The sequence below is a fragment of the Sphingomonas sp. genome (assembly GCF_019749955.1).
In the GTDB taxonomy this organism is placed as follows: domain Bacteria; phylum Pseudomonadota; class Alphaproteobacteria; order Sphingomonadales; family Sphingomonadaceae; genus Sphingomonas.
This window is the reverse complement of sequence record NZ_JAIEPC010000016.1, coordinates 1-56,389: the sequence shown is the minus strand read 5'-3', so window position 1 is coordinate 56,389 and position 56,389 is coordinate 1. Positions and strand designations below refer to the sequence as shown.

The window sequence follows — 56,389 nt, the reverse complement described above, 5'->3', positions numbered from 1 at the left end:
AGCATCGACAATATCGATGCCGCGCTGATCCACCTGCTCGCCGAACGCTTCAAGGTGACGCAGGCCGTCGGGCGTTACAAGGCCACCCACGACCTCCCCCCCGCCGACCCCGCGCGCGAGGCAGCGCAAATCGCCCGCCTGCGCGCGCTGGCGAAAGACGCCGAGCTCGACCCCGAATTCAGCGAAAAGTTCCTGCGCTTCATCATCGACGAAGTGATCCGCCATCATGAGCGATTGCAGGGGTGAGGTTTAGCTTGGGTCAGCCATATTTACGATTGAAGCTCGCATCGCTGGTAAACAAATAAACTATTGCTTCGATGAAGGCGATAGCACTCGGAATAAATGTCCAGCAGAAGAGTAGATACAAGACACCCCAGCCTGTTCGGCCAAGATAAAACTTATGCGCTCCAAGACCGCCCAAAAAAAGCGCCAATATGATGGCCGCAATACGGCTTTTATTGGCTGATGGCGCCGCGTATCCGGAATTATGGGAAACCGCTGCATTCATATATACAGGGCCACTCGATCGCTCGCTAGCCCGGAGCGCTTCCTCCGCCTTCCGCATCGCGACATCAATAGTTTCTCCGCAATGCTTACATTTCTTTGCGCGTATGGAAACGCGTTCAGCACAAAACGGACATTCTGACGTATCAGCATCAATGGGTATCGGCTGACTTGACGGTGTGCTTGAAGGCGTAGCGTTTATTTTACTCCCCTAGAATAACGCGAGTTCGGCTCAAAATCAGGCTAATGACGCGCCTAGCATTGACTCATCATATTTTATATTTGTCAATTGTATAGCCGTTGCGCGACCCACAGATAATGGCGCACTGTAAGAACACCCCCTCGGACATCTGAGCACCGTCCCTAAAACCACGACGGCAACGTCCCCCGCCGCCGGACGGGCCGTAGCAGAAGTGATCCGCCACCATGAGCGGTTGCAGGGTAACCTCCCTTGGCGCCTCAGCGCGGCACGAAGATCGGAAAGAAGCGCGTCGTCTGAATCGTGAAGCTGCCCCGCGGCTGCGACGCGCAATTCATCGGCGCGCGGCCATAGGCGGCCTGGTCGAGGCACCACAATGCGCCCGCGACATTGCCAAGGATCGCCGCCCGGCCCGCCGCGCGCGCGCGGACGCTGGCATCGCCACCGCCCTGCAGTTCGGCCGATGTCGTCACGTCGCGGTTGAAGATCACCTGGCCATTGTCGACCCGTTTCAGCTCATAATGGATCGTGACGTTGGCCTTGCTCGACAGGCCGATCTTGAACGGCAGGTCGAAATCGACCCAGCTCACCTCGAGAGTCGCCTTGGGCGCGACGCCGTCGGCGGCGAGCATGTTCGACTTGGCGAGCGTCTCGCGCAGCGCCTCGGTCAGCTCCTTGGGGCGCGTGACGAGGATGAAGGTCCCGCCGACCCGGTTGGGCATCGCCACAATCGGCGCGAGCGCGACCTTGCCGAACAACGGATGGCTCGCCGCGACCGGCGCCGGCTTGTACGGCGCAAAGCCGCCCATCCACGCATAGGGCGACAGCGGCATCGGATCGGTCGCGGCGGCCGGGGCGGCAGCGAGCAACAGGGCGAGCGGGAGGGCGACTCTCATATTTTGCCGAGTAGCGCCAATCACTTGACGAAGCGCGACTGGGGAAGGTTAACGGGTCGAATGCGGCCTGCCTGAACATCATGTTAGAGTGCCGTGCGCTGCCGACCCGGCGCGCGAGGCAGCGCAAATCGCCCGCCTGCGCGCGCCGGCGAAAGGCGCCCGCGCTCGACCCCGAATTCAGCGAGAAAATCCTGCGCTTCGTCATCGACGAAGTGATCCGCCACCATGAGCGATTGCAGGGGTAAAACAGTGGCAAGGTGTGACTGCATCACCCTTCGTCACTGAGACGATTGACTATCAATATCTACATAGGTAGATATTGAGCATGGCACGCCGTCCTCACTCGTCCCGACAAGCTCTTTCCCTCATGGAAGCGCTGATCGCGCGACCAGAAATGTGGCGGCACGGCTATGACCTGCTCCAGGAAACCCAACTCAAATCGGGTACGCTTTACCCGCTGTTGATGCGCTTGGCCGATGACGGACTGCTCGAAGCCGAGTGGCGTGCGCCGGTTCCTCCGGCGCGTGCGCCACGTCATGCGTATCGGCTCACCCCTTCGGGTCGTGCTTTTGCCCGAGCGATGCTAGCCCACCCGAATACGAACAAGCATGGTTTGGTGGGGGCGACCGCGTGAACGGCCATAGGCACTCCCTGGCGCTCACGCTGATCGGCTGGTGCCATGCGCTGCTTCCCGCCGATCGCGCAGCCTGGGCTGCCGCGATGAAAGCCGAAGTGGACGCAATGGAGGACGGGCATGCCGCGCTCGCGTTCGCCGTTGGATGCATTTGGGGCTCAATCAAGGCGAGGACATTGACCATGGCCTTTGCCGCGCAGTCGGTGCGGTTTGCCACGATCTCCGGAATGCTCGCGCTCTCGCTTCAGTCTGCCTTGATCACGGGACGGATGATCGACGCATATGCGTCCACGGCGTTGGTCTTCGGCCTGATCTCCGCGCTTTTCGCCGCAGCGGCAGTTTGGAGCTACTTGCGGGGACCGATGGCGTTGATCCAAGCCGCTAGCTCGATAATCCCCGTCTACATTATCGCATATGCCTTTGTGTCGCCCAAGATCGGCATGGTCAGCGCATCGGCCAATGCTCGACTTTACGAGACTCTCGCTATCGAAGGGGTTGTTATCTGGGCTGCCCTGCTGATTGGCGGCATCTTCATGCTGCGCGTCGAAAATCTTCAATCACCAAGCGCACGTGCGTTGAACCCATGAGAAATAACTGGCTGATCGCAGCAGGGTTTTTGAGCGTCGCTGCATCATTGTTGCACGTCGCAACCATCATCGGCGGCCCCGATTGGTACCGGTTTTTCGGCGCCGGAGAAGAGATGGCACGCGCGGCCGAGCGCGGCTCATCCATACCCGGCTTGGTGACCGCCGCAATTGCCGCGATCCTCGCCATATGGGCATTGTATGCATTCTCGGCCGCAGGCTTTGTCCGACGCCTGCCGCTGGTACGGACGGCGCTGGTTCTCATCACCGCCGTGTACCTGGTTCGCGGACTGGCGCTCGTCCCGTTGCTCGCGCTCAAGCCGCAGCTGGTCGATAGCTTCGAGATCGTCAGCTCGCTGATCGTCTTGGGCTACGGGGCGACCTATGCAGTCGGGACGTGGCTCGCTTGGCCTCGCCTCCGTTCGCCCGCATCTTCGCAGTCGGTTTAGCTGCTCGCGGCCCGCTGGCTCACCTTCGCGAAACACGATCGTTTTCCGGACGCCAGCCTACCGCACCATCACACCCCCATCGTCACCCCGGCCTTGTGCCGGGGCCTACCGAGCCGCAGGCGGTGTCGCTGGTGGGGACGTGGGCCCTGGCACAAGGCCGGGGTGACGGTTGGGGGAGCAAGGCGCGCCCGGCGCGCATCCCTTCGCCAGAACCGCCGCCCCCCGCCGTCACCGCTCCGGCGGCCTCCCCGGCTGGAGAATGCCGCCGAGCATCCTGCCTTCAGCGTCGAGCGCCGCCGACATCAACACCTCGCCCTTGGCGAACACCAGATTATAAGCGTCGTCGCCCCTCGGGCCACGCCCGCGAAACGTCACCGACTTCAGCGCGCCCAGCGATTTGAACAGGGGATGGGTCATGGGCAAATCCCCACGCACGACTTCGGCGAACCCCGGAGACAGCTTGCCATAGTCGGGCGCGCCGCTCGCGAGCCCCGCGACAAGGTGCCGCAAGGCAGCCTCGGTGCCGGCAGTCGGCACCACGCCGGCAGCGGCTTTGAACCCCGGCTGGAGAATGCCGCCCAGCATCCTGCCTTCAGCGTCGAGCGCGGCCGACATCAACACCTCGCCGTTGGCGAACACCAGATTATAGGCGTCGTCGCCCATGGCGCCCCGCCCGCGAAACGTCATCGACTTCAGCGCGCCGAGCGATTTGAACAGGGCGTGAGTCATGGGCAAATCCCCACGGACGACTTCGGCGAACCGCGGAGACAGCTTGTCATAGTCGGGCGAACCGCTCGCCAAACCAGCGACAAGGCGCCGCAAGGCTGCCTCGGTGCCGGCAGTCGGCACCGCGCTGGGCGCCGGTGACGATGCAGACGGGGCTCCTGCCAACGGGCTTGCCTGCCCCTCACTGGCGCCGGATGATTGAACCAAAATCGTCAAGGCTATTGCTGCAAGTATGCTCATGAGCATTGCTCCCGAGACCAGATAAGGGTGCCGCTGCGTGATCCACGTGGTCTCCTTGCGCGGGGCGGCTTCGGAGCCGCCCGCTTCGACCCTTGCATGATCCGGCGGAAGGTCCGACGAGCCGGGTCCCAGCCGACCGCACCGCTCCAACGACTCCACGAGCTTCGCCGCTTCAAGCGATGAGGACAGGCCCAGCTTGGCGCGGGCCATTTTCAACCGCTTCTCGACAGCGTGAGGAGAGATACCGAGATCGATGGCCATTTGCTTGGCAGTCTGATGGTTCAGACAGCGCTGGAGGCATTCCCGTTCGGCTGTCGTCAGGCGCAGGATCGCTGCCCGCATGCTCTCGTCTATCGCGTCCATCTTCATGACGGCTAACGTAACGATTTAAGGGCCAATACCAACTCCCGCTGTCTGGTACCCTATCCCTCGATCCCGTTACGGCGCGCCAGCAAAGCCAAGCCTGGCTGGCGCACGATTTGAGGCAGATCCGCCTGAGTTTGCGGCCGCAAACCTTCGCAAATGGGGGTAGGGCGCGGTCTTTCGTTCGGGACCTTCACCCCTTCGCGAGCGCGACCGCCAGTGCCTTCGCCGGCACCCGATCCGCAAACCCCGGATCGGCGAGCGCTGCGGCGATGTTCGCTTTCGCCGCGCCCGCATCGCCTGCCTCGGCCAGCGCCTGCGCCAGATGCCAGCGCAAGCCGCCATGCCCCGGCGCAATCGCCACTGCTTTGCGCAGCAGTTCGACCGCCTGATCGGTCCCGCCCGCCTGATAGGCGACCCAGCCGTAAGCATCGACCACCGCAGGGTTGAGCGGCGCGAGATCATAGGCCGCCGCCGCGTAAAGTTCCGCCGCTTTCTCCTCGCCCGCGCCGGCATAAGCCAGCGCCAGCTCCGCCAGCAGCGCGGCATCGCGGTTGCCGATGTCGGCGCGCAGGCCTTCGAGCGTGTCGATCGCCGCGTCCCATTGCGCGCTGGCGATTTGCCAGTGCGCGCTCAGCCGTCGCGCGGCGACATTGCCCGGGTTCTGCGCGAGGAACAGCGCCACCACCACTGCCGCCTTGTCGCGCTTGCCGCTCGCCTCAAGCGCCTCGACCGAGCGCAGCATCGTTGCTTCATCAAAGCGCAGATTGGCGGCGCGGGCATAGGCGCTCGCGGCCTCGTCGAAGCGCTTCAAGGTCATCAGCGTATCGCCGAGCACCAGATGCGCCTGCGGCACACCCGGATAAGCCCGCACGATCGTCTTGGCCTGATCGAGCGCCTCGCCCGTCATCCCCTTGTACAGCAAAGCCCGCACCAGATTGACGCGCGCGACCGGCGATCCCGGCGCATCGTCGACGGCTTGCGCCAGCATCCCCAGATCATCATCGGTGCCGAATTGCAGCGCCGCCGCCTGCACCGGAATCGCAGAGCGATCGAGGAAGCGCACCGCCCAGTCGCGCTCGCCGGTCGCTTCGAACGCGCGCCCGACGAGTTGCAGCGTGTAGCTGTCGGCATCGCTGCGCAAAGCCACCGGGCGCAGTGCCTCGATCGCGCCTTTGGGATCGCCGCCGTCGAGCAGCGCCGCGCCGAGCAATCGGCGCGCGACGAGGTTCATCGGTGCTGCACGCACCACCGCGCGCCATTTCTCGACCGCTTGCTGATAGCCGCCATTGGCGTAATCGATCATGCCCGCGAGCAGCAGCGGCCCCGGGCGCCCGTCGAGCGCGCCGCCCGTGCGCTGGAGCAGCGCGCGCGCGAGATCGTCGTTGCCCGCGCGCGCGGCCATCACCGCTTGCAGATAGAGCGCATCGGCGCTGCCCGGCCGCACGGCGAGCGCGCGGCGGCTGGCGCGCAGCATGTCGCCATAGCGCCCGGCATCGCCCAGGGTCGCGGCATAATCGATCAACGTGCCATAGCGCCACGGATCGATCTTCAGCGCATCCTCAAACCACGGCAGCGCTGCGACCAGCCCATATTGCCCGCGCACCAGTTCCCCGCGCAAGGTCAGCGCATCGACATTGCGGCGGTCGAGCGAGAGCGCGCGCGTGGCGGCATCAATCGCGCCGCCGACATCGCCGGTCTGCTGGCGCACGCGGCCGAGATCGACCCAGGCATTGGCATCCCTGCCATCCTGATCGGCGAGCACCGCGCCGAGCAGCAATTGCGCGCTCGGCAAATCGCCCTGCGCCGCCAGCGCGCGCGCGGCGATGCGCAGTGCATAGCGGCCATAGCGCGGCGGGGCTTTGCGGGCTTCCTTCAGCGCGCGTTCGGGCAAGCCCTGCAGCAGCAGCGCTTCGGCCTGTAATTGATGCGTGCGGGCCGTGTCGAAGCCCGCATCCTTGGCGCGCCCGAGTGCGGCCTGCGCCGCCAGCCCCTCGCCCAGCGCAAGATAAGTCCGCGCAAGCACGGCCTGCGCCAGCCCCCATTTGGGGTCGTTCCGCGTCGCCTTCAGCGCCCAGCTCCGCGCCGCCGTCGCATTGCCGCGCTCGAGCAACGTCAGGCTGACGGCGAGCTGATGCTTCGCCTGCGCGGCATCGGCGGCGGGCGCACGCGCCATCCACAGCGCCCCCGCACCGAGCGTTGCGACAAGGCCACCCACGCCGCCCAGAACCAAGAACTTACGCCCAAATATCTTAAGCATGGAGGTCATAGCTCTTCAAGAGGTCGTAAAGCGTCGGACGGCTGATCCCGAGCAGCTTTGCGGTGTTGCTGATATTGCCATCGGCGCGCGCCAGCGCATTGCTGATCGCGGCGCGATCGGCGGCTTCGCGGATCGCTTTCAAATTGATCGGCTGCGCGCCCGCCGCTCCCGGCAGGTCGAGATCGGCAGCGGCGACCAGCTTGCCCTCGGCCATGATCACCGCGCGCTTCACGCGGTTTTCCAGCTCGCGGACATTGCCCGGCCAGCTCCACCCGTCGATCGCGGCACAAGCATCGGGCGACAGGCCGGTCACGGCGGAATGCATCGCCTTGGCGTGTTTCGCGACAAAATGCCGCGCGAGCAGCACCGCGTCGCCCGGTCGTTCGGCAAGCGAGGGGATGCGCACGACAATCTCGGCCAGCCGATAGTAAAGATCATCGCGGAACCGCCCGTCGGCGATCATCGTATCGACATCCTGATGCGTCGCGCAGACGATGCGCGTGTCGACGGGGATCGTCTTGCGCCCGCCGATCCGCTCGATCACCCGCTCCTGCAGAAAGCGCAGCAGCTTGACCTGAAGCGGCAGCGGAATGTCGCCGACCTCGTCGAGGAACAAAGTCCCCCCTTGCGCCTGTTCGATCTTGCCTTCGGTGGTCTTGATCGCGCCGGTGAACGCGCCTTTCTCATGCCCGAACAGCTCGCTTTCGAGCAGCGTCTCAGGGATCGCCGCGCAATTGATCGCGACGAACGCGCCTTTGCGCCGGGGCGACGCCTCATGCAGCCCGCGCGCAAGCAATTCCTTGCCGGTGCCGCTCGCACCGAGCAGCATCACCGACACGTCCGCTGCGGCAACGCGCTCGATCGTGCGCGTCACCTTCAGCATCTCGGCACTCGCCGAAATAATCCCGCCCAGCCCGACCGCCCCGCCAGCTTGTGCCGCCAGCCGCCGATTCTCGGCCTCGAGCGCATGAACATGAAAAGCCCGCGACACGATCATGCCGAGCGCGTCGATATCGATCGGCTTTTGATAGAAATCCCACGCGCCTTCGCCGATCGCCCGCAGCGCGCTCTCGCGCGCGCCGTGGCCCGAGGCGACGATCACCTTGGTGTCGGGCTTCAGTCGGAGGATTTCGGCGAGCGTCGCAAAGCCTTCGCTCACCCCGTCGGGATCGGGCGGCAGGCCAAGATCAAGCGTCACCACATCGGGCTCTTCGGCACGCAGCAAGTCGATTGCCGTCGTGCGGTCGGCAGCGGCAAGCACTTCATAGCCTTCATAGGCCCAGCGCAATTGGCGCTGGAGACCCAGGTCATCCTCGACGATCAGCAGTTTCTTCATCGTCATGCCGCCGCTCCCAGCACGGGGACGACAACGGCGGGCAGGCTCACGCGAAAGCGCGTCCCCTCGCCCTCGCGACTCGCCACCTCGACGCTACCGCCCATCGCCTCGGCCAATTGGCGCGCTTCGAACGCGCCCAGCCCAAAGCCGCCGACTTTCGACGACACAAATGGCTTGAACAGCCGGTCGCGCACGAACGCCGGACTCATGCCCGCGCCGTGATCGACCACATCGACATGCACGCTGTCGCCATCGGCACCGACCACCAGCGCAACCGGATCGGCAGGCGGGCTCGCCTCGATGGCATTTTGCAGCAGATGGTCGAGAATCTGTTCGAGCCGCGCCGGATCGGCGGCGGCCACCGCATCGCGCGCCCCGCCCGTGACGATCGGATGCTGCGCGCTGCGCCGCCCCGCCACCCGCGCAACCAGCGCCGCCAGATCAATATTCTCGATCGCTTCGGAGCGCGTCTGGTGATGCTGCGAGAGGCGTGCGAGCAGATCGTTCATCCGCGCCGCCGAATCCTGCAGCGTCGCGATCATGTCGGCGCGGAAATCGGGATTGTCGGCGTGACGCTCGGCATTGCGCGCGACCAGGCTCAACTGGCTCACCAGATTCTTGATGTCGTGCATGATGAAGGCGAAGCGGCGGTTGAATTCGTCGAAGCGCTGCGCCTCCGCCAGCGCCTGTTGCGCGCGCGCTTCAGCGAGATAGCTCGCGACCTGCCGCCCCGCGAGATGCAGCAAGTCGAAATCCTCCCAGTCGGGGGCGCGGTCGATCGGCGGGCGTGCGAGCAGGATGGCGCCGGTCAGCTTGCCGAAATGGAGCAATGGCAGCAGCACCCAGGCATCGGCACGGTCGACCATCCAGCTCGGCACCGCGCGCGCTTCCTCAAGGCTCGCGGCATCGTTGCGGACGGCGTCGAGCGCGATGATCCGCCCAGTCGCTTCCAGATAGCGCGGCAGCTCGCCATCGGTGGCGAAACTGTCGCCGTCCCAGTGCCACGACGCACCCTGCCCCAGCCCGACGCCATCGCGCACCAGCAACAGCCCGGCGGTCGAATCGGTCAGGTCGGCGACCGCCTTGACGATGCGCGTCTCGAGCGGGGCGGCATCCTCACCCGGCTTGCCGAGCGTATCAGTGAAGCGCAGCCATTCCTGGCGATAATCGTAACGGTGCGCGAACAAATGCTTGGCGAGCTTCACCCGCGTCCACGCGCGCAGCCACGGCGTCGACAGGATCGCGAACAGCGCCGCAGTGGTGCCGAACACAAACGCCGTCTGCACAATCCGCGCCGATGGCCCGCCGATCGTCGCGAGCAAGCTCGTCGCCATGCCCATCGCGATCACGTAAAGCGCAATCGCCGCCAGCGACAGCGACTGATAGGCCACGGTGCGCGACAATTGCAGCGTCCAGTCGCCGTTGCGATGCACCGCCAGCGCAAACACCGGGGCCAGCAGCGCGAGTGCGAGCCCGCGCATCGCCACCAGCCCGACCGGCCAGCCCGCGCTGGCATAAGCCGTCGCGAACAGCACCAGATCGACCGACCACATCGCCGCGAGCGCGACCACCACCAGCCGGATGCCACCCCGCGCGCCCGGAGCGACGGCGGCGTAAAGGTGATTGATCAGCACCAGCGCGCTGACCGCCACCATCATCTGCAACACCACGCGCGCGGCCATCAGCACGGGCGCGTCGGCGGGCGGCAGCGCGGCAGTGGCAATCGCCAGCATCCCGCTCGCCAAAACGATCGTCGCGACGACGCCGTAGATGATCTGGATCGCCGCACGTTCGGGCGCGCGCCCGTCACGGCGCACCAGCGCGAACATGAAGCCCAGCCAGCCAAGATCGCGCAAAGCCTCAAGCAGGTTCGCGGTCAGATCAACGCTGCCGATCCCCGCCACCGCCAGCGCCCACAGCGCGGTCGCGCCGAGCGCGAGCACGAAAGTGAGCCGTGGCAAAGCCGCAGCCGCATGCCTGATCTGCGACAATGCGAGCAGCCCGAACAGCAACGCCGCCAGCGCATGCCCCCACAGGATCACCGCGCACCCTCCGGCCAGAGCACGACCCGGATCGTCTGGAGCAGGATCAGGATATCGAGGAAGGGCGAGTAGTTCTTCGCATAGTACAGGTCATATTCGAGCTTCTGGCGGCTGTCCTCGATCGACGCGCCATAGGGATAGTTGATCTGCGCCCAGCCGGTGATCCCCGGCTTCACCATATGCCGCTCGGCATAATAGGGCAGCTTTTGTTCGAGATCGTCGACGAATTGCGGGCGCTCGGGGCGCGGGCCGACGAAGCTCATTTCGCCTTTCAGCACGCTCCACGCCTGCGGCAGTTCGTCGATGCGGACTTTGCGGATGAAGCGGCCAACACGGGTGATGCGCGGATCATCCTTTTCGGCCCACACGGCCTTGCCCGCGACTTCGGCGTCCTGCCGCATCGATCGCAGCTTGATGATGTCAAACCCGACGCCGTAGAGTCCGACGCGGCGCTGGCGGTAAAAGGCCGGCCCCTTGCTCTCGGCCTTCACGATCATCGCGGTGACGATGATGAGCGGCAAGGTCAGCGCGAGCAGCACCAGGCTCGCGGCAATGTCGAACAGCCGCTTGAACGCGCTCGACAACATCCGCCCGCTCGAAAAGCCATCGGAGAAAATCAGCCAGCTCGGATTGACGCTGTCGAGATCGACGCGGCCGGTTTCGCGTTCGAGGAAGGTCGAGATTTCGTTGACGTGCACGCCCGTCGTCTTGATCCGCAGCAGGTCCTTGAGCGGCAACGCGTTGCGGCGTTCTTCGAGCGCGAGCACCACTTCGCTGGCGTTCAACAGCACGACATGGTCGGCGAGGTTATAGATCGCGTCGCGCGCAATCGCTTCGGGGATCACCCGATTGGCTTCCGACATCGACACATAGCCGACGACGACGAATGCCGATCCCGGGCGTTGGGCGAGCGTCTTCAACCGCTGCGCGCGCGTGCCCGCACCCAGCACCACAATCCGCCGCTTGAACGCCTGGCTGCCGAGCGTCTTGCCGAGCAGGATGCGCAAGCCAATCAGCCCGAGGATCGAAAAACCCATCGCGTAAAGCAGGTTCGATCGCCAGAAGGTCAGGTCGGGGACCAGGAAGAAAATCGTCGCTTGCACGATCACACCGAGCGACACCGCGACGATCAGCCGCGCGGTGGCAAAGCGAATCGACTGAAGCGCGCCGGGGCCATAGACGCCGACCGCGATCATCGCGGTTTCAAGCGAGATGATAAAAATGCCGAGCTGCGGCAAGCGCGTCACGATCGGATCGACCATCATGCCGATCTGCCCCGCGCGCAGCACCCAACCGAGCTCGGCGGCAACACCCAGCACAATCAGATCGAACAGGCCGAGCAGCAGCACGGCATTCGGCACATAATGTTTGAAGAGCCTGATCATCGCAGCTCCGGGTCTAGCGCGACAGGTGTAAACAAATCCGACACGTTGCCCACCGCGTCGCGAAAAAATTGCGGTGCATCGGCGCGGCGCTTTGGGGCGTGGCGCGTTTTCCTTTGGCGCCGATGCCGCTAAGGGGTCCGGGCCTAGGAGAACATTCATGACGACGCCCGCACCGATCATCCCCATCATCCTGTCGGGCGGATCGGGCACGCGGCTATGGCCGATGTCGCGGCCCGAAATGCCCAAGCAGATGCTGCCGCTGACCGCCGACGAGACGATGCTGCAACTGACCGCACAGCGCACCGCCGCGCATCCGCGGTTCGCGGCACCCATCGTCGTCGCCAATGCCTTTCACGCCGATCTGGTCGAGGCACAGCTTGCGAGCATCGAAGCTGGCGCGCAGGCGCTGATCCTTGAGCCGATGGGGCGCAACACCGCCCCGGCGATTGCGCTCGCGGCGATTGCGGCGGGGGGCGGCGCCGACCCCATCCTCGTCATGCCCTCCGACCATGTCATCGACGATGTGCCCGCCTTCCACGCCGCGATCGAACGCGCGCTGCCAATGGTGCGCGAAGGCTGGCTGGTCACTTTCGGCATCCAGCCGACCGCGCCCGAGACCGGCTATGGCTATATCCATGTCGGTGACGCGATCGCGCCCGGCGTCCACCGCGTCCAAAGCTTCGTTGAAAAGCCGCCGCTCGACCGCGCGCAGGCGATGCTCGCGGCGGGCGGGCATTATTGGAACGGCGGCATCTTCCTGTTCCGCGCCGACATGTACCTCGCCGCGCTCGGCCAGCACGCCCCCGAAATGCTGATCGCGACGCAGCAGGCGATGAGCCGCGCGCGACGTGACGGCACGCGCCTTTATCCCGACGCCGATGCCTTCGCCGCCAGCCCTGCCGATTCGATCGATTATGCGGTGATGGAAAAGGCCGACCGCGTCGCCTGCGTGCCGGTCGACATGGGGTGGAGCGACGTCGGTTGTTGGGACGCGCTGCACGCGCTCAGCGACTGCGATGGCCACGGCAACAGCTGCAAGGGCGATGTCGTGACGCTCGACACCGTCGATTGCCTCGTCCGGTCAGACGGCATCCGCATCGCGATGGTCGGCGTATCGGACCTGATTGTGGTCGCGAGCGGCAACGACGTGCTGATCCTGCCGAGGGGGCGATCGCAAGAGGTGAAGCGGCTGCTGGAGGCGATGAAGAAGTAACCTAACTCCTTCCACCTTCCACCTTCCACCGTTCGTTTCGAGCGCAGTCGAGAAACAGGCCACAAGCGACGTCGCCCGGGGCTTGTTTCTCGACTTCGCTCGAAACGAACGGGTGGGGAGTCGCTCAGTAACGGTCGCCACCTCCCCGGCATCCCCCGCTTGAATTCCCATAGCATGCTATATAACACGCTATACGAATCGCGGGGAACCCATGCCAGACATCATCACCCAACACGGCGAACTTTTCCTCGGCAGCCGCCTCAAGCGCCTCGCCGAACGGATGCAGGCCGATGTCAGCCGGATCAGCGCCGAGGCGGGGTTGCCGATCCAGCCAAGCCAATACCCGCTGCTCGCCACGCTCGACCGTGCGGGCGCGATGACGGTGTCGGCGCTGGCCGAAACGCTGGGGCTCAGCCAGCCCGCGATCACGCGCACACTCGCCAATCTGGTGACGCTCGGGCTGGTCGATAGCGCGCGCGCACCCGGTGACCAGCGCCAGAAGCATGTCTCACTTACCCCGGTCGGCACCGCTGCGCTTGCCCGCGCGCGGATCGAGGTGTGGCCGCGTGTCGAGGCGGCAGTGATTGACCTGCTCGCAGGACTCAGCGGCCCGCTGCTCGACCAGATCGGCGCGATCGAAACGCGCCTCGCCGCCAAGCCGCTCCACGCGACACCGGGCCTGAGGATCCACGAATTCGCCGACGATCTCGCGCGCGATTTCCACGACATCAACGCCGAGTGGATCGAGGCGATGTTCCGGCTGGAGGACACCGACCGCGAGGTCCTGCGCGATCCGCGCGGGCGCATCGTCGATACGGGCGGCACGATCCTGTTCGTCGAAGCAGCCGGACTCGGCATCGTCGGCACCTGCGCGCTGCAAAAGACCGGCGAGCGCGCGTTTGAGCTCACCAAAATGGGCGTGCGCGAAAGCGCGCGCGGGCGCAAAGCGGGCGAATTCCTCCTCGCCGCAACGATCGCCCGCGCCGAGGCGATGGGCGTCGAAAAACTCTACCTGCTCACCAGCCACCGCTGCGCCGCCGCCATCCACCTCTACGAAAAGCTCGGCTTCAAGCATGATGCCGAGATCATGCGCGATTACGGCGCGCGCTATGCGAGATGCGACGTGGCGATGCGGTACGTGCCCGAATGACGGGCATTGGATTTAATCCCTTTCACCCGTTTGTTTCGAGCAAAGTCGAGAAACAGGCCGCAAGCGACGGGAGAGGTGTCTCGACTTCGCTCGACACAAACGGCGTTGGGGGGCTTACCGCCCCACCACCACCACGCCATCGATCCGCACTGCCCGCGCCCGGAGCGCCGCAGGCAGCTTGCCATCTTGCACAATCACCAAATGCCCCGGCGCCAGCTCACCCCGCTCGAACGCCGCGCGCTCTGCCGCCAGCCGCGCGCGCGATTTCGCTGACACCCGCGCGGTATAGGTAAAGCCGACCGGGCGCTTCGCGCACACCGCGCGCCACGTCACTTCCTCCATCACCTGCAAGTCCACAAAGGGATCGGCGGGTGTAAAATCGACCCGCGTCGCGCGCGCGATCAGCCCCGGCCAGCGCGGATCGCGCGTGCGGGTGAACACGGTCGGATCATCGGCACGCGCGCTCGTCGTCCGAATCGCCGCGAGCATCGGCGCCAGATCAACCGCCTGGATCGCCACCGCCGCCGCCAGCACCAAGGTCGCGCGTCGCAGCGCCAGCACGCCGACAACGCCTGCATAAGTCAGCACATAGGTCGCGGGCCAGAACAGCCGCCCGCCCGCGCGCACCGGATCAAGCGCGTCGATCACCCATGGCGGCAGGTGCAGGATCGCCACCGGCTTGCCCCCCAGCAACGGCTGCGGCCCGATCGCAATCACCCCCAGCACCACAAATGCCGGCACCAGCCACAGCAAATGCCGCAGCGCCGCCCGCCGCGTCGCGACCGCGACGACCACCGCGAAGATCACCCCCGCGCCGAGATAATTCAGCCCTTCAAACCCCCGGCCATGATCCTCGGGCGAGGAGGGCATCAGCGCCGCATAGCCCGGGTTCGCCGGGTTCCACCACGCATCAAGCGCCATCGGAAACGCGCCATAAGTGCCCGTCGACAGAAAACCACCGCCAAACACCCCCTGCCCCGCGAGCAGCAACGCCACGAAGCCAATCGTCACCGCCGCCTCACCCAGCGTGCGTACCCGTCCGGGCGCCCCCATTTGTCGCAGCAGCCACCCCGCCCAAATGCTCGCGACCATCAACAGCAAATAGCTGTGCACCAGCGCCGCCACCCCCAGCACCGCCACCCACCACAGGGGCCGCTCGGCCCGGCGCGGCTCGACATAGATCCACAGCGCCCACAGGATCAGCCACTGCGCGCACAGGCTCGCATGGCCAAAGCGGTTGAACAGCATCGGCATCGCCGCGAGCAGGACCGCGCCGAACCACGCGCTCGGCAGATCGGGCGCATGCGGGCGGACGAGCGCCCAGGCGAACAGCAATTGCAGCACCACGCACGCGAACAGCCAGGCCCCGACGAACTGCATCCCCGCCAGCGACCCCGCAAACGGCCCGAGCAGCAGCCCGAGCAGCGGGATGCTGTCGGTCAGCAACAGGCTCGTTCCCTCGGGCGCCGACAGCAAAGCATTGTGCAGCGATGGCCAGCCGCCGCCCGCCAGATAGGCCGCGAGGCCAATCGCGCTTTGCCCGCGGTCATGCCCGTCGAGCAGCCAGCCGATATTGCGCGGATCGATCACGCGCGGATGCATCCACGCCGCGAACAGCGCGCCCGCCGTGGCGATCAACACAATCAGGGTCAGCAAACGCCGCATCATGGCCTGTTATACGCGCAGCGCTGCATTTCGCGTAAACAAGCGCAATTCGGAACCAGTTCGCGCGTTCAAGCGCTTCGACATCGTTCCGGTACCGGCATAGGATGGCGGCGCTTCGGCCAAGGGAGAATGATGATGCAGTTCAAGGCAATCGCCAGCGCAACCGTGCTGATCGGACTTTTGGTCGGGGCAGCCCCCGCGCAACAACAAGACGAGAGCATTCGCCGCGCGGCAACGCAGCCGTTGCGCGACGCACGGCTCCAGAAGGACAAAATTCCCGAAGCGCTGCTGCTCGCGGCATCGGCCCCCTATAGTGCGGACGGGACGCGCACCTGCGCGCAAATCGCCGATCAAATCGCCACGCTCACCGCTGCCCTTGGCGATGATGTCGATGTTGAGGGCAAGAAGAAGGGCGAAGGCGCCTATATCGCTTCCGCTGCGACCAAGGCGGCGGTCAACACCTTGATCCCGGGCCTCGGCCTCGTCCGCGTCGTCACCGGCGCCGACAAAGCCCAACGCCGCGCCGAAGCCGCCGCCTATGCCGGTTCGGTGCGCCGCGCCTATCTGAAAGGCCTGGGCCTCAGCAAGGGTTGCCGCGCGCCCGCCGCGCCGGCCGCCGCCGCAGTCGCCGATCACCTGGAGCTGCCGCCGGTGGAGGAGAAATAGCCGGGTCAGATCGTGTCGTGGAGGTAGGGCGACGGTAAGGGCTCGGACGACTAACGCCCCGGTTACGGTCGTTCATTGGGTACGGAACAACCCTCAAAGCCCACCGTCGCCCCGTGCTTGACACGGGGCAGGGCTTTTTTTTCGTCGATGCCACCCGTGAACCATTGGTCCCGCAGGTCGAGCCACGCCGGATTGTCCGCCCCGATGTCGGCGTGGTCCTCGACATAGACGACCCGCGTCTTGCCGAAGTCGCGCACATGCGCCGACCCGGTTCCTTCGCGGTGCTGATAAACGCGGCTGATGACGTCGGCTGACACGCCGACGTACATGCCCCCGCGATACCGGTTCGCGGTACTGTAGACCCAACCGCCCTTCGCCATGTCGTGTTATCGCAAGCGGCGGCGCAGAAGAAAAGCTTGGCCCCGTGTCAAGCACGGGGCGACGGACCAAAAGGAAAGTAATGAGTCAGGCACAAAGGCGCGTTAAAGCTGCGCGACCGGTCTCCACCCAACAGCGGTCGCGTCACATTTACAGGCTCAACGCCAAGCACTTCCCTCAAAAATACGACTGCAACGTCCCCCGCCGCCGCACATCAAGCGTCGCGCAGTGGAAGGCGCCGCCGAACGGGCCGTAGCTGAAGAAATCGCACGGGATCGGCTCGAAGCCCCAATCCTTGAGCGCCTTGATGAGCGTCGGCTGCTGACGTTCGACCACCACCTTCTTTTCGGTCAGCGACAGCACGTTGATGCTCGTCCATGGGCTGCACATCGACATTTTGGCGATGACATTGTCGATCGGATCGGGCCGGGGCGCCACCAGCACATCCCATTTCTTCAGGATCGGCGGCAGCCGGTCGAGATCGAGATAGTCGGGATTGACCAGCACCTTGCCCGGTGCGAGCGGCATGAAGGTCGAATCGATGTGCATCGGCTGTTTGCAGATGCTCGGCAGCTCGTGGATCGTATACTCACTGCCCAAATGCCGCCGCAGCCAGTTGATGCCGGCCAGATTGGTGACGTTCGAGCGCGTGACGAAAATGTCGCGTCCACAGCGCACGAAATCGGCGGCGTCGAACACCGGCTCGAATTCGTTGATCACGTACTTCTCGGGCGTGCCCGGCCCGGTCGGGAGTTGATAGTTGAAATCGAACAGCTCGTCCGAAAGCTGCGGGCGCGGGGCCGAGGTCCAGCGCGCGCCGCCGTTGAAATACTCCTTGAACAGCGACCGGTACGCATTGCCCTCGAAATAGCGCGTCGGCCAGCACATCGGCGTTTCGATGATCTCGTCGCCGACCACCATGAACCCATCGCGCGGGCAGGCGACGCAGAAGCCGCGCGAGGTGAATTCGGGGGTGCGGAATTTCTTGCGGTGGTTGATGATGTCGGGGCGCCGGACCTTGATCCCCTCACCTTCCAGAATCGCGATAAAGCCGTCGAGCTCGCCTTGCGCCTTGTTGACCAGCCATTTGGGATATTTCATCCCCGCCGCGAGCCGGTACAGCCGCGAGATCAGCGGCGGCAGATTGTACGTCACGGTGACATGCACTGACGGCACCACCGATCCCTCGAGGCGACCGACGATCACTTCCTCGAGCGGATCCCACTCATTGTAGGACATGACCGGCCCGGTCGCGGCGGCCACGGGCGTTGCTGCGTCGCTGGTGATGGGGTCGCCGTCGATCGCGGTCCGCTCGATCGCGCCAAGTTCGTTCGTCATGCTCTCATGTCCCGGTATTCTTGCCTGTAGATCGATCCGATTGACCCCGCCGCTCTCGTAGCCCAAGGGGATCGCCATTCGCAACCAATCGGTTCCGCCACAGCTGGTCGAGACATTTTGTCGAGTAATATGAAGCGCTTCCTCATTGTCGGCACGGTACTGATCCTGGCAATTGCCGGATTGGTCTGGTCGGGCATTCGCTTGGGGGACATTGCGCGGGCGGTCGCGCTGGTCGGTTGGGGCATATTGCTCGCCATATTGGTGCGCTATGCGCTCACGCTGATGCTCGCCTATTCGTCATGGGTGATCATGCCGCGCGACCAGCGGCCGAAATTCCATCAGAGCGCGGCGATCCGCATTGTCCGCGACACCGTCAACACGCTGCTGCCGACGACGCAGATCGGCGGCGATATCGTCGCGGCGCGGCTGATGACCTTTTGCGACCTGACCGCGCCAATGGCGGCGGCGGGGGTGGTGGTCGACCTGTTCCTGCAAGTCGTGACGCAATTCATTTTCACGCTCGGCGGGACCCTGCTGCTGCTCCAGCTTGGCGCCGATCCGTCGATCATCCGCACCGTGGTGACCGGCCTGCTGATCGCGGTGCCGTTGCTGGTGGCATTCTATTTCATCCAGCGGATGGGGTTCGGTGCGCTGCTGGTGACCGCGCTCAAGAAGCTCGCGGGCGGCAAGGAATGGACGGCCTTTGCCGCGACCGATGCGTTTTACGCGGCGCTGGCCCGCATCCGCGAGCGCAGGCAGGCAATGCTGGTGAGTGCGGCGACGCATCTCGCGGCGTGGATCGTCGGGTGCGCCGAGGTCTATGTCATCTTCGGCTTCATGGGCCACCCGGTGACTTGGGCCGAGGCGCTGGTGATCGAGAGCATCGGCCAGGCAGTGCGCGGGGCGGCCTTCGCAGTCCCGGGCGCAATTGGGGTGCAGGAAGGCGCGTTCGTCCTGCTGTGCGGCGGCTTCGGCATTCCGGCGGAAGCAGCGCTCGCGCTGTCGCTGATCAAGCGCATCGCCGATGTCGCGATCGGCCTGCCGGGGTTCTGGTTCTGGTATCGGTTTGAGGGGGGCAACAAATCAGCCCCCGCGCGTTCCCTATAGTTGACAATGGAGTATTCGTCCCTTAAACGGGACATGTGTTCGAAGTCCAGCAGACGCCGACTTTCGCCAATTGGTTCGGCAGATTGCGTGACCGCCGCGCGCAACAACGAATTGCCAAGGCAATCGCGCTGCTGGAGGGCGGCCATGTCGGCAATCTGAAGCGCTTCGGCGCGGTGACTGAGCTGCGAGTCGATCACGGCCCCGGTTATCGGGTTTATCTGACGCAGCGCGGTGACACGATCATCCTGCTGCTCTGCGGCGGGGACAAAAGTTCGCAGGAACGCGACATCGCCCGAGCCCGCGAGATGATTGCGGCACTGGCATGAGCGGCCAAAGGAGGGCCGACTAGCATGGATGGCATGACCCGTTTTGACCCGAGTGAACATCTCGACGACGCCGAGATCCAAGCCGAACTGCTCGGCGAAGCGCTCGCGACCGGCAACCCCCGCGTGATCGTCCACGCGATCGGCACGATTGCACGTGCGCGTGGCATGACATCGCTTGCGCGCGATACCGGCATTGCGCGCGGAACGCTTTACAAGGCAATCGCCGATGACGGCAATCCAACGCTTGAAACGCTGATGACCGTGTTAGCGGCGTTGCAGATCGACTTGAGCGCGAAGGTCGCCGCGCGCTAACCCCGCCTTACGCCGCTTCGGTATTCCGATTCTTGAGGAAGTCGAAGAACTCCACGCCTTCGCGGAGCCGACGCTTCATCATCGTCGGGCTGGTGGCCATTTCGGCGACGATCGCGCCGACCTTCGAGGGGCGGAAGTAAAATTTCTTGTAGAATTCGGCGACCGCCTCGAAAATCTCGTCCGACGCAAGATGCGGATAGGTCAGCTGGGCGATCTGCCCGCCGCCATCCGCCACCAGATGGTCGGTGCCGTCGAACCAGCCATTTTCAATCGCCTGCTTGTACAGGAACGTCCCCGGATAGGGCGCCGCGAGCGACACCTGAATCGTGTGCGGATTGACTTCCTTGGCGTAGGCAATCGTTTCCTGGATCGTGTCCTTGGTCTCGCCCGGCAGGCCCATGATGAAGGTGCCGTGGATCTTGATGCCGAGCGCGCGGCAATCCTTGGCGAACTGCTTGGCGGTTTCGATCAGCAGGCCCTTTTTGATGTTGTGCAGGATCTGCTGGTTGCCGCTTTCATAACCGACAAGCAGTAGCCGCAGGCCATTGTCGCGCATGATCTTGAGCGTTTCGTACGGCACATTGGCCTTGGCATTGCACGACCATGTGACGCCCAATTTGCCGAGTTCGCGCGCGAGTTCTTCAACGCGCGGGCGGTTGTCGGTCAGCGTGTCGTCGTCGAAGAACAGCTCCTGCATCTGCGGGAATGCCTTCAGGACGTATTTCACTTCCTCGATCACATGCCCGACCGAGCGCGTGCGGTAGTTATGCCCGCCGACCGTCTGCGGCCAGAGGCAGAAGGTGCAGCGGCTCTTGCAGCCGCGCCCGGTGTAGAAGCTGACATAGGGGTGCTTGAGATAGCCGATGAAGTAATTCTCCATCACCAGATCGCGCTTGTAGATCGGCGAGACGAAGGGCAGCGAATCCATGTCCATCAGGACTTCGCGGTCCTCATTATGAATCACGACGCCTTCCGAATTGCGGAAGCTGATGCCCTTGATGTCAGCGAGCGGAATGTCCTTCGCGACGTCGAGGATGGTGAAATCAAATTCGTTGCGTGCGACGAAATCGACCGTTGGCGCATTGGCCATTGCCCAGGCGGCATCGACCGCGACGGTCGCGCCGATGAAGCCAACCTTCAGGTTCGGGTTCAGCTCCTTGAGCATCCCCGCCACGCGCACGTCCTGCTTGAAGCCGGGGGTCGAGGTGTGGATGACGACCAGATCGCGCTGCGCCGCTTCGTGCTTGATGTCGTCGAACGACAGATCATGCGCGGGCGCGTCGATCAGCTTTGATCCTTCGACGAGCGCGGCCGGCTGCGCGAGCCAGGTCGGATACCAGAAGGATTTGATCTCGCGCTTGGCCTGATAGCGCGAGCCTGCGCCGCCATCATAACCGTCGAACGAGGGCGCCTGGAGGAAGAGCGTGCGCATGACCATGGAGCGTGAAACCTTATCGCAACTGTAACTTTCCGTCGCGCGTTACCCGGAATTGACTGCCGCGCCAATCGACTTTGTCGATGAAGAAAGTGGCAACGAATATCGCGCACGACAGCAGATCGCGCAAGGGCAGCAGCGTGGCGGGTCCGCTGGCGAAGCCGGTGGCGCGGTCCATCCGCGCCTTGACGATCAGCCGCGACAGGATCGCAAGGCCCAGAATCGAGAGCGCGGTCGCCGATCCGCCCGACACGACCGCCGCGAGAAGTGCGAGCGGCAAGGCATGGGTCAGCAGGCTGCCGACAAAGCCAATGGGATCGATTCGGTACACGGTGAGCGACCAGCGCAGTTCATGGCTGGCGAGCGCGCCGAGGCCCGGCTCGCTGCACCCCTGAATGATGAAGAAGTTCGACAATTCGGTCGTCAACCCCAGCCCACGTACCGCCCGCCCGATTTCATAATCATCAGCGAGCAAATCGACGAACGCCGGAAAGCCGCCGATTCGCGCCAGCGTTTCGGCCCGCAGCGCCATTGTCGGCCCCAGCACCGGCTGGGCCAAGCCAATCGCACGGCCCAGAATGACGCTCGGCATGAAGCGATAGGCTATGTCCATCGCCGCGACGCGCGACCAGAAGCCGGCATCGCCGCGCCCGACATGGCGGCAGCTGACGAGGCCGACGCCTGGCCGATCGAGCGCTTTGACCACGCGGGCCAGCGTGTCGGGCGCCCAGGCGACGTCGCTATCGGCGATCACCACGATGTCGTGCGCCAGTTCGCCGACCATATTGCTGAGATTACAAAGCTTTTTATTCGCACCGATCAGCGCGGCGTTGCTGACCCGCACGACATTGGCATCGGGGTGCCGCTCGGTCAGCCGCTGGACGACGCCGAGCGCGGGATCGGCAACGCTCGACGTACCGAAGATGATCTGGACCGGCCCTGGATAGTGCTGTGCGAAAAGCGTCTCGAGATTCTCTTCGAGCGCAGGCTCCATCCCGTGCAGCGGCTTGAGCACCGTGACCGAGGGCCATTGGTCGCGGGGGCGCATCGCCCGCGCCGGACGCACCAGCGCCGCAGCAGCAAGGTTGAACAGCGTGCCGATGGCTGCCATCCCCAGCAGCAAGATCGATACGAAAGACATCACGGGCCTGTCTCCAAGCCCCTCCCCGATGGTAACTTCCCACGAAGTGCGGCGCGTGCCTAGTGTGAACATAACTTAATTTGGAGCCGGAATGATATTTAATGACGAAAAAGTTCTGGTGACGGGGGCGAGCGGCTTTGTCGGGGCGGCGGTCGCCCGCGCGCTGGCGGCGCAAGGCGCGCGGCTGCGGCTGCTGGTGCGCGCGACCAGCGACCGCACCAACGTCGCCGGACTCGGCGCTGAGCTGGTCGAAGGGGATCTGCGCGACGAAGGATCGGTGCGGCGGGCAGCCGAAGGCGTGCGCTATCTGTTCCATGTCGCCGCCGATTACCGGATCTGGGCGCCCGACCCCGAGGAAATCGTCCGCAACAATCGCACGGGCACGCTCGCGGTCATGAATGCCGCGCGCGACGCGGGGGTCGAACGCATCGTCTATACGTCGAGCGTCGCAACGCTGAAGCCGCTCGACGGTGACGCCGCCGACGAGACGCGCCCCGCTACGCCTGAGCAAGCGGTCGGCGCGTATAAGCGCTCGAAGGTTGTGGCCGAAAGACTGGTCGAGGCGATGGCGGCGGACGGCCTGCCGGTGGCGATCGTCAATCCCTCGACCCCGATTGGCCCGCGCGATGTGAAGCCGACGCCGACGGGGCGAATCGTTGTAGAGGCCGCCAATGGCAAAATGCCCGCCTATGTCGAAAGCGGGCTCAACCTCGTCCATGTCGATGATGTCGCGGCCGGGCATCTGCTCGCGCTGGCGAAGGGGCGGATTGGCGAGCGCTATATTCTGGGCGGGCAGGATGTGTCGCTTGGCGGTATGCTCGGCGAGATTGCGCGGATCGTCGGGCGCAAGCCGCCGTCGGTCGTCATCCCGCGCGCGCCGCTGTTCCCGCTCGCCTATGCCAATGAAGCTTGGTGCCGCCTGACCGGCAAGACCGACCCGTTTCTGACGGTCGATTCGCTCAAGATGGCGGCGCACAACATGTATTTCTCCTCGGCCAAAGCGGAGGCTGAGCTGGGCTATCGCGCGCGGCCTTATGCCGAGGCGTTGCGCGATGCGGTCGACTGGTTCCGCGCGGCGGGCCGAATCGCATGATCTGGGTCGGCGGCGTTGCGCTGGCGGTGTGGCTGGTGCTCGTGTTGGCACGCGACGGCTTCTGGCTGACCCGCGAGCGTGACTCGCTGGGCCTGCCGCCAGCGCCCACCGTTTGGCCATCGGTGGTGGCCGTGGTGCCCGCGCGCGACGAAGCCGAAGTGATCGCGCGATCGATTGGCAGCCTGATTGCGCAGAATTATCCGGGCGATTTCCGGGTGGTGCTGGTCGACGATAATTCGAGCGATGGCACGGCGGCGATCGCGCGGGCAGCCGGGGAAGCTGCTACAAAATCAAGCCCCTCCCCTTCAGGGGAGGGGCTTGGACGGGCTGATAGACTCACCATCCTCACCGGTGCGCCGCTCGCGCCCGGCTGGACCGGCAAGCTGTGGGCCGTGCATCAAGGCATCGCGGCGGCGGGGGCGCCCGATTACCTCTGGCTGACCGATGCCGATATTGCCCACGCCCCCGACACGCTCACCAGCCTCATCACCCGCGCGGTCGGCGATGACCGCGTGCTGGTGACGTTGATGGCGCGGCTGCGCTGCGAAAGCCTCGCCGAGCGTGCGCTGATCCCCGCCTTCGTCTGGTTCTTCGCGATGCTCTATCCCTTCGCCGCCGTGAACCGCGCGGGCGGCATCGGCGGCGCGGCGGGCGGTTGCATGCTCGCGCGCCGCGACGCGCTCGAAGCCGCCGGAGGAATCGCGGCGGTGCGCAGCGCCCTGATCGACGATTGCGCGTTCGGCGCGCTGATGAAGCGGCAGGGCCGCGTGTGGCTGGGCCTCACCGACCGCTCGGTCAGCATCCGGCGGTACGACACATGGGCGTCGGTCGGGGCGATGATTTCGCGCTCGGCCTATGCGCAGCTGCGCTATTCGCCGGTGCTGCTGGCGGGCACTTTGGTGGGGCTTGCGCTAATATACCTCATCCCGGTCTTGCTCACCCTGTTCGCCGAAGGCTATGCGCGCGGGCTTGGGCTTGCCGCGTGGGTGCTGATGACGATCGCCTTCCAACCGATGTTGCGTTTCTATCGTCGCTCGCCGCTGTGGGGGGTGGCGCTGCCCGCCATTGCGCTGTTTTATGCGGCCCAAACCTTCGCCTCGGCGTGGGCGCATTGGCGCGGGCATGGCGGCATGTGGAAGGGCCGCGCTCAAGCGGCGATCGGCGCATGACCGCGATCACCGCCGAAGCCGCAACGCTCGCCTCGGGCAAGGGGCATAAGGACGAGAATTTTCCCGTCGCGTCGTTCCTGCTGAAGCCCGAACACCGCGCGCCGGTGATGGCCTTCTACCATTTCGCGCGCGCTGCCGATGATGTTGCCGACAATGCCGCCGCGAGCACTGACGAAAAATTGGCCTTGTTGGCCGCGATGCGCGCGACGCTGGCGGGAACGAGCGACACCAACCCCGAATCGCGCGCGCTCCGCGCCGTGCTCGATCAGCACGCCCTCACCCCGCAGCACGGACTGGACCTGCTGACCGCCTTCGAACGCGACTGCACCGTCGATCGCTACGCAAGCTGGGCCGATCTGATGGACTATTGCCGCTATTCGGCGGCCCCCGTCGGACGCTATGTGCTCGACGTGCATGGCGAGGACCCCGCGACCTGGCCCGCGTCCGACGCGCTGTGCGCCGCGCTCCAAGTGATCAATCACTTGCAGGATTGCGGCAAGGATTATCGCGCGATCGACCGCGTTTATATCCCGACCGAGATGCTCACCGACGCGGGCGCCCGCGTCGAGGAACTGGGCGCCGACAAGGCGAGTCCGGCGCTGCGATCGGTGATCGTCGCCTTGGCGGAAAAGACTCAAGGCCTGCTCGCGCAATCGGCGGCCTTTTCCGGCATGATTCGCGACAAGCGCCTCGCGGTCGAAGTCGCCATTATCCAGCGCCTCGCCGAAAGCCTGACGCGGCGGCTGATCACGCATGATCCGCTCAGCGAGCGCGTCCATCACGGCAAGGCCGAAATGGCGGGGCTTGCCGCCTGGGCCGCGATCCGGCGGCTGGTCGCATGAATCCGAAGAACACTCCCGCCGCGCTGCAGGCGCAGGTATCGGGCAGCAGTTTTTACGCCGGGATGCGCGTGCTGCCCAAGGCCGAGCGCGAGGCGATGTACGCCGTCTATGCCTTTTGCCGCGCGGTCGACGATATCGCCGACGACCAGCAAGGCGACCGCGCGAGCCGCGCCGAAGCGCTCGACGCTTGGCGCCACGATATCGACGCGCTTTACGATGGCAAGCAACCGGGCCGCGCCGAACTGGTGGCCGAAGCCGTGCATCACTTCCATCTCGAAAAGGCCGATTTCCACGCGGTGATCGACGGCATGGCGATGGACGTGGTCGACGATGTCCGCGCGCCCGATTTCGCGACGCTCGATCTTTACTGCGACCGCGTCGCCTCGGCCGTCGGGCGGCTGTCGGTCAAGATTTTCGGCATGGAGCATGACGAGGGCATCAAGCTCGCGCATCACCTTGGCCGCGCGCTGCAATTCACCAACATCCTGCGCGACATCGACGAGGATGCCGAGATCGGCCGCGTCTACCTCGCGCGCGAACACCTGGTTCAGGCCGGCGTCGACTTGTCGTCGCCGCAGGCGGTCGCCGCCGACCCGCACCTCGACCAGCCCGCGCGCGATCTCGCCAAGCTGGCGCACGAACATTATGCCGCCGCCGATGCCATTCTCAAACGCCGCCCCAAGGGGCATCTGATCGCGCCGCGCCTGATGGGCGCGGTGTATGAGAAAATCCTGTCGCGGATGGAAGAAGTCGGCTGGGGACCGCCGCGCACACGGATCAAGGTCAACAAGGCCGCCTTGCTGTTCACCGTCGCCCGGCTGTGGTTGATGCGTTGATCCGACGCGCGACGATCATTGGTGCGGGCATGGCGGGGCTGTCGGCGGCGGTCGAACTCGCGCGCGATGGCTGGAAGGTCGAGCTGTCCGACAGCGCGGCGCAGGCTGGCGGTCGCTGCCGCAGCTATCACGACCCGCAGTTGGGCCGCGTGATCGACAATGGCAATCACCTGGTGCTCGCGGGCAACCAGGCGGTCGCGACCTATCTGGCGACGATCGGCGCGAGCGATCGGGTCGTCGGCCCGGCGAGCGCCAGCTTCGATTTCGTCGATTTGAAGGACGGCGCGCGCTGGACGATTCGCCCCAATGACGGACCGATCCCGTGGTGGCTGTTGTTCGCCGGGCGGCGCGTCCCCGGCACGGGAATCGCCTCATACGCCGCCTTGGGGCGCCTGCTCGTAGGCCGGAATTCTGACCGGGTATCAGACCGCATCGACTTATCAGGACAGCTAGCGCGGCTTCTAATCGACCCTGTGCTGCTATCGGCACTCAACACAGATCCGCGCGAGGGATCGGCGCGGCTCGCCGCCGCCGTGATCAAGGGATCGCTTGCGCGCGGCGGCAAGGCGAGCGCGCCCCGCATTGCCGAGCCGACTCTGGCGGCGGCGTTCGTCGAGCCTGCGCTCGCATGGCTCGCCTTGCGCGGTGGCAGGCTCGCGACCGGCACCCGGCTGCGCGCGCTGGTGACCGAGGGCGACCGCGTAACGGGACTCGATTTCGGCGATGGCATCGAGCCGGTGCATGGCCCGGTGATTCTCGCGGTGCCGCCGTGGGTCGCGCAGAGCCTGCTGCCGGGGCTGAGCGCGCCGACCGAATTCCGCGCGATCGTCAACGCGCATTTCGCTTTTGCCCCGCCTCCGGGCACCCCCGCGATGATCGGCGTGATTGGCGGGACGGCCGAATGGATCTTCGCCTTCGAAGACCGGATTTCGGTGACGGTGAGCGGCGCCGATCGCCTCGTCGACACCGACCGCGAGACGCTGGCGCGCACTTTCTGGGGCGAGATTGCGGCGATCCACAAGCTGCCGACCGAGCTGCCGCCGTGGCAGATCGTCAAGGAGAAGCGCGCCACTTTCGCGGCCACTCCGGAGCAGGATGCGCTGCGCCCCGGTGCCGCGACGCAGTACCGGAACCTGTTCCTCGCGGGCGATTGGACGCAAACGGGGTTGCCCGCGACGATCGAAGGCGCGATCCGTTCCGGCGTGACGGCGGCGAAATTGGCAAATCGGCTGACCTAGACTAAAGACCAGCTAACCGTTCGTCCCGAGCGAAGTCGAGGGACGGGCCGCGCGCGAGTCGCAAGGTGTCTCGACTTCGCTCGACACGAACGGTTGGGGATGATTTGGGGGAATGAGTTTCGCTGCAATGTCGACCCTAACCGAAACCCGACCCGACCTGATCGCCGCTGCCGACGCCGCCACCACGCGCGCCGCCGCCGCCCTGCGCGACGTCCAGCGCGACGACGGCCACTGGGTGTTCGAGCTCGAAGCCGATTGCACGATCCCGGCCGAATATGTGCTGCTGCGCCATTATCTCGGCGAGCCGGTCGACGCCACGCTCGAAGCCAAGATCGGCCGTTATCTGCGCCGCATCCAGTCCGCCAAGCACCACGGCTGGTCGCTGTTCCACGCCGGGGACTTCGACATTTCGGCGACGGTCAAAGCCTATTACGCGCTCAAGATGATCGGCGACGATATCGACGTGCCACACATGGCGCGTGCCCGCGCGGCGATCCACGCGCATGGCGGGGCGGCGGCGGTCAATGTTTTCACCCGCATCCAGCTCGCATTGTTCGGGGCGGGGCCGTGGTCGGTCATCCCGACGATGCCGGCCGAGCTGATCCTCCTGCCGCGCTGGTTCCCGGTGCATCTGTCGAAAATGTCCTACTGGGCGCGCACGGTGATCGTGCCGCTGCTCGTGCTCGGCGTGAAGAAGCCGCTCGCGAAGAACCCGCGCGGCATCAAGGTCGAGGAACTTTACACTGTCAAAGCCGCGCCGCTCAAAAGCAATGTCGCGGGGGCCAAGCGGCACTGGCAGCTATTCTTCGGCGCCATCGACCGCGTGCTGAAGACGCTCGAACCGGTCTGGCCGAAGCGCAGCAGCGACCGCGCGATCCGCGCCTGCGTCGATTTCGTGGTCGAGCGGCTGAACGGCGAGGATGGGCTCGGCGCGATCTATCCGGCGATGGCGAACAGCGTGATGATGTTCGATTGCCTTGGCTACGCGCCCGATCACCCGCACCGCGCCATTGCCCGCCAGTCGGTCGAAAAGCTGCTCGTGATCAAGGACGACGAAGCCTATTGCCAGCCCTGCGTCTCGCCCGTGTGGGATACCGCGCTCGCCGCGCATGCGATGCTGGAGGCGGGCGGCGAGGAGAATGAAGCACGCGCCCGCGCGGGGCTCGAGTGGCTCAAGCCGCTGCAAGTGCTCGATGTGAAGGGTGACTGGGCCGAGGAAAAGCCCGATGTCCGCCCCGGCGGATGGGCGTTTCAGTATAACAACGCGCACTATCCCGATCTCGACGATACGGCCGTCGTCGTGCTCGCGTTCGACCGCGCCAAGGACAAGCTCGCGCCAGCAGGTTTTGGCGCCGGCGGCTATGACGAAGCGATTGCGCGCGGCAATGAATGGACCGTCGGGCTGCAATCGAAGAATGGTGGCTTCGGCGCGTTCGATGCCGACAACACCTATGATTATCTGAACAACATTCCGTTCGCCGATCACGGCGCGCTGCTCGACCCGCCCACCGCCGATGTCACGGCGCGCTGCGTGTCGATGATGGCGCAATTGGGCGAGACCGACAGCGACCGGATGAAGGCGGCGCTCGCCTATCTCGCCGATGAGCAGATGCCGGACGGGTCGTGGTTCGGGCGCTGGGGCGTCAATTACATCTATGGCACCTGGTCGGTGCTCTGCGCGCTCAACGCGGCGGGGCTTGGCGCCGGTCACCCCTCGATCGCGCGTGCGGCGGACTGGCTGGAAGCGATCCAGAATCCCGACGGCGGCTGGGGCGAGGATTGCGACAGCTATGCGCTCGATTATGCGGGATACACCCCTGCCCCCTCGACCGCATCGCAGACCGCCTGGGCACTGCTCGCGCTGATGGCGGCGGGGCGCGTCGATGGCGACGCTGTCGATCGCGGGATCGCGTGGCTGGTCGAGCATCAGGATGCCGACGGGCTGTGGGGGCAGGAACACTATACCGGCGGCGGCTTCCCGCGCGTGTTTTACCTCCGCTATCACGGCTATCCGAAGTATTTCCCGTTGTGGGCTGTCGCGCGGTACCGGAATTTGAAGCGGTCGAACGCGCGGGATGTCGCGTGGGGGATGTGAGGGCCGCTGCGCTCTTAGGCTGCCTTCGCAACATCATTCACCGTCACCCCGGACTTGTTCCGGGGCCCACCCCTCCAACCGCGACGCCATGGATTGTGGCGCGGTGGGCCCCGGCACAGGGCCGGGGTGACGATAGGGCTGAGCGGGGTCCGACCGCGTGATCCTCATCGCCTGCGGTCTGCAACGCGAAGCCGCCATCCTCTCGCGCGACGGCGTGCTGGCGATCCCCGGCGGCGGCGACGCTGCGCGGTTGGAGGCGGCGCTTGAAGCGGCGACATACGACGCGACGATGATTCTGTCCTGCGGCATCGGCGGCGCGCTCGACCCAGCGCTGAAGGCGGGCGACCTAGTCCTCCACCTCCCCCCGTTCGTCCCGAGCGTAGTCGAGGGACGGGCCAAAAGCGATGTGATCGGTGTCTCGACTGCGCTCGACACGAACGGGCGGGGGGAATTTGTGGAGCGCCTGACGGCTGCCCTCCCCCACGCCCACCTCGGCCCGATCATCGGTCAGGATCACATCGCGGCCACCGTCGCCGAAAAGGCCGCGCTCCATGCCGCCACCGGTGCGCTCGCGGTCGACATGGAATCGCACATCGCCGCCCGCGTCGCCGCGCGCCACGGCCTGCCCTTCGCCGCGATCAGGACGATATCGGATACGGCCAGCGAAACCTTGCCCCCCGCCGCGCTCGTCGGGATGAACCCCGACGGATCGATGGCGCTGGGCAAAGTGCTGCTGAGCCTCGCGCGCGACCCCGCGCAACTCCCCGCGCTGATCCGCACCGGGCGCAGCGCCGAAGCGGCATTTCGGGCACTGGGCCGCGTCGCCGACGCAATCGCGGCCCTGAACAAGGCCTAAGCCGCGCGCTGCGTCCGCTTGTAACCCTCGGGATCGGCCGCCTTGATCCGCTCCAGCTCGCGCTCGACGTGCAGCGAGTGAACGTCGGCTGCTTTCCGCGCGTTCGACAAGTCGATGTCCGCCGCCATCGGCCCCTCCGTCCGAACGCCGTTGCGGCCGATCGCGAACATCTTGAGCGGATTGCGGATCGAATCGCTCGCCGCCGTGCCTTCGAACCCGCAATGGACCATGCAGTTCGAGCATTTCTCGTACTTGCCGACGCCATACTGGTCCCAATCGGTGCCTTCCATCAGCTCGGCGAAGGTGTCGACATAGCCTTCGCCGACCAGATAGCAGGGCTTCTGCCAGCCGAAGACGGTGCGCAGCGGCATCGACCAAGGCGTGCATTCATAGGTCTGGTTGCCCGCGAGGAAATCGAGGAACAGCGGCGAATTGGTGAAGGTCCACTTCTTGCCGCCGTCACCTTTACGGAACACGTCGCGGAAGAAATTCTTGGTGCGTTCGCGCGTCAGGAAATGCTCCTGATCGGCGGCGCGCTCATAGGAATAGCCGGGCGAGATGGTGATTTCGACGCCGCGCTTTTCCATTTCGTCGAAGAAGGCCGCGAGGCGGTCGGCATCGGCGCCGTCGAACACGGTGCAGTTGACCTGCACGCGGAAACCGCGTGCCTTGGCCATTTCGATTGCTTCGATCGCGACTTCATACGTGCCTTCCTGATCGACGGCGTGGTCGTGCATGCCCTTGTCGCCATCGAGGTGGATCGACCAGGTGAAGAAGGTCGACGGCTTGTAATCGTCGATCTTCTTCTTGAGCAGCAGCGCGTTGGTGCACAGGATCACGAACTTCTTCTTCGCGATATAGCCCTCGACGATCTTGGGCATGTCACGGTGGAGCAATGGCTCGCCACCCGCGATCGAGACGGCGGGCGCGCCGCATTCGTCGATCGCGTCCATGCATTGCTGCACACTCAACCGCTGGTTGAGGATCGCATCCGGGTAGTCGATCTTGCCGCAGCCGGGGCAGGCGAGGTTGCAGCGCAGCAGCGGCTCGAGCATCAGGACGAGCGGATATTTCTTCCCGCTGAATTCCTTGCGAACGGTGTAGCTGCCGATCCGGGCGAGCAGTGAGAGCGGAAGAGTCATACGATCGGTTCCTATGCCGCCGTGACGCGGGCGGGGTGAAGCGCGGAAGTGGCGTGCCTTAGCTCGGAAGGGAGGCTGAATTCCACCCTTTCTTCGATGCCGTCGAGTTGGGAGACTTTGACCGGACCCAAATTGCGCAAGGTGGCAATGACGCTATCGACGAGTTCGTCGGGGGCGGAAGCGCCCGCCGTCAGCCCGACAACCTCCACGCCATCGAACCATGCCGGGTCGATCGCGCTGCCATCGGCGACCAGAAAGCTCGGCAGGCCTTCATCGACGCCGATTTCACGCAGGCGATTCGAATTGGAGCTGTTCTCGGCGCCCACCACCAGCAACAAGTCTACCACGCGACAAAGGTCGCGCACCGCAGTCTGGCGATTCTGCGTCGCGTAGCAAATCTCGGTCACATCCGGGCCGACCAGATCGGTGAAGCGCGCTTCGAGCGCCGCAATCACACTGCGGGTGTCGTCGACCGACAGCGTCGTCTGGGTGATATAGGCGACCGGCGCATCGTCGGCGAGCGGGAGCGCCGCGACATCGGCTTCGGTCGACACCAGATGCACCGGCGTGCCGACCTGGCCGATCGTGCCCTCGACCTCAGCATGGCCGGCATGGCCGATCAGCACGATCGTGCGGCCCTGCCCGGCATAGCGGCGCCCCTGAATGTGAACTTTGGTGACGAGCGGGCAGGTCGCATCAAGCACCGGCAGGCCGCGCCGGGCCGCCTCATCCTCGATCGCACGCGACACGCCGTGCGCGCTGAAGACGGTGCGCGCGCCATCGGGGATTTCATCGAGTTCCTCGACAAAAATCGCGCCCTTGCGCTGCAACTTATTGACGACGTGGCGGTTATGCACAATTTCGTGGCGCACATAGACGGGCGCGCCATAGAGGTCGATGGCGCGTTCGACGATTTCGATTGCCCGCACGACGCCCGCGCAGAAGCCGCGCGGCTGTGCCAATATTACTTCCAAGGAATAGTCCCTTTCCCTACCCCCAAGAGCCGCCGCGTCGCCTCTTTCCGCGAAGATTCGGGCAGCATCGTGACCATCCTTGATCGCAACCCCGGCCTTCAAAAGGCAAATGTCATAATAGTGCAGTGCGGCAAGAAAAAAAGCAAAATTCTGTCCGGCTCACTCGCCATGCCGCCGCGTCGGCCCTGATCGCACGCGAAAGAGCCGCGTTGGTGCCGTTTTTGCCAGCTTAGGTTCAGGGGGTGGACGCCAAAGACGCACCGCTTTATCGCCTTTACCACCGCAGGAGTTCGACCATGCCCCGCTTTTCCCTGCCCAATTCTGCTTCGCTCGCGGCACTCGCGCCGGTGGCGCTTGCGTTGACGATCGCGACGGCAGCCCCGGCGCAAGCACCAGACCCTGCCCGCGCGCCGGTGCAGACGCTGGACGACGGGCTGATTGCAATCATGAAGGGCGGCCAGAAGCTGGGCTTCAGTGGCCGCGCCGCACAAATTGCGCCGGTCGTCGACCGCGCATTCGATCTGCCGTTGATGACTCGCCTCGCGGTCGGCCTGCCGTGGGTGAAGGCGACGCCCGCTGAACGCACCGCGTTGCAGGCCGCGTTCCGCAAGCTGACGATCAACGAATATGCCCGCAATTTCGACGACTGGTCGGGTCAGGCCTTCGCGATCGACCCCAAGGTCGATGCGCGCGGCGGCGACCGGCTGGTCAAGACCACGCTGACCACACCGCGCGAAGCCCCGGTGAGCATTGCCTACCGCGTCCATCAGGTCGGCGCCGACTGGAAGATCAGCGACGTCTATTTCAAAAATGCGATCAGCCAGCTCACCACGCGGCGCGCCGATTTCGAAGCGATTCTGGCGAAGGGCGGCCCGACGGCACTGGTAAGCCACATCAACACGCTCGCGGACAAGCGCTGAGCGGCATGGGGGGACTGACCGGCACCGGGAGCGAGCTTGTCATTGCGTTCATGCTGGCGTCGGGCGGCGTGCCCGGCCAGCAGGCGGTGCCGACACCAACCGCCGATAAATCGGCAACGGTCGACCAGAGCGCACCCGTCGAGACTGCGCCCGTCGAGGCAGCGGCCGCACCGGTCGCTGCGCCCGCATCCGTCACGCCGCCGGTTGCGCGGCGCACCCGCGCCAAGGGCGATCCGTTGGAGGGCTTCAACCGGGCGATGTACCGGCTCAACCAGACCTTTGACCGCGCGATTTTCCGCCCGCTTGCCTTCGCCTATAAGGCGGTGGTGCCCAAACCGGTCCGTGGCGGGTTGCGACATTTTTTCGCGAACATCCACGAGCCGATCGTTTTCCTGAACGACTTGCTCCAGTTGAAGCCCAAGCGTGCGATCAAGACCTTCGCGCGCTTCCTGATCAATTCAACCGCCGGGGTCGGCGGGCTGCTCGATCTTGCCAAGGATGACGGGCTGCCGCACCGCGAGAACGGCTTTGGCAACACGCTTGCGCGCTATGGCGTGAAGCCGGGTCCATATGTGTTCCTGCCCTTTTTTGGCCCATCAACCTTGCGCGATCTTGTCGCAAGCCAAGCCGATGGATTCATCCTGCCGCTCAACATCGGCGAGCCGTTTGACCGCATCGAATATCAGATCCCGCACGGCCTGATCACGGGGCTCGACCTGCGCGTCGAATCGGATACCGAACTGAAGGCGCTGCTCAACGGCGCCGCTGATCCCTATGCGACGTTGCGGTCGGTCTATTTACAGAACCGCGCGCTGGAGGTTGCCGAAGTGCGCGGGGAAGCCGCACCGTCGCCGCTCGACGACCCGCTCGACGACCCGCTCGCCGATCCCGAAGCCAAACCCGGCGACGCTACGCCGCCTGCGACCGAGCCGACCCCGCCAACCGACACCGCGCCCGCCGAGCCGGCACCTGCTGCGACCCCGTCAGCCCAGCCTGTCCCGCAGGACGCGACGCTGGCCTTCGTTGCCTATTCCGACTGGCGGATCTGACGCGGCGGGCCGAGCAGCGCGGGTTCGAAGATTAGCGCGCAGACCAGAGTCCAGGCGAGCGAGATCATCAGGATCTTGCCCATGCTCGCCGTGCCGGGATGATAGGATAGCCATAGCGCGCCAAACGCGCTGCCCGTCGCCAGGGCCGAGAACAGCACGGCGCGCGCGAGGCTCGACTGGAGCAGGTCAGTCGCGCCGTCGCGCCATGCCATCACGAAATAAATGTGGAAGGCGACGCCCACCCCGAACAACAGCGGGAAGGCGATGATATTGGCGAAGTTGATCGGCTGACCGATCAACACGCAACTCCCCAGCGTCAGGAACCCCGACAGCACCACGGGCGCGAGCGTGAAGGCGACTTCGCGGATGTCGCGTAGCACGATCCACAGCAGCAAGCTGACCAGCGCGAGCGCGATAATGCCCGCCTGCACGAATGCCCAGGCGACAGTCTTGGCGGCTTCCTGTGTCGCGACGGGCAAGCCAGTGGCGGTCGGGGCGATCTTGGACACCGCCGCCGTGAAGCGCGTCAGCACGCGATTGTCGTTGCTGTCGCCCTTCGGGAATATTTGAACCCGCGCGCGCCCGTCTTTGGCGATCCAGTCCTCGGCGATTTCGGGCGGCAGCGTCTCGCGGGTCACGTCGCTTGCTTGCAGCACGGCGCGGGCCTGATCGAGCATCACGGTCAGCGGCGGTACGAGTGCTTCGGTCGCGCGGGTGCGGACGGCTGGGGATGCAGCGGCCAATCGGCCAAGCGTTGCCGCCAGCGTCTTGGCGTGCCCCGCAGCCGGGCCGTTCTGCGTCGCGGCGACGCGCGCGAGCTGATCGCGCGTGGTGGCGAGCGCGGCCACAGTTTCGGCATCGCCCGGAGGGGCCGCGACATCGAACGGATTAAGCGTCAGATCGAGCAGTAGCGACGCATCCTGCACCAGTGCGAGCTTTTCGGGCTGTTGGTTGGGGATATAGCTGTCGATCGACACGGCTTGCGCGACTTGCGGAAGCTTGGCGGCGCGCGCCGCGATTGCTTTCGCCGCGTCGGGCGTGTCAGCGAGCACATAAATGGTGTTGGGCGTGCGCAGCGGATCGCGCATCAGATCGGCGAGCGACTTCATCGCCGGGCCGTTCGGATTGCGCAGGTGGAGCGGATTGAAGTCGAAATTGACCAGCGGCAGCAGCGCAATCGTCCCCGCCATCGACCCAGCGAATGCCCACAGCACGGCCTTTCGGTGGCGCGCGAGCCAGTGATCGAGCGGCGCTGCTCCGGCAAAGCCCACGTCGCGCGTTGGCTTGCCCGGTTTGAGCAGCATGATCAGCGCGGGCAGCAGCGTGACCGACAGAACGAGCGCGATCACCATGCCAAGACCAGCGATGATGCCGAGTTCCGAAATGCCGACATAATCGGTCGGCAGGAACGCCCCGAAACCCAAGAACACCGCGCCCGCCGCGAGCGTCAGCGGCGCGCCGAGCGCGGCGGCGGCGTTTTCGAGCGCCTGAGGAATGCTCGCCCCTTCGCAGCGTTCATGGTTGAAGCGCACGCTGATCTGGATGCCGAAATCAACGCCGAGCCCGACGAACAGCGGAATGAAGGCGACCGAAATCAGGTTGAGCGTGCCCACCGCCGCCAGCCCGACCGCCGTCGCGATCACCAACCCGGCGACGATCGTGACGACGATGGCGACCACGATCTTGGCCGATTTGGTCGCGAACCAGAGCGTGACCAGCATCGCCAGCGCCATGATCAGCCCGACGATGCCGATGTTTTCCTCAAGTGAGGAAAATTCCTCATCGTTGAGCGGCACGTCGCCGGTCACTTGCACCCGCACGCCATGCGCGACGTCGAACTTCATCGCTTGCGCGGCGGCGTTGATCGCCGCGACCGCCTTTTCGCCCGGCTTGAGCGAGGTAAAATCGAGCACCGGCTTGGCGAGGATCAGCCGCCGCGTCGGCGGCGCCTGCCCGCCCTTGGCAGCGAACAACGCCTGCCACGAGAAATAGGCCGGCCTCCCCGCTTCAACCTTCGCCAGCGCGCTGTTGAGCGCGACCATCGGCTTGTCGATATCGGCAAGCTTGGCCGATCCATTCTCGACCCCGGTGAGGATCGTCCCGAATGCACCCGCGATCCCGCGCAGCGACGGATCGGCGGCGAGCGGCCCGAGCAGCGGCTGGGCGGAAATCAGCGACTGGGTGGTCGATCGCACTTCGGCGACCGAGCCGAACAACAGCCCGTGCTGCGAAAGCCACGTGCCGCCGTCGGGGCGCTTCACATTCTGGAACTGCGCCTTGTCGCTGGCCAGCCGTTCAGCCAGCCGCGCGGTCGCCAGCTCGGCCAGTTCGGGCGTCTTGCCGTCGACCACAACCAGGATCGTCAGCGCCTGTTGCGGGAAGGCCTGATTGACTGCCGCCTCGTTCACGCGCCACGCGACCTTGGGCGAAATCAGCGCCTGTGTATCGGTGGTCATCGCGAAATGCGTCGCCGCAAACCAACCGGCGCCGACCGTCGCCAGCATCAGCGCGAGCAGCAACAGCCACGCCCGCCGCGCGCTGAACGCGACGATGCTGTGGATGGCCGTGGCTGCCGCCTCGGTCAGGGCTTGTTATCCCCGCCCATGAAATAACGCATGCGCAGCGTAATCGCCTTGTCGCCGTTCACATTGAAGACGGCGTCTTTCCAGCTCGGCGGGCCGAGGCGAATCGGCGCGTCGTTCGAAAAGCCAACACCTTCCTTGGGAATGCCGAACAGGCCGCGATCGACCTTGCCATTGCCATTCTGGTCATAGGTCGCCTGCACGGCATAATCGCCGGGCGCGACATTGGGCACGGTGATTGTCGTCGTGCCGCGCTCCGGTTTGACATCGGCGACGACGGCGCATGTTTTCAGAAACTCACTCTGGCGACACAGGTCGATATGAACCTTGCCCGTCGTCGCGCGGATGTTGGTGATGGCGATCGTGAGCACCGCGCCGGTCTGACCTTGACGCGCGCCCGCAGAGGCGGCCGACGCGACGAGGATCGCCGCGGCCGCCGCCAGCCATGATAGCTTGGTCACGCGCGCGCTTCTCCCGCGACCGCGCCTTCGTTCCAGCGCAGCGCCTTCAGGACCGACTCGATGATCGCATCGGCGTCGAGCCCGGCTTCGGCATATTGCTTTTCGGGCTTGTCCTGATCCTGGAAGCGATCGGGCAGGCGCAACGTGCGCAGCTTGAGGCCCGCATCGATCAAGCCAGTGTCGCTGGCGAAGGTCAGCACATGCGCGCCAAGCCCACCGATCGAGCCTTCCTCAATCGTGATCGCGACTTCGTGGCTGGTCAGCAGCTTGCGGATCATTTCCTCGTCGAGCGGCTTGGCAAAGCGCAGATCGGCGACCGTCGTCGACAGCCCCTTGGCATCGAGCGCGTCGGCGGCCTTGAGCGCTTCGGCCAGCCGCGTGCCGAGCGACAGGATTGCGACCTTGTGACCCTGACGGACGATCCGGCCCTTGCCGATTTCGAGCCGCTGCGGCACGTCTGGAAGCGCGACGCCAGTGCCGTTGCCACGCGGATAGCGCACCGCGATCGGGCCGGTGTCGTGCAGCGCCGCTGTGTGCGTCATGTGGACCAGCTCGGCCTCATCGGCCGCCGCCATCACCACCATGTTGGGGAGCGTCGCGAGATAAGTCACGTCGAACGACCCGGCATGCGTCGAGCCATCGGCACCGACCAGCCCGGCGCGGTCGATCGCGAAACGCACCGGCAGATTCTGGATGCACACGTCGTGGACGACCTGATCATAGGCGCGCTGGAGGAAGGTCGAATAGATGGCGCAGAACGGGCGCATCCCCTGCGCCGCGAGGCCAGCTGCAAACGTCACCGCATGTTGTTCGGCGATGCCCACGTCGAAGCTGCGATCGGGGAAGGCCTTGGCAAAGCGATCGACCCCAGTGCCCGACGGCATGGCGGCGGTGATCGCGCAGATCGTCGGGTCGCGCTGGGCTTCCTTGATCAGCGCGTCGCCAAAGACGTTCTGGTACGCGGGCGGTCCCGGCGGGGCTTTGACCTGCGTGCCGGTGATCACATCGAACTTCTGGACGCCGTGATATTTGTCGGCAGCGGCTTCGGCAGGCGCATAGCCCTTGCCCTTGACCGTCACGACATGGACCAGAATCGGCCCTTCCTCGGCATCGCGGACATTTTCGAGCACCGGGATAAGCTGGTCGAGGTTATGCCCGTCGATCGGCCCGACATAGTAAAAGCCGAGCTCTTCGAACAAGGTGCCGCCCATCGCCATGCCGCGCGCGAATTCGTCGGTCTTTTTCAGCCCTTCGGCGATCGGGCGCGGCAGCCGCTTGGCGAGCTTCTTCGCCAGATCGCGCAGGCCGAGGAATTCGCGGCTCGACACGATTCGCGACAGATAGGCCGACAGACCGCCAACGGGTGGCGCGATCGACATGTCATTGTCGTTCAGGATCACGACCAGCCGATTGCCCGCCTGTTCGGCATTGTTCATCGCTTCATAGGCCATGCCGGCGCTCATCGCGCCGTCGCCGATCACGGCAATGCCCTTGCCCGGTGTCCCCGCGAGCTTGTTCGCCACCGCAAAGCCGAGCGCGGCGGAAATCGAGGTCGACGAATGCGCCGCGCCGAACGGATCATATTCGCTTTCGCTGCGCTTGGTAAAGCCACTCAGCCCGCCGCCGGTGCGCAGCGTGCGGATGCGGTCGCGCCGCCCGGTCAGAATCTTGTGCGGATAGCATTGATGGCCGACGTCCCACACGAGCCGGTCGTCGGGCGTGTTGAACACATAATGGATCGCCGTCGTCAGCTCGACCACGCCGAGCCCCGAGCCAAGGTGGCCGCCGGTGACGCCAACGGCTGAAATCACTTCCTGACGCAGTTCGTCGGCGAATTGGGTAAGCTGCTCTGGGGCCAGCTTCCGGAGGTCGGCGGGATAGCGGACCTGATCGAGAAGCGGCGTCTTGGGTTCGGTGGACATGCAGGATTCCTATGTTCGAAAGGCCGCTTTAGCCGATCAAAACACAAAGGTGAACATGTTGCAGAATAGCGGCAGGATGACGCCGCGCGCGCGCTCCGCTATCGCTGCGTCATGCCCGCTACGCCTGCCTGGCCCCCGCAATCGACACCGCGCTTGTTCGTGACCCCGCCGCTGGTCGCCGGGATGCGCGTGATCGACGGGCCACAGGCGCATTATCTGGGCGGCGTGATGCGGCTAAAGCCCGGGGATCCGGTCAAGCTGTTCGACGGGGTGAGCGGCGAATGGCTCGCAATCACCCGCGATGTGGGGCGGAAAGCACTGACGGTCGAGCTGACCGAGCAATTGCGCCCCGTCGAAGTCGTTCCAGATCTGTGGCTCTGTGCCGCGCCGCTGAAGAAGGGGCGAATCGACTGGGTGGCGGAAAAAGCGTGCGAGCTGGGCGTCGCGCGGCTGGTGCCGGTGATCACCGCCCGCACGATCGTCGACCGGCTGAATGGCGAGCGGCTACACGCGCATATGGTCGAAGCGGCCGAGCAATGCGGGCGCACCGCCGTGCCCGAACTGGCCGAGCCGGTGAAGCTGGCCGCATTGCTGCGCGAGTGGCCGGTCGAGCGCGCGCTGTTTTTCGCTGACGAAACCGGCGGGGCGCCCGCTGCGGCGGCGATGGCCGCACACCCCGGGCCCGCCGCGATCCTGATCGGCCCCGAAGGCGGTTTCACGCCTGAGGAGCGCGACGCGATTCGCGCTATCCCGCAAGCGATTGGCATTGGCCTTGGCCCCCGCATCCTGCGTGCAGATACCGCAGCCGCCGCCGCGGTCACGCTATGGATGGCAAGCGCGGGCGATTGGGGCTTGTGAAGATTTCAAGTTCAGAGGTTCCGTTCCGTTCGCCCTCAGCTTGTCGCAGCAATTCCTGAGCGCCCACATTGGCAGGCAGTCGAAGGCGGCCGCCCTTCTTCTGCCCAAGAGTCTCGAAAGGAGAAATGCATGTTTTATTTCGTACGGGAGATTTTACCAGTAATAATAGCGATTTCTCTTGTTTCCTTCACTTCTTCTTTCGCGTCGCCGAAATTGGGAATGTTCGCATCATCTTTGATAACGGTCGGCTATATCGCCTTCGCAATCCTGGCCGCCGTTGGTGGCGTTCCAGGCAGTGACAAATTCCTAATTTTGGGACTTTTTGTCTATCCATTTATTTCTTGGACCTGTTTCTTTATAGGCAGGCATTTTCGAAGAAATAGAAACGCTTAACTCATAAACACATCTATCCGGGAAGATATGATGCCTATGACCATCAGCGACTATGTTGATGGCAACACAGGCTTATTATTAAAGATCGAAAAATTCTCAGCCACATACGTTGGCTCAAGCTGGGCTCCCCAGATGGGCGCAGCTAAAAACGGCGCTTCGACGAGCTCAGCACGAACGGCACGAACGATCTAGGTGCGGCGCCAATCCGAAGCGTGCGCCTCTAGCGCGGGATCGCAACGCCCGCTAAAGGCGCTGCCCATGAGCACGAAGACCGTTACTGAGCAGAAGTCGGCGGTCATCGAACACCGCGACCAGTTGATCGCGAGCTTCGCCAAGGGCGAAAAGCCCAAGGATCGCTGGCGGATCGGCACCGAGCACGAGAAATTCGTCTACAAGACCGACGATCACCGTGCGCCAAGCTATGACGAACCCGGCGGCATCCGCGACCTGCTGATGGCGCTCACCGAATTTGGCTGGTCGCCGGTGATCGAGGGCGGAAACGTCATCGCAATGTCGGGCAGCGACGGATCGATCAGCCTTGAGCCGGCCGGCCAGTTCGAGTTGTCGGGCGCGCCGCTCGACAATCTCCACCAGACCTGCGCGGAAACGGGGCGGCATCTGGAACAAGTGCTGAAGGTCGGCGAGAAGCTCGGCATCGGTTTCCTGGGCCTTGGCATGTGGCCCGACAAGACGCGGGCCGAGCTGCCGATCATGCCCAAGGGCCGCTATGCGATCATGCTGCGCCATATGCCGCGCGTCGGCAGCATGGGCCTCGACATGATGCTGCGCACTTGTACCATTCAGGTCAATCTGGACTATAGTTCAGAAGCCGATATGGTAAAGAAGTTCCGCGTCGGCTTGGCACTTCAGCCGCTCGCGACCGCGCTGTTCGCCAATTCGCCCTTCACCGAAGGCAAGCCCAACGGCATGCTGAGCTATCGCAGCCATATCTGGTCGGACACCGATCCGGCGCGCACCGGCATGCTGCCCTTCGTGTTCGAAGAGGGCTTTGGCTATGAGCGGTACGCCGACTATGCGCTCGATGTGCCGATGTACTTCGTCTATCGCGACGGTAAGTACATCGACGCAGCGGGCCTCAGCTTCCGCGATTTCCTGCGGGGCGAGTTGTCGGTCCTGCCCGGCGAACTGCCGACGATCGACGACTGGAACGATCACCTCTCGACCGCTTTCCCCGAAGTGCGGTTGAAGAGCTTCCTCGAAATGCGCGGCGCCGATGGCGGGCCGTGGAATCGCATCTGCGCGCTGCCCGCCTTCTGGGTCGGGCTGCTGTACGATCAGGGTGCGCTCGATGCGGCGTGGGACCTGGTCAAGGGCTGGGACATGGACGGGCGCGAGACGCTGCGGTCATCGGTCCCCCGGCTCGCGCTCGATGCGCCGCTGCCGGGGGGCGGCACATTGCGCGATATTGCGGGCGAAGTCCTCGACATCGCGCATGCGGGCCTTGCGGCGCGGGCGCGGCTCGACGCGGGCGGCTCGAACGAAACCGGCTTCCTCGATCCGCTGCGCGAGATCGTCCGCTCGGGGAAAGTCCCCGCGCAGGCATTGCTCGATCGCTACCACGGCGCGTGGGGCGAAAGCGTCGCGCCGATCTATGACGAGATGCGGTTTTAGGCCTGCTCAGGCGCGACCGGCATGGCCGGTACGCGTCGACCCATTACCCAGCCGAAGAAGCGCGGCACCGGCCCATTGCGCTCCATCCAGTGCCAATAGGCTTGGTAGTCGGGATCGGCGCCGAGGTGCCATTCCTCGGTCTTGGCGCGCCAGTAATAAATGCCGCTCACGACCGCGAGCAGGATCGTCGCGCGCGCGCCGTCGACCCAGCTGCCGGTGGTGAAAAAGGGCAAGATCGACAGCCACCAGAACAGATTCTTCGAGAGGTAAGCCGGGTGGCGCGAGATGGCGTAGGGCCCGTGCGTCAAAATGCCGCGGTGCGTGAGGTTCGAGAAGCGGAAGCCGAACGCGACTGTTGCCCAGGCATAAACGGCGGTCAGACCCACCAATGTCGCGCCGATCACCGCCAGCAGCACCGGCTGTCCGGCAAACCAGATCGTCCAGCCATCGGGCCCGCGCGTGCCGGGAGAATAATCGAGCGGCCCGCCGCCCGCCATCAGCACGAACGGCGGGTAACAGATCAGCGCCGCCGTCCAGCCCGCTGCATAGGGTGTCGCGCTCCTGATATGCGCGTCGAGGGGACGCATCGTCAGCACATAGCCGACCGTCGCAAACGCCACGTCGATCACAAACATGAAAGTGATCAGCCAATTGGCGAGCGCGACCGGATTGCTGAGCACGACGTTCCAGTCGGCGCGGATGAACTCGCCGAAGCCCGGCGGCACAATCGCCAGCATGAAGGCAAGGAAGAAGGCCTTCACGCCCCAGCTGCGCAAATGGCTGTAGATTGCTTCGGGCTCGACCTTTTCGGTGCCCATCATCCACGCGCCGAGCGCCCAGGCGCCGTCCTTGGGCTCAACCAGCTTGCGGTCGAGCCAGATGACATAGGGAATTGACAGCATGAACACGAACGGCGCGACCGCCCCGAAAACGCTCATCGAAAAGGCGAAGCGATCGGCCCAGTAGAAGCGGCCGGTGAAATAAATGAGCGCAATGCCTACCCAGGTGATCCAGAGGCCAGCGAGCTTGGTCAGGCTGATGTCGATCGTCTCGCGCCAACTCTTGGTCTGCGCCCAATCGATCCCGGTCGAGGGGCGCCGGTGGACCTTGTCGACGAACACCGACCACAGCACCATAGGCACGCCGCACGCCAGCACATTAGTCATGGCGGAAAGCGGCCCGTCCATCTTGAACCAGCGCGCCACCGCGACCCAGCACAGCAGTCCGATCAGCCCGACCACGCCGACCCCGGTGCTGACGGCAGACACCGGGCGCGGATCAGCCGTGGCGGCGCGGGCAAGGGCAGGATCGTGCAACATCAAGCGGATTGATAGCGTCGCAATGGTAAGCAAGCCGTGAAGGACGTCGCCGCTTGCACAGGCGCGCGCTTGACGGTAATCGCCTCGGCTCCGGCGCGGGTATAGTACAATGGTAGTACAGCAGCCTTCCAAGCTGAATACACGGGTTCGATTCCCGTTACCCGCTCCACGCCCCGCCATTGCAGATTGACGTTAAAGCGGCCCGCCGGTTGAGCCGGGAGGGCGCGCACGGCCCGCGACATCGGGCGACCGAGGCGCGAAAGGTTACAAAAGTCACGACCATCCCAGGGGGGGGGTGGCCATCACCGCGTTGGATTTGCGCCGGAGAAGGCGCGAATCATGATCGATTGTCAAAGAGCGCACGGCGAGCGTCGCAGAGGTTTTCCGACATTGGAAGAGTGCGGGGCGTGCGCGGGGGGTAGATCAATACCGACTTGCACTTTGGGCGTCATTGACGTATGTCGTCAAGGTGAAGACCCGCCCGATTACCGTTGCCGAGACGCAAAGTTTCGCACGATCGGCCGAAAAGATTTGGAGCGAGGACGACCGCGCCGAGCTGGTCGATCATCTCGCCCATAACCCTGAGGCGGGCACTGTCATCCCTGGCACTGGCGGAGTCAGGAAGCTGCGCTGGGCGCGGGCGGGCGTCGGTAAGCGCGGCGGCGCGCGGGTGGTCTATTTCTACTACCAGCCCGACTGCCCGCTCTACCTGCTGCTGGCCTATGCCAAGGCGCAGGCAACGGACCTGACGGCGGACGAGAAGAAGGCGGTGGCCGCCTTTGCGGCAATGATCAAGGCCGCAAGAGACCCTGGAGTGGATTGAGCGCAAGGAGTATGGCGATGTCTGACTTTGGCAAGGACCTGATCGCGGCGATGGAAGAGGCCGCCACCCATGCCCAAGGCAAGGGTAAGGTGGCACGCGTCCATAGCATCGAGGTGCCTGACGTGCGTGCGATCCGTGAGGCGCTGGGTCTGTCGCAGCAGGGCTTCGCCAGCGCCTACCGGATTCCGCTGGCAACGCTCAAGGGCTGGGAACAAGGTCGCCGTCAGCCCGACGCTACCGCCAGCGCCTATCTCAGCGTGATCGCTCATCTGCCCCGCGAGACCCGCGACGTGCTGTGCGCGGCGTGACCGTTCGGGTTCATTGCCGGGATCGGGAAGGGGTTACGATGCCATCCGCGCTCGCTTGATCGCGGCGGGGGCGGGGTTGGTGATTGCGGGGACGGGTTATTAAATTCACCTACGTACAGTTCCAGGGACACCAGTTCCAGCAGTTCCAGGGACACAATACTTCAGCAGTTCCAGGAAGTTCCAGGGACACAATACTGAATAGACCCTCGCTTGTTTCTCGGCTACGGGCGAGCCTATGGCTCGCCTTGCCCGCATCGTCATTCCCGGCGTCGCGCATCATGTGACCCAGCGGGGTAATCGACGGTTGCCGATCTTTTTCGGCGACGACGACCGGGCCGCGTATCTGGCGCTGATCGCAGCGGGGTGTGCGGCGCAGGGCGTGCGCTGTCTGGCCTGGTGCCTGATGGACAATCACGTTCACCTGATCCTCGTGCCCGATGCCGCCGATGGCCTGCGCGCCGCCATCGCAGAGGCGCACCGGCGCTACACCCGCCGCATCAATTTTCGCGAAGGCTGGCGCGGCTATCTGTTCCAGGGGCGCTTCGCCAGCTATCCGATGGACGACGCGCATCTGATGGCTGCGGTGCGCTATGTCGAGAACAACCCAGTGGCCGCAGGGTTGGTACGCGAGGCGGGCGACTGGCGCTGGTCGAGCGCGCGCGCGCACCTGGCCGCCAAGCGCACGCCCAGCGATCGGTTGACCGATGTGGCGGCGCTGGGCCACCACGTCGGCAACTGGCGGGCGATGCTGCGGGTGGGGCTCGAGGCGATGGACAGCAGTGAGACAGTGGAGACGATCGAGGCCCGGCTACGCACCGGCCGTCCGCTGGCGGACCCTGAATGGATCACCGAGATGGAACAGAAGATCAAGCGCAAGCTCGCCCCGGCCAAACCCGGCCCCAAGCCAAAGCCGAGGGATTGAGTATTGTGTCCCCGGAACTTGTCACCGTAATTCCGATACTCTCAAGAATACGGTGTTGAATATAAACTGTATTTGAAGCCCCTGAAGTAAGGAGTTCAGATGTTTGAAATTTTTATTTGGCTGATGGTGAGCGACCGTCGACAACATCATTGGGAACCGATGTCCTTTTCTGAAGCAGACGAACAACGTATGGATGTTGAACTCGATTTTGAACCTGAGCGATTGCGCGATAAGGTGCGTCTAGCAAGTGCATATGCGGGACTGAGTTTTGATGTTCTGACCTTGCGGGATACATATGCTGGCGTAGCTGTGTCGGCGGGTTTTGGACGCAATCATGCGTTGCCGACCGGCACTGAACGGCAATTTCTGGAGCATTTGGCATCCTCGGCGCCGACAACGTACGGAGTCATTTACACTCGCGACAGCGACGAGGGTGACGTTCATGGCGAATTTAAAGTAATCAAGCTCGCGAACCAACAAATTTCTGAAACATTTGAAATATTGGTTCCAAATGTTGCAAATACATGACGAACTACGGTGATGGTGTGGATTACGGTGACAGTGCACTTAATTGACAAATTTTGGGCATTCGTTAGCCAAAAGAGATGGCCCGGCTTGCTCGATATGTATTGCCCGGGGTTCCGCACCATGTGACGCAGCGGGGCAACGGACGGCAACAAACCTTCTTCGGGGAGGCGGACTATGCGGCATATCGCGATCTGCTGGGGGTGCATTGTGCCGCGCATGGGGTTGCCGTGTGGAGCTGGGTGCTGATGCCAAATCACGTTCATCTGGTGCTGGTTCCCGATCATGTTGATGCCCTGCGCGCCGCGCTCTCGAAGGTGCACCGTGCCTATGCCGGGCGCATCCACGCGCGCGAGCAGCGGACGGGTCATTTCTGGCAGGGGCGGTTCGGATGTGTTGCGATGGACGAAGCGCATCTGCTTGCGGCGTTGCGCTATGCCGCGTTGAATCCGGTGCGCGCACGTCTGGCCGCGCGGGCGCAGGACTGGCGCTGGTCAAGCGTTCACGCGCTGCTCGATCCGGCGCGCGGCGACGGCATTACCGCAACGGACCCGGTGCTGGAGCGGGTGCCGGACGTTGCAGCCTTGCTTGAGACGGGCGAGGACGCGGGCCTGTCATCCTCGTTGCGACGCGCCGAAAGTGTCGGCAGGCCATTGGGGAACAGCGCCTTTCTCGACCGGGTCGAGGCCGTTCTCGGACGCAATCCCAAACCGCGAAAACGCTGCCCTCAAGCAACTGTCAATTAAGTACACTGTCACCGTAATTCGTCCCTACGCCCCTTGACGGCCGCCGCCGAGAAGCGGGCGGTCGCCCTGCCCCGGCGTGCAGACATTCCGCTGAAATCGTGCGGATGGGTGGCGCTGCGCACGCACGTCGGCTAGGCTAAACCGCGACGCGCGGCCTGCATCCGCGCGCCTTAGTTCAGTCCGTTTTCTAAAGAGCCTAGACCACTCCATGCCCGCCTTCCCTGCTCTCGCCCGCGACGCCAAACTATGACGATTGCGAAAAGCCTCGCCGATGCAGCTGCGCAGATCATCGCCGCCGGGCGGTGGCTCGACACCAAGGGCTGGGCGCCGGCCACCGCTGGCAATTATTCGATGCGGCTGGCCGATGGCAGCTTCGCGATCACCGTGTCGGGCTGGCACAAGGGGCGGCTGACCGAGGACGGCGTGATGCGCGTCGATGCCGATGGGCGCTCGCTCGACGGCAAGAAGCCCTCGGCTGAAACCGCGCTGCACATGGCGCTCTATGCGCGCTTCCCCGCCGTCAACGCCGTGCTCCACAGCCATTCGCCCGAGGCCGTCGGCATGAGTCGCGCTTATGCCGGTGCGCCCGCCTACACGCTGGCGGGGCATGAGATGCTGAAGGTGCTGCCCGGCTTCACCACGCATGACGCCGCGTTCGACTTGCCGATCGTCGACAACAGCCAGGACATGGCCGACATCATCGGTGCGCTGGCGCCCGCGATGCTGGCGGAATCGCCGCCGCCCGCCTATCTTATTCGCGGGCACGGCCTTTATGGCTGGGGCCGCGACATGGCCGAGGCCGAGCGCGTGATCGAAGGCGTCGAATGGATGGTCGCCGCCGAACTCGCCGAGGCGCGTTTCCGGGAGAGCATGCGATGAGCCATTTGCAGATTTTCGGCGACAGCGACGCGAATGCCTTGCTGATGGAAACGGGTGATCCCGAACGGATCGCGCTCGAACTCGCGGGCATTGGCGTGCGGTTCGAACGCTGGCCGACGCGGCCCGTCGCGAGCGCCGACGAGGTGCTGACGGCTTATGCAGCGGAGATCGAGAAGCTGGTCGCGGCGGATGGCTATCAGTCGATCGACGTGATGGGCGTGACGCCCGACCACCCCGAGCGCGCGACGATCCGCACCAAATTCCTGTCCGAACACACCCATGCCGAGGACGAAATCCGCTTCTTCGTCGATGGCGAAGGGCTGTTCACGCTCCACGAAGGCGGCCGGGTGTTCAACATGCTGTGCACCAAGGGCGACCTGATTTCGGTGCCTGCGGGCATGCGGCACTGGTTCGACATGGGGGCGGCGCCGAAGTTCACCGTGATCCGCCTGTTCCTCAATCCCGACGGCTGGATCGCGCAGTTCACCGGCGACGACATTGCGACGCGCTTCCCCCGGCTCGAGCGCGCCGACGCGTGACGAAAGCGATTGTCACTGACATCGAGGGGACGACGTCGTCGATCTCCTTCGTCGCCGACATACTGTTTCCTTATGCGCGGGCGCGGCTAGGCAGTTATTGCGCCGCGCATCATGAGGAAGTCGCGCCGATCCTCACCGAGGTGCAGGCAATCGAACCCGGCGATCCGATCGCGACAATGACGCGCTGGATCGACGAGGATCGCAAGATCACGCCGCTCAAGACTTTGCAGGGGCTGATCTGGGACGCGGGCTTTCGCGAGGGCGCGTTCAAGGGGCATGTCTATCCCGATGCGGTGGCGGGCTTGCGGCGCTGGCATGCGGCGGGGCTGAAGCTTTATGTTTTCTCAAGCGGGTCGGTGGCGGCGCAGAAGCTGATCTTCGGCTTCAGCGAGGCGGGCGATTTGACCCCGCTCTTCTCGGGCTATTTCGATACGACGACCGGGCCGAAGCGTGAGGCGGTCGCTTACACGCGGATTGCCGAGGCGATCGGGTTGCCGGTTGGCGAGATACTGTTCCTGTCCGACGTGGCGGCGGAAACCGATGCGGCGAAAGCAGCGGGGATGCGGGCGCTGCTGATCGATCGCGCGGGTGGCGCGGCGGATATTGCAAGCTTCGACGAGATCGAATTTTAGGACCAGCCTTTCCCCGTTCGCCCTGAGCTTGTCGAAGGGCCGTCTTTCTTCCCCCCCCGCTGCGAGAAGAAGAACGGTGCTTCGACAAGCTCAGCACGAACGCGGACTTACGTGAGACGCTAGACTATGAAACTCAACGGCACCCACACCCGATCGATCATGCGCACCGATGATGGCAAGGGCGCGCGGATTCTCGACCAGCGCGACTTGCCGTGGAAAGTCACCTGGGTCGAGCTGCGCGACGCCGCCACTGCCGAGCGCGCGATCCGCGAGATGTGGACGCGCGGGGCGCCGCTCATCGGGGCGACGGCGGCGTATGGGCTGGCGCTGGCGCTCGCCGAGGATGCGTCGGACGCGGGGCTGGAGGCGGCGCACAAATTCCTGCTCGAAGCGCGCCCGACGGCAGTCAACCTGCGCTGGGCTTTGGATGATGTCGCCGCCCACGTCCGGCCCCTGCCCGTCGCCGAGCGGGCCGAAGCCGCCTTCGCGCGCGCCGACACGATCGCCGATGACGACGCCGCGATGAGCGAAGCGATCGGCGGGCACGGCCTCGACATCCTGCGCGATCTCCACGCGAAACACCCCGACCGCCCGCTCAATATCCTCACGCATTGCAACGCGGGCTGGCTGGCGACGGTCGATTACGGCACCGCGACCGCGCCGATCTACATGGCGCATGACGCGGGGATTCCGGTGCATGTCTGGGTCGACGAGACGCGCCCGCGCAACCAGGGCGCGCTGCTCACCGCGTTCGAACTCGCGAGCCACGGCGTGCCGCACACGGTGATCGTCGATAACGCGGGCGGCCATCTGATGATGAACGGCCAGGTCGACATGGTGATCGTCGGCACCGACCGGGTGGCGGCCAACGGCGACGTCTGCAACAAGATCGGCACCTATCTGAAGGCGCTGGCGGCCAAGGACAATGACATCCCCTTCTACGTGGCCCTGCCGAGCACGACCTTCGACGCGACCACCCCCACCGGCGCCGACGTGCCGATCGAGGAACGCTCGGGCGAGGAAGTGACGCACGTCCAGGGCGAAAGCGGCGCGATGCGGGTGACGGCCTCGGACGCGGCGAACCCGGCGTTCGATGTGACGCCTGCGCGGCTGGTGACGGGGTATATTACCGAGAAGGGCGTGAGCGCGACGATTTGAATTAAAGGAGAAAATATAAAGTGACAAAAAGAACAAGCGCAATGGTAATTGCGGCGGCGCTTTCTGCGATATGTGTGCTTTTGTTTTTGTTATATTATGATCATATTTTTGCTAAGTCGAGCATCCAAAAATATTCTCGGATAGGTGACCGCATTAACGTCGAGGGAGCTACTAATGTCTGGTTTCATCATGACAAGGGTATTGATGTTACTGAGCTCATCACACTTACAGAGACTCCGGACGATTTCATAAATCTGCGCAAATCGTTGAAATGCAGGACTGTTCCCAAAAATAGATCGTATTTATATCTCGCTGGCCGCGCCCAATTATGGTGGTGGAGTCTAAGTAAAAATATCGATGACAAGTTCGAATGTGATGTTGGGAATGCGTTTATTGATGGAGCGATTGAAAATATTTCCAAACGACAGGTACGTGTTTGGATGGTGGTTTATACAATGTAGCTTAGACCGCCCGCTATTTATCAATTGTGGCATCACCGACCAAGCGCTGACGCAGGATGATCAGGCCCGCGCCAACTGAAAATCTCCCATCCCCTGGAAGGAAGGGGTTGGAGGTGGGTTGCTCTCGGCAGGTCCCGCCGTCAGAATTTCGCGATTCCCCACCGCCCGTCAAACCTTCACCTCGCCGCCGTCCTCGCCGTCCCAGTAATGCACCCGCGCGGCGTGGACCTTGATCAGGATCAGCCCGGGCGTATCGATGCCCTGTTCGAACCAGCGTTCGAACCCTTCCTGCCAATGCCGCGCGAACACCGCCTTGTCGCGGATCAGTTCCGCCCGGCCCGCGATGCCGATGAACAGCGGCGGCTTGCCGAGCAGTCCCTTGCCGCCGGTGAGGGTCAGCCCGACCTGCGGATCGGCGGCGATGTCGCTGATCGTAAGCGCCGAATCATAGGAGAAGAAGTACGAATCGCCGCCATAATCGACGTCGCGGTTGTTGCTCATCGGCCGCGCGGCGATCGCGCCATTGTCGGTGCGGGTGGAGAGCATCGCGAAGTCGATGTCGCGCATCTTTTCGGACAGGTCGGCAAGCGTCATTTCGGCCATCGGGCAATCTCCGGTGCAGGGGGGGCATAGCCGCCCGGCTGTGGGGGAGAAACCGCGAGCGTGCGATCGGTTCCGCGCTAAGGTCGCCGCGCCATCCGTTCCAGCGCCGCGTCGATCGTCTCATCCACCTTCGCAAAGCATAGCCGCACCACGTTCGTCACGGCGTCCTGCGCGTAGAAGGCGCTGACCGGGATCGCCGCCACACCGCGTTCCTCGACCAGCCACTCGCAAAACGCCACGTCGCCCATCGCGATGCCGCTAACCGCTAGGTCGATCGACAGGAAGTACGTCGCCGCACTCGGCAACACGCGGTAGCCGCTCGCCGTCAGCCCCGCCGCCAGCCGGTCGCGCGATCGCGCGAACCCGGCGCGCATCCCCTCGAAATACCCCACGTCCTTGCCCAGCCCATAGGCCGCGGCCGCTTGCAGATTGGGCGGCGTGGTGAAGGTCAGGAACTGGTGCGCCTTGGCGATCACGCTCGACAGCGCGGGCGCGGCGCACAACCAGCCGACTTTCCACCCGGTGAGCGAGAAGATCTTGCCCGCCGAGCCGATCTTGACGCACCGCTCGCGCATCCCCTGCTCGGCCATCAGCGAGCTATGGGCGCGGCCGTCGAACACGACATGCTCCCACACTTCGTCGCAGATCGCGATCAGGTCGCGCTCGATGCAGAAGTCGGCGAGCAGCTTGCGCTCAGCCGCGCTCGCCATCGTTGCGGTCGGGTTGAGCGGGTCGTTGAACAGGATCAGCTTGGTCCGGGGCGACGCCGCGCGCTCCAGCGCTTCGCGCGTGATCCGCCACTCGGGCGGCTCCAATCGCACGAAGCGCGCGACGCCCCCTGCCCGCTCGACCAGCGGCAGATAGGCGTCGTACATCGGCTGGAACAGGATCACTTCGTCGCCGGGCGAGACCAGCGCGAAGATCGCCGCCGCCAGCGCCTCGGTCGCGCCCGAGGTGACGATCACTTCACTCGCGTCGAGGTCCAGCCCCTGATGCGCGGCATAATGATCCGCCACCGCTTGTCGCAGCACCGGCAAGCCCGCCATCGGCGGATATTGGTTCGACTCACCCAGCAGCGCGCGCGCGGCTTCCTGCAACACGTCGGCAGGCCCTTTGCCGTCGGGAAAGCCCTGCCCGAGATTGATCGCACCCGTCGCCCGCGCGCGCGCCGACATCGCTTCGAAAACCGTGGTGCCGAGCCGCGCGTATACAGGGTTCATCGGGGCGGCTGACCTCAACTGGGGACCCGGAAATGGTGGACAGGGTAGGGTTCGAACCTACGTAGGAGAAACTCCGGCAGATTTACAGTCTGCTGCCTTTAACCACTCGGCCACCTGTCCAGAGGCGCCAAAAGCGAGGCGGCTCAATGCCTATCTCGCATGGCCCTGTCAACGCCGCTTGCGCTTCATCCGATGCCCGCATAACCCTGCCGCAACTTTGTTGCTCGAAAGGGGATTTGATGCGTTCGTTGCTGCTCGCCGCTGCGGCCTTTGTGATTGCCGCGCCCGCGCTCGCCCAGTCGGTTGACCGCAATGTCGTCAACCAGATCATCGATCAGGGCATCAACCACAGCGAAGTGATGCCGACCGCCGAATATCTGTCGGACGTGATCGGCGCGCGCGTCACCAATTCGCCCGGCATGCGCAAGGCCGAGGAGTGGACGCAGAGCCGGTTCAAGGCCTGGGGCCTGACCAACGTCCATAAGGAAGGCTTCGATTTCGGCCGCGGCTGGTGGATCGAGCGGTCGAGCGTGCGGATGGTCGGCCCCCGCCCGCTCCAGCTCACCGCGATCCCGATCGCGTGGACGCCGGGTACCAATGGCCCGCTGACCGCCCCCGTCATCGTCGCGCCGATCGCCAAGCTCAGCGATTTCGACAAGTGGAAGGGCAAGCTCAGCGGCAAGATCGTGATGCTCACGCTCCCCGGCACCGGCAATGAGCCGACCACCGCGCCGTTCCAGCGCTATACCGGCGAGGAGCTTGCCAAGCTCGATCAGTTCCAGCAGCCGCGTTACGACCCTGAAGGCGCCGACCGCCGCATGAAGCGGCTCGACTTTGCGAAGAAGCTCGACGCGTTCCTGAAGGCCGAAGGCGCCGTCGCCTGGGTGCAGAAGTCGCGGCTCGACGGCAAGCTGATCCACGGCGAAGGCTATTTGTTTGGCGCGGGCGATACCCCCGCGCTGCCCGGCGTCGAGATTGCGGCAGAGGATTACCGCCGCCTTGCGCGGCTGACCAAGATCGGCATGGCGCCGACGCTCGAAATCGACAGCAAGGTGCATTTCGAGGATGGCGACACGCAGGCCTATAACATCATCGCCGAAATCCCCGGCAGTGACCCCAAGGCGGGGTACGTCATGGCCGGCGCGCATCTCGATTCATGGCACGCCGCCGATGGCGCCGCCGATAATGGTGCGGGCACCGCGATGATTATGGAAGCCGCGCGCATCATCGCCGCGACCGGTATCAAGCCCAAGCGCACGATCCGCTTTGCGCTCTGGGCGGGCGAGGAACAGGGCCTGCTCGGCAGCCTGGCTTATGTCGAGCAGCATCTGGCGACGCGCGGCAGCCCCAGCGACGCCAAGACGACGGGGATGAAGCGCTTCTACGGCTGGAACGATCGCTGGCCGATCACGCCCAAGCCCGGCTATGCCGAGCTTGCGGCCTATTTCAACATCGACAATGGCTCGGGCAAGCTGCGCGGCATTTATGCCGAAAACAACCCGGCGGTGGTGCCGATCTTCCGCGACTGGCTCGCGCCCTTTGCCTCGATGGGCGCGACCAATGTCGCGATCCAGAAGACCGGCGGCACCGACCACGTCTTCCTGCAGGCGATCGGCTTGCAGGGCTTCCAGTTCATCCAGGATCCGCTCGATTATTTCCCGCGCATCCACCACACCAGCGCCGACACCTTCGATCACCTGAAGGGTGACGACATGCGCCAGGCATCGACGATCCTCGCGAGCTTCCTCGTCAACGCCGCGAACGCTGACAAGCCGCTGCCCAAGCCGCCGCTACCGACCAAGCCCGCCGTCACCGATCCCTATGCGATCACCAATGACGATGACTGAGCGCGCCCGTGGCTAAGCGTGGTCATCGCCCTTCGCAGGCCGTTGGTAACCGCCCCCGCTTCTGGGGGCGGCACGCCGTTTATGCAGCACTCGACAACCCCGAACGTACCGTCCGCAAGCTATGGATTACGCACGAAGCCGCCACCGCGATCGTGATGCCCAAGGACGTGCCGACGGTCTACGCCGAGGTCGCCGATCTCGCGCGGCTGGTGCCGAGCGACGCCCCGCATCAGGGGATCGTGTGCGAAGCCGATCCGCTCGAGGACATCTGGCTCGGCGACCTGATCGAACAGGGCCGCGACGACGACCGCCCGCTGATCGTGCTCGATCAGGTGACCGACCCGCATAATGTCGGCGCGGTGCTGCGATCAGCGGCGGCCTTCAATGCGCTTGGTATCGTCACGCAGGACCGGCATGCGCCGCCCGAATCGGGGACGGTCGCGCGCGCTGCCTCGGGCGCGCTCGAAGTCGTGCCGTGGGTGCGCGTCGTCAATCTCGCGCGTGCGCTCGATGAGATTGCCGAGGCGCAATATTGGCGGATCGGGCTGACCGGCGAAGCCAAGGTCACGCTTGCCGACTCGCTCAAAGGCGGCGGCAAGACCTGCCTCGTGCTCGGGGCCGAGGGCGAAGGCATGCGCCAGAATACCGAAGCCCACTGCGACGTCCTCGCGCGGCTGCCCATCTCTAACAAGGTCGAAAGCCTGAACGTTTCGAATGCAGCAGCAATTGCGCTATATGCGGTGGCGACACGGGGAGACTGAAGGGGGAGCCTGCCAATGCGTGCGCGCCTGATTGCCGTTCTGCTGCTCCCCTTCCTGCTCGCGAGCTGCGTGCTGACGCCGGGCAAGTTCACCTCGATGCTGACGATCAACGCCGACCGCAGCTTCGCGTTCAGCTATGTCGGCGAAGTGATCGCGGTCGACGCGGGCGATGGGCTGAAGGGGCTGGAGGATCTGAAACCCTCGACCGAGGACGGCGACAAGAAATCCGCCGACACCGAAGCCAAGCAGGCCGCAAAAAAGGCCGCTGCCAAGGCCGAAGCCGAAAAGCGCAACCGCGCGATTGCCGCCGCACTCACCAAGGAAGCGGGCTATCGCAAGGTGGTCTATCTGGGCGAGGGCAAGTTCATGATCGATTACGCGGTCAAAGGTGTGCTGACCTATGGCTTCAACTGGCCGTACAACCTCGACGGCGAAGTGATTTTCCCCTTCGTGTCGATCGAGCTGCGCCAGGGCGGCGTGGTCCGCGTGAAGGCGCCGGCGTTCGGCAATGAAGGGTCGAAATCGGTTCCCGGGCTGTCGCAAGCCGGCGGCATCGGTGCCCCCGACATGGCGAGCAACCTCGACGGCGTCTTCACGCTCGACACCGATGCCGAGATCGTCAGCCAGAATGAGGAAAGCGGCGTGCAGACCACGGGCGCGCGCAAGCGGATCGTGTGGAAGGCGACGCCTTCACTGAAGCAGGCGCCGACGGCGGTGCTGAGGTTGGCGGCGCTGGCGCCTTAAAGCAACTTGTGATCAAACGAACTCACTTAAGCCCCTCCCCTTCAGGGGAGGGGTTGGGGTGGGGGATCTCCACCCGCGCAGCGCTTGCGGACAGGCCCCACCCCTGTCCCCTCCCCTGAAGGGGAGGGGTGAATTGGGTGTAGTCACAAACCGCTCCCAAATCTTGTCATTTGGTAACGACCCGTTCGTTTCGAGCGAAGTCGAGAAACAGGCGTCTCGCGATTCGCACCGTGTCTCGACTTCGCTCGACACTAACGGGAAGGGATTCGAGTCACCTCATCGGCATTCCGATTGGGAAGCCCCTCTCAATCCTCCGCCGCCACCCGCACCTTCAGCCCGTCGAGCGCGTCGGTGAACGGGATCTGGCACGACAGCCGCGAATATTGGTCGCGGTCGGAGGTCGAATCGAGCAGATCGTCCTCGTCGGGGCTCATTTTCGGCAGTTTGGCCGCAAACTCCGGGTCGACATGGACGTGGCAGGTCGCGCAGCT

54 protein-coding genes, 2 tRNA genes and 2 pseudogenes (1 of these 58 cut by a window edge) are annotated in these 56,389 nt (G+C 64.6%); 36 read left to right on the top strand and 22 right to left on the bottom strand.

The features are described from left to right. Positions 1-246, top strand: partial view of a chorismate mutase gene (locus K2W81_RS05575; protein WP_294102106.1) — the 3' portion only. It extends 33 nt beyond the left edge of the window; 246 of the gene's 279 nt are visible here — the last part of the coding sequence; its start codon lies beyond the left edge, outside the window; it ends in the stop codon at positions 244-246. Between the two features lie 13 nt (positions 247-259). Here K2W81_RS05575 and K2W81_RS05570 read toward each other — a convergent pair whose 3' ends face one another. Together K2W81_RS05570 and K2W81_RS05565 are read right to left on the bottom strand one after the other, a co-directional pair. Continuing rightward, positions 260-565: a TM2 domain-containing protein gene (locus K2W81_RS05570; RefSeq protein WP_294102105.1), complete on the bottom strand. Its 306-nt coding sequence runs from the start codon at positions 563-565 to the stop codon at positions 260-262. 398 nt (positions 566-963) lie between these two features. After that, positions 964-1,599: a hypothetical protein gene (locus tag K2W81_RS05565; protein ID WP_294102103.1), complete on the bottom strand. Its 636-nt coding sequence runs from the start codon at positions 1,597-1,599 to the stop codon at positions 964-966. Positions 1,600-1,699: 100 nt separating this feature from the next. On the opposite strand from K2W81_RS05565, the pseudogene K2W81_RS05560 reads away from it, so the two are divergent. The 4 genes and pseudogenes from K2W81_RS05560 to K2W81_RS05545 all read left to right on the top strand — a co-directional run. Continuing rightward, positions 1,700-1,844: pseudogene (locus tag K2W81_RS05560) on the top strand (chorismate mutase); the annotation flags it as partial. A gap of 122 nt (positions 1,845-1,966) precedes the next feature. Then, positions 1,967-2,233, top strand: a complete 267-nt coding sequence (locus tag K2W81_RS05555) for a helix-turn-helix transcriptional regulator (protein WP_294102102.1) — start codon at positions 1,967-1,969, stop codon at positions 2,231-2,233. After that, positions 2,230-2,820: a hypothetical protein gene (locus K2W81_RS05550; protein WP_294102101.1), complete on the top strand. Its 591-nt coding sequence runs from the start codon at positions 2,230-2,232 to the stop codon at positions 2,818-2,820. Before K2W81_RS05555 ends, K2W81_RS05550 begins: the two co-directional genes overlap by 4 nt. Continuing rightward, on the top strand, positions 2,817-3,266 hold the full coding sequence (locus tag K2W81_RS05545; RefSeq protein ID WP_294102099.1) for a hypothetical protein: 450 nt from the start codon (positions 2,817-2,819) through the stop codon (positions 3,264-3,266). The genes K2W81_RS05550 and K2W81_RS05545 overlap by 4 nt, the downstream gene beginning before the upstream one ends. A gap of 228 nt (positions 3,267-3,494) precedes the next feature. On the opposite strand, the gene K2W81_RS05540 is transcribed toward K2W81_RS05545, so the two are convergent. The 5 genes from K2W81_RS05540 to K2W81_RS05520 form a co-directional block, all read right to left on the bottom strand. Then, positions 3,495-4,601 carry a sigma factor-like helix-turn-helix DNA-binding protein gene (locus K2W81_RS05540; RefSeq protein ID WP_294102098.1) on the bottom strand — a complete coding sequence of 369 codons (1,107 nt, stop codon included), beginning with the start codon at positions 4,599-4,601 and terminating at the stop codon, positions 3,495-3,497. A 187-nt stretch (positions 4,602-4,788) separates the two neighbouring features. Then, a complete protein-coding gene (locus K2W81_RS05535) occupies positions 4,789-6,855 on the bottom strand; it encodes a tetratricopeptide repeat protein (RefSeq protein WP_294102096.1) in 2,067 nt (688 codons plus the stop codon). After that, positions 6,848-8,197, bottom strand: a complete 1,350-nt coding sequence (gene prsR / locus K2W81_RS05530; protein WP_294102095.1) for a PEP-CTERM-box response regulator transcription factor — start codon at positions 8,195-8,197, stop codon at positions 6,848-6,850. The genes K2W81_RS05535 and prsR overlap by 8 nt, the downstream gene beginning before the upstream one ends. Beyond that, complete coding sequence (prsK, locus tag K2W81_RS05525; protein ID WP_294102093.1) at positions 8,194-10,233, bottom strand: XrtA/PEP-CTERM system histidine kinase PrsK; 2,040 nt, start codon at positions 10,231-10,233, stop codon at positions 8,194-8,196. The genes prsR and prsK overlap by 4 nt, the downstream gene beginning before the upstream one ends. Continuing rightward, entirely contained in the window at positions 10,230-11,618 is a 1,389-nt protein-coding gene (locus K2W81_RS05520; protein WP_294102092.1) for a TIGR03013 family XrtA/PEP-CTERM system glycosyltransferase, read from the bottom strand. The genes prsK and K2W81_RS05520 overlap by 4 nt, the downstream gene beginning before the upstream one ends. A gap of 157 nt (positions 11,619-11,775) precedes the next feature. Between K2W81_RS05520 and K2W81_RS05515 the strand changes: the two genes are divergently transcribed. Further along, positions 11,776-12,831: a mannose-1-phosphate guanylyltransferase/mannose-6-phosphate isomerase gene (locus K2W81_RS05515; protein ID WP_294102090.1), complete on the top strand. Its 1,056-nt coding sequence runs from the start codon at positions 11,776-11,778 to the stop codon at positions 12,829-12,831. Between the two features lie 211 nt (positions 12,832-13,042). Next, positions 13,043-13,981, top strand: a complete 939-nt coding sequence (locus K2W81_RS05510) for a bifunctional helix-turn-helix transcriptional regulator/GNAT family N-acetyltransferase (protein ID WP_294102089.1) — start codon at positions 13,043-13,045, stop codon at positions 13,979-13,981. Positions 13,982-14,095: 114 nt separating this feature from the next. Here K2W81_RS05510 and K2W81_RS05505 read toward each other — a convergent pair whose 3' ends face one another. Further along, entirely contained in the window at positions 14,096-15,646 is a 1,551-nt protein-coding gene (locus K2W81_RS05505) for a DUF6311 domain-containing protein (protein WP_294102087.1), read from the bottom strand. 135 nt (positions 15,647-15,781) lie between these two features. Here K2W81_RS05505 and K2W81_RS05500 point away from each other — a divergent pair, with 135 nt between their 5' ends. Then, on the top strand, positions 15,782-16,312 hold the full coding sequence (locus K2W81_RS05500; protein WP_294102086.1) for a hypothetical protein: 531 nt from the start codon (positions 15,782-15,784) through the stop codon (positions 16,310-16,312). Positions 16,313-16,374: 62 nt separating this feature from the next. Here K2W81_RS05500 and K2W81_RS05495 read toward each other — a convergent pair whose 3' ends face one another. Beyond that, complete coding sequence (locus K2W81_RS05495) at positions 16,375-16,692, bottom strand: GIY-YIG nuclease family protein (protein WP_294102084.1); 318 nt, start codon at positions 16,690-16,692, stop codon at positions 16,375-16,377. Between the two features lie 175 nt (positions 16,693-16,867). Further along, positions 16,868-18,028 carry a hypothetical protein gene (locus K2W81_RS05490; protein WP_294102082.1) on the bottom strand — a complete coding sequence of 387 codons (1,161 nt, stop codon included), beginning with the start codon at positions 18,026-18,028 and terminating at the stop codon, positions 16,868-16,870. Positions 18,029-18,157: 129 nt separating this feature from the next. Here K2W81_RS05490 and K2W81_RS05485 point away from each other — a divergent pair, with 129 nt between their 5' ends. The 3 genes from K2W81_RS05485 to K2W81_RS05475 are packed head-to-tail and all read left to right on the top strand — an operon-like array spanning position 18,158 to position 19,773. Then, entirely contained in the window at positions 18,158-19,135 is a 978-nt protein-coding gene (locus K2W81_RS05485; RefSeq protein ID WP_294102081.1) for a flippase-like domain-containing protein, read from the top strand. Between the two features lie 35 nt (positions 19,136-19,170). Then, entirely contained in the window at positions 19,171-19,461 is a 291-nt protein-coding gene (locus K2W81_RS05480; RefSeq protein WP_294102080.1) for a type II toxin-antitoxin system RelE/ParE family toxin, read from the top strand. A gap of 33 nt (positions 19,462-19,494) precedes the next feature. After that, positions 19,495-19,773 (top strand): addiction module antidote protein, encoded by a 279-nt coding sequence (locus K2W81_RS05475; protein WP_294102078.1) that lies wholly within the window; start codon positions 19,495-19,497, stop codon positions 19,771-19,773. A gap of 7 nt (positions 19,774-19,780) precedes the next feature. Here the strand turns inward: K2W81_RS05475 and hpnJ are convergent, their stop codons facing one another. Further along, complete coding sequence (gene hpnJ / locus K2W81_RS05470) at positions 19,781-21,211, bottom strand: hopanoid biosynthesis associated radical SAM protein HpnJ (protein ID WP_294102076.1); 1,431 nt, start codon at positions 21,209-21,211, stop codon at positions 19,781-19,783. Between the two features lie 13 nt (positions 21,212-21,224). Then, positions 21,225-22,349 carry a bacteriohopanetetrol glucosamine biosynthesis glycosyltransferase HpnI gene (gene hpnI / locus K2W81_RS05465; RefSeq protein WP_294102210.1) on the bottom strand — a complete coding sequence of 375 codons (1,125 nt, stop codon included), beginning with the start codon at positions 22,347-22,349 and terminating at the stop codon, positions 21,225-21,227. 91 nt (positions 22,350-22,440) lie between these two features. Between hpnI and hpnA the strand changes: the two genes are divergently transcribed. The 7 genes from hpnA to K2W81_RS05430 all read left to right on the top strand — a co-directional run bounded on the left by hpnA (position 22,441) and on the right by K2W81_RS05430 (position 30,478). Beyond that, on the top strand, positions 22,441-23,442 hold the full coding sequence (gene hpnA / locus K2W81_RS05460; protein ID WP_294102074.1) for a hopanoid-associated sugar epimerase: 1,002 nt from the start codon (positions 22,441-22,443) through the stop codon (positions 23,440-23,442). Next, the gene (locus K2W81_RS05455) at positions 23,439-24,611 is read left to right on the top strand and encodes a glycosyltransferase (protein WP_294102073.1); all 1,173 of its coding nucleotides are present in this window, start codon (positions 23,439-23,441) and stop codon (positions 24,609-24,611) included. Before hpnA ends, K2W81_RS05455 begins: the two co-directional genes overlap by 4 nt. Continuing rightward, on the top strand, positions 24,608-25,453 hold the full coding sequence (gene hpnC / locus K2W81_RS05450) for a squalene synthase HpnC (protein ID WP_294102072.1): 846 nt from the start codon (positions 24,608-24,610) through the stop codon (positions 25,451-25,453). The genes K2W81_RS05455 and hpnC overlap by 4 nt, the downstream gene beginning before the upstream one ends. Then, positions 25,450-26,289 (top strand): presqualene diphosphate synthase HpnD, encoded by an 840-nt coding sequence (gene hpnD / locus K2W81_RS05445; RefSeq protein ID WP_294102070.1) that lies wholly within the window; start codon positions 25,450-25,452, stop codon positions 26,287-26,289. The genes hpnC and hpnD overlap by 4 nt, the downstream gene beginning before the upstream one ends. Next, positions 26,289-27,527 (top strand): hydroxysqualene dehydroxylase HpnE, encoded by a 1,239-nt coding sequence (gene hpnE / locus K2W81_RS05440; RefSeq protein ID WP_294102209.1) that lies wholly within the window; start codon positions 26,289-26,291, stop codon positions 27,525-27,527. Before hpnD ends, hpnE begins: the two co-directional genes overlap by 1 nt. Positions 27,528-27,654: 127 nt before the next feature. Beyond that, positions 27,655-29,622 (top strand): squalene--hopene cyclase, encoded by a 1,968-nt coding sequence (shc, locus tag K2W81_RS05435; protein ID WP_294102068.1) that lies wholly within the window; start codon positions 27,655-27,657, stop codon positions 29,620-29,622. A gap of 157 nt (positions 29,623-29,779) precedes the next feature. Continuing rightward, complete coding sequence (locus tag K2W81_RS05430; RefSeq protein WP_294102066.1) at positions 29,780-30,478, top strand: phosphorylase; 699 nt, start codon at positions 29,780-29,782, stop codon at positions 30,476-30,478. Here the strand turns inward: K2W81_RS05430 and hpnH are convergent. Beyond that, positions 30,475-31,620 carry an adenosyl-hopene transferase HpnH gene (hpnH, locus tag K2W81_RS05425; protein ID WP_294102064.1) on the bottom strand — a complete coding sequence of 382 codons (1,146 nt, stop codon included), beginning with the start codon at positions 31,618-31,620 and terminating at the stop codon, positions 30,475-30,477. The genes K2W81_RS05430 and hpnH overlap by 4 nt on opposite strands. A gap of 11 nt (positions 31,621-31,631) precedes the next feature. Next, on the bottom strand, positions 31,632-32,594 hold the full coding sequence (ispH, locus tag K2W81_RS05420; RefSeq protein ID WP_294102062.1) for a 4-hydroxy-3-methylbut-2-enyl diphosphate reductase: 963 nt from the start codon (positions 32,592-32,594) through the stop codon (positions 31,632-31,634). 296 nt (positions 32,595-32,890) lie between these two features. Here ispH and K2W81_RS05415 point away from each other — a divergent pair, with 296 nt between their 5' ends. Both K2W81_RS05415 and K2W81_RS05410 read left to right on the top strand, forming a co-directional pair. After that, complete coding sequence (locus tag K2W81_RS05415; RefSeq protein ID WP_294102061.1) at positions 32,891-33,514, top strand: ABC transporter substrate-binding protein; 624 nt, start codon at positions 32,891-32,893, stop codon at positions 33,512-33,514. A gap of 5 nt (positions 33,515-33,519) precedes the next feature. Beyond that, positions 33,520-34,563: a VacJ family lipoprotein gene (locus tag K2W81_RS05410; RefSeq protein WP_294102059.1), complete on the top strand. Its 1,044-nt coding sequence runs from the start codon at positions 33,520-33,522 to the stop codon at positions 34,561-34,563. Here K2W81_RS05410 and K2W81_RS05405 read toward each other — a convergent pair. Genes K2W81_RS05405 through dxs form a run of 3 tightly spaced genes read right to left on the bottom strand, consistent with a single transcriptional unit; the run spans position 34,542 to position 39,528 of the window. Then, a complete protein-coding gene (locus tag K2W81_RS05405) occupies positions 34,542-37,124 on the bottom strand; it encodes an MMPL family transporter (RefSeq protein WP_294102208.1) in 2,583 nt (860 codons plus the stop codon). The genes K2W81_RS05410 and K2W81_RS05405 overlap by 22 nt on opposite strands. 20 nt (positions 37,125-37,144) lie before the next feature. Then, on the bottom strand, positions 37,145-37,606 hold the full coding sequence (locus K2W81_RS05400; RefSeq protein WP_294102057.1) for a DUF2141 domain-containing protein: 462 nt from the start codon (positions 37,604-37,606) through the stop codon (positions 37,145-37,147). Next, positions 37,603-39,528: a 1-deoxy-D-xylulose-5-phosphate synthase gene (gene dxs, locus K2W81_RS05395; protein ID WP_294102055.1), complete on the bottom strand. Its 1,926-nt coding sequence runs from the start codon at positions 39,526-39,528 to the stop codon at positions 37,603-37,605. The genes K2W81_RS05400 and dxs overlap by 4 nt, the downstream gene beginning before the upstream one ends. A gap of 111 nt (positions 39,529-39,639) precedes the next feature. Here dxs and K2W81_RS05390 point away from each other — a divergent pair, with 111 nt between their 5' ends. Both K2W81_RS05390 and K2W81_RS05385 read left to right on the top strand, forming a co-directional pair. Further along, positions 39,640-40,386: a 16S rRNA (uracil(1498)-N(3))-methyltransferase gene (locus K2W81_RS05390; RefSeq protein WP_294102054.1), complete on the top strand. Its 747-nt coding sequence runs from the start codon at positions 39,640-39,642 to the stop codon at positions 40,384-40,386. Between the two features lie 651 nt (positions 40,387-41,037). Continuing rightward, entirely contained in the window at positions 41,038-42,411 is a 1,374-nt protein-coding gene (locus K2W81_RS05385) for a glutamate--cysteine ligase (RefSeq protein WP_294102053.1), read from the top strand. Here K2W81_RS05385 and K2W81_RS05380 read toward each other — a convergent pair. Further along, a complete protein-coding gene (locus K2W81_RS05380) occupies positions 42,408-43,730 on the bottom strand; it encodes a DUF1295 domain-containing protein (RefSeq protein ID WP_294102051.1) in 1,323 nt (440 codons plus the stop codon). The two genes, K2W81_RS05385 and K2W81_RS05380, sit on opposite strands and share 4 nt — an antisense overlap. A gap of 95 nt (positions 43,731-43,825) precedes the next feature. Here K2W81_RS05380 and K2W81_RS05375 point away from each other — a divergent pair. From K2W81_RS05375 to K2W81_RS05325, 11 genes are all read left to right on the top strand, one after another. Further along, positions 43,826-43,899, top strand: a tRNA-Gly gene (locus K2W81_RS05375). Between the two features lie 300 nt (positions 43,900-44,199). Next, positions 44,200-44,553, top strand: coding sequence for a type II toxin-antitoxin system RelE/ParE family toxin (locus K2W81_RS05370; protein ID WP_294102050.1), 354 nt, complete (start codon positions 44,200-44,202; stop codon positions 44,551-44,553). A 17-nt stretch (positions 44,554-44,570) separates the two neighbouring features. Next, entirely contained in the window at positions 44,571-44,861 is a 291-nt protein-coding gene (locus K2W81_RS05365) for a helix-turn-helix domain-containing protein (protein ID WP_294102048.1), read from the top strand. Between the two features lie 235 nt (positions 44,862-45,096). Continuing rightward, positions 45,097-45,783 (top strand): transposase, encoded by a 687-nt coding sequence (locus K2W81_RS05360; RefSeq protein WP_294102046.1) that lies wholly within the window; start codon positions 45,097-45,099, stop codon positions 45,781-45,783. 99 nt (positions 45,784-45,882) lie between these two features. After that, positions 45,883-46,311 (top strand): Imm7 family immunity protein, encoded by a 429-nt coding sequence (locus tag K2W81_RS05355; RefSeq protein WP_294102045.1) that lies wholly within the window; start codon positions 45,883-45,885, stop codon positions 46,309-46,311. Between the two features lie 77 nt (positions 46,312-46,388). Beyond that, positions 46,389-47,054, top strand: a complete 666-nt coding sequence (locus K2W81_RS05350) for a transposase (protein ID WP_294102043.1) — start codon at positions 46,389-46,391, stop codon at positions 47,052-47,054. A gap of 246 nt (positions 47,055-47,300) precedes the next feature. Beyond that, complete coding sequence (locus K2W81_RS05345) at positions 47,301-47,933, top strand: methylthioribulose 1-phosphate dehydratase (protein ID WP_294102041.1); 633 nt, start codon at positions 47,301-47,303, stop codon at positions 47,931-47,933. Next, positions 47,930-48,472, top strand: a complete 543-nt coding sequence (locus K2W81_RS05340; protein WP_294102039.1) for a cupin domain-containing protein — start codon at positions 47,930-47,932, stop codon at positions 48,470-48,472. The genes K2W81_RS05345 and K2W81_RS05340 overlap by 4 nt, the downstream gene beginning before the upstream one ends. Then, the gene (gene mtnC, locus K2W81_RS05335; RefSeq protein ID WP_294102038.1) at positions 48,469-49,104 is read left to right on the top strand and encodes an acireductone synthase; all 636 of its coding nucleotides are present in this window, start codon (positions 48,469-48,471) and stop codon (positions 49,102-49,104) included. The genes K2W81_RS05340 and mtnC overlap by 4 nt, the downstream gene beginning before the upstream one ends. A gap of 126 nt (positions 49,105-49,230) precedes the next feature. Continuing rightward, positions 49,231-50,262 (top strand): S-methyl-5-thioribose-1-phosphate isomerase, encoded by a 1,032-nt coding sequence (gene mtnA / locus K2W81_RS05330; RefSeq protein ID WP_294102036.1) that lies wholly within the window; start codon positions 49,231-49,233, stop codon positions 50,260-50,262. A gap of 20 nt (positions 50,263-50,282) precedes the next feature. After that, entirely contained in the window at positions 50,283-50,723 is a 441-nt protein-coding gene (locus tag K2W81_RS05325; RefSeq protein WP_294102035.1) for a hypothetical protein, read from the top strand. A 168-nt stretch (positions 50,724-50,891) separates the two neighbouring features. Here K2W81_RS05325 and K2W81_RS05320 read toward each other — a convergent pair whose 3' ends face one another. The 3 genes from K2W81_RS05320 to K2W81_RS05310 form a co-directional block, all read right to left on the bottom strand. Then, positions 50,892-51,326 carry a pyridoxamine 5'-phosphate oxidase family protein gene (locus K2W81_RS05320; RefSeq protein WP_294102033.1) on the bottom strand — a complete coding sequence of 145 codons (435 nt, stop codon included), beginning with the start codon at positions 51,324-51,326 and terminating at the stop codon, positions 50,892-50,894. Between the two features lie 77 nt (positions 51,327-51,403). Next, positions 51,404-52,546, bottom strand: coding sequence for an aminotransferase (locus K2W81_RS05315; protein ID WP_294102031.1), 1,143 nt, complete (start codon positions 52,544-52,546; stop codon positions 51,404-51,406). A 33-nt stretch (positions 52,547-52,579) separates the two neighbouring features. Beyond that, a tRNA-Tyr gene (locus tag K2W81_RS05310) sits at positions 52,580-52,666 on the bottom strand. 119 nt (positions 52,667-52,785) lie between these two features. Here K2W81_RS05310 and K2W81_RS05305 point away from each other — a divergent pair. From K2W81_RS05305 to K2W81_RS05295, 3 genes are read left to right on the top strand one after another with little or no spacing between them, the layout of a single operon-like run. Then, on the top strand, positions 52,786-54,393 hold the full coding sequence (locus K2W81_RS05305; RefSeq protein WP_294102030.1) for a M20/M25/M40 family metallo-hydrolase: 1,608 nt from the start codon (positions 52,786-52,788) through the stop codon (positions 54,391-54,393). Positions 54,394-54,401: 8 nt separating this feature from the next. Continuing rightward, positions 54,402-55,154 (top strand): 23S rRNA (guanosine(2251)-2'-O)-methyltransferase RlmB, encoded by a 753-nt coding sequence (gene rlmB, locus K2W81_RS05300; RefSeq protein ID WP_294102029.1) that lies wholly within the window; start codon positions 54,402-54,404, stop codon positions 55,152-55,154. Positions 55,155-55,169: 15 nt separating this feature from the next. Further along, entirely contained in the window at positions 55,170-55,898 is a 729-nt protein-coding gene (locus K2W81_RS05295; RefSeq protein WP_294102027.1) for a hypothetical protein, read from the top strand. Positions 55,899-56,203: 305 nt separating this feature from the next. Here the strand turns inward: K2W81_RS05295 and K2W81_RS05290 are convergent. Continuing rightward, positions 56,204-56,389: pseudogene (locus tag K2W81_RS05290) on the bottom strand (2Fe-2S iron-sulfur cluster-binding protein); the annotation flags it as partial.

Excerpts from the sequence above, each read along its gene's own strand:
- K2W81_RS05570 (WP_294102105.1), bottom strand. The coding sequence starts at position 565 with ATGCGGAAGGCGGAGGAAGCGCTCCGGGCTAGCGAGCGATCGAGTGGC.
- K2W81_RS05565 (WP_294102103.1), bottom strand. The coding sequence starts at position 1,599 with ATGAGAGTCGCCCTCCCGCTCGCCCTGTTGCTCGCTGCCGCCCCGGCC.
- K2W81_RS05555 (WP_294102102.1), top strand. The coding sequence starts at position 1,967 with ATGGAAGCGCTGATCGCGCGACCAGAAATGTGGCGGCACGGCTATGAC.
- K2W81_RS05545 (WP_294102099.1), top strand. The coding sequence starts at position 2,817 with ATGAGAAATAACTGGCTGATCGCAGCAGGGTTTTTGAGCGTCGCTGCA.
- K2W81_RS05540 (WP_294102098.1), bottom strand. The coding sequence starts at position 4,601 with ATGAAGATGGACGCGATAGACGAGAGCATGCGGGCAGCGATCCTGCGC.
- K2W81_RS05535 (WP_294102096.1), bottom strand. The coding sequence starts at position 6,855 with ATGCTTAAGATATTTGGGCGTAAGTTCTTGGTTCTGGGCGGCGTGGGT.
- prsR (WP_294102095.1), bottom strand. The coding sequence starts at position 8,197 with ATGACGATGAAGAAACTGCTGATCGTCGAGGATGACCTGGGTCTCCAG.
- K2W81_RS05520 (WP_294102092.1), bottom strand. The coding sequence starts at position 11,618 with ATGATCAGGCTCTTCAAACATTATGTGCCGAATGCCGTGCTGCTGCTC.
- K2W81_RS05515 (WP_294102090.1), top strand. The coding sequence starts at position 11,776 with ATGACGACGCCCGCACCGATCATCCCCATCATCCTGTCGGGCGGATCG.
- K2W81_RS05510 (WP_294102089.1), top strand. The coding sequence starts at position 13,043 with ATGCCAGACATCATCACCCAACACGGCGAACTTTTCCTCGGCAGCCGC.
- K2W81_RS05505 (WP_294102087.1), bottom strand. The coding sequence starts at position 15,646 with ATGCGGCGTTTGCTGACCCTGATTGTGTTGATCGCCACGGCGGGCGCG.
- K2W81_RS05500 (WP_294102086.1), top strand. The coding sequence starts at position 15,782 with ATGCAGTTCAAGGCAATCGCCAGCGCAACCGTGCTGATCGGACTTTTG.
- K2W81_RS05495 (WP_294102084.1), bottom strand. The coding sequence starts at position 16,692 with ATGGCGAAGGGCGGTTGGGTCTACAGTACCGCGAACCGGTATCGCGGG.
- K2W81_RS05490 (WP_294102082.1), bottom strand. The coding sequence starts at position 18,028 with ATGACGAACGAACTTGGCGCGATCGAGCGGACCGCGATCGACGGCGAC.
- K2W81_RS05485 (WP_294102081.1), top strand. The coding sequence starts at position 18,158 with ATGAAGCGCTTCCTCATTGTCGGCACGGTACTGATCCTGGCAATTGCC.
- K2W81_RS05475 (WP_294102078.1), top strand. The coding sequence starts at position 19,495 with ATGACCCGTTTTGACCCGAGTGAACATCTCGACGACGCCGAGATCCAA.
- hpnJ (WP_294102076.1), bottom strand. The coding sequence starts at position 21,211 with ATGGTCATGCGCACGCTCTTCCTCCAGGCGCCCTCGTTCGACGGTTAT.
- hpnI (WP_294102210.1), bottom strand. The coding sequence starts at position 22,349 with ATGTCTTTCGTATCGATCTTGCTGCTGGGGATGGCAGCCATCGGCACG.
- hpnA (WP_294102074.1), top strand. The coding sequence starts at position 22,441 with ATGATATTTAATGACGAAAAAGTTCTGGTGACGGGGGCGAGCGGCTTT.
- K2W81_RS05455 (WP_294102073.1), top strand. The coding sequence starts at position 23,439 with ATGATCTGGGTCGGCGGCGTTGCGCTGGCGGTGTGGCTGGTGCTCGTG.
- hpnC (WP_294102072.1), top strand. The coding sequence starts at position 24,608 with ATGACCGCGATCACCGCCGAAGCCGCAACGCTCGCCTCGGGCAAGGGG.
- hpnD (WP_294102070.1), top strand. The coding sequence starts at position 25,450 with ATGAATCCGAAGAACACTCCCGCCGCGCTGCAGGCGCAGGTATCGGGC.
- shc (WP_294102068.1), top strand. The coding sequence starts at position 27,655 with ATGTCGACCCTAACCGAAACCCGACCCGACCTGATCGCCGCTGCCGAC.
- hpnH (WP_294102064.1), bottom strand. The coding sequence starts at position 31,620 with ATGACTCTTCCGCTCTCACTGCTCGCCCGGATCGGCAGCTACACCGTT.
- K2W81_RS05415 (WP_294102061.1), top strand. The coding sequence starts at position 32,891 with ATGCCCCGCTTTTCCCTGCCCAATTCTGCTTCGCTCGCGGCACTCGCG.
- K2W81_RS05410 (WP_294102059.1), top strand. The coding sequence starts at position 33,520 with ATGGGGGGACTGACCGGCACCGGGAGCGAGCTTGTCATTGCGTTCATG.
- dxs (WP_294102055.1), bottom strand. The coding sequence starts at position 39,528 with ATGTCCACCGAACCCAAGACGCCGCTTCTCGATCAGGTCCGCTATCCC.
- K2W81_RS05390 (WP_294102054.1), top strand. The coding sequence starts at position 39,640 with ATGCCCGCTACGCCTGCCTGGCCCCCGCAATCGACACCGCGCTTGTTC.
- K2W81_RS05385 (WP_294102053.1), top strand. The coding sequence starts at position 41,038 with ATGAGCACGAAGACCGTTACTGAGCAGAAGTCGGCGGTCATCGAACAC.
- K2W81_RS05380 (WP_294102051.1), bottom strand. The coding sequence starts at position 43,730 with ATGTTGCACGATCCTGCCCTTGCCCGCGCCGCCACGGCTGATCCGCGC.
- K2W81_RS05365 (WP_294102048.1), top strand. The coding sequence starts at position 44,571 with ATGTCTGACTTTGGCAAGGACCTGATCGCGGCGATGGAAGAGGCCGCC.
- K2W81_RS05360 (WP_294102046.1), top strand. The coding sequence starts at position 45,097 with ATGGCTCGCCTTGCCCGCATCGTCATTCCCGGCGTCGCGCATCATGTG.
- K2W81_RS05355 (WP_294102045.1), top strand. The coding sequence starts at position 45,883 with ATGTTTGAAATTTTTATTTGGCTGATGGTGAGCGACCGTCGACAACAT.
- K2W81_RS05350 (WP_294102043.1), top strand. The coding sequence starts at position 46,389 with ATGGCCCGGCTTGCTCGATATGTATTGCCCGGGGTTCCGCACCATGTG.
- K2W81_RS05345 (WP_294102041.1), top strand. The coding sequence starts at position 47,301 with ATGACGATTGCGAAAAGCCTCGCCGATGCAGCTGCGCAGATCATCGCC.
- K2W81_RS05340 (WP_294102039.1), top strand. The coding sequence starts at position 47,930 with ATGAGCCATTTGCAGATTTTCGGCGACAGCGACGCGAATGCCTTGCTG.
- mtnA (WP_294102036.1), top strand. The coding sequence starts at position 49,231 with ATGAAACTCAACGGCACCCACACCCGATCGATCATGCGCACCGATGAT.
- K2W81_RS05320 (WP_294102033.1), bottom strand. The coding sequence starts at position 51,326 with ATGGCCGAAATGACGCTTGCCGACCTGTCCGAAAAGATGCGCGACATC.
- K2W81_RS05315 (WP_294102031.1), bottom strand. The coding sequence starts at position 52,546 with ATGAACCCTGTATACGCGCGGCTCGGCACCACGGTTTTCGAAGCGATG.
- K2W81_RS05305 (WP_294102030.1), top strand. The coding sequence starts at position 52,786 with ATGCGTTCGTTGCTGCTCGCCGCTGCGGCCTTTGTGATTGCCGCGCCC.
- K2W81_RS05295 (WP_294102027.1), top strand. The coding sequence starts at position 55,170 with ATGCGTGCGCGCCTGATTGCCGTTCTGCTGCTCCCCTTCCTGCTCGCG.